Annotated in this window: 53 protein-coding genes, 1 tRNA gene and 8 pseudogenes; 26 read left to right on the top strand and 36 right to left on the bottom strand. The window is 57.4% G+C overall.

What is annotated here, in order from left to right; all coding sequences use genetic code 11:
- Positions 1-20: 20 nt before the first annotated feature.
- The 4 genes and pseudogenes from GS429_RS07285 to GS429_RS07270 all read right to left on the bottom strand — a co-directional run.
- Positions 21-932, bottom strand: a complete 912-nt coding sequence (locus GS429_RS07285) for a glycosyltransferase family 4 protein (protein WP_160064113.1) — start codon at positions 930-932, stop codon at positions 21-23.
- A gap of 265 nt (positions 933-1197) precedes the next feature.
- Positions 1198-1644, bottom strand: a pseudogene (locus GS429_RS07280) (DDE-type integrase/transposase/recombinase); the annotation flags it as partial.
- Between the two features lie 5 nt (positions 1645-1649).
- Positions 1650-1783: pseudogene (locus tag GS429_RS07275) on the bottom strand (IS630 family transposase); the annotation flags it as partial.
- Positions 1784-1792: 9 nt separating this feature from the next.
- Positions 1793-2350 (bottom strand): annotated as a pseudogene (locus tag GS429_RS07270) (IS1595 family transposase); the annotation flags it as partial.
- 109 nt (positions 2351-2459) lie between these two features.
- Here GS429_RS07270 and GS429_RS07265 point away from each other — a divergent pair.
- Positions 2460-2912, top strand: a pseudogene (locus GS429_RS07265) (IS1595 family transposase); the annotation flags it as partial.
- A 43-nt stretch (positions 2913-2955) separates the two neighbouring features.
- Here GS429_RS07265 and GS429_RS07260 read toward each other — a convergent pair.
- A pseudogene (locus GS429_RS07260) lies at positions 2956-3102 on the bottom strand (IS630 family transposase); the annotation flags it as partial.
- Between the two features lie 6 nt (positions 3103-3108).
- Here GS429_RS07260 and GS429_RS07255 point away from each other — a divergent pair.
- A pseudogene (locus GS429_RS07255) lies at positions 3109-3783 on the top strand (IS630 family transposase); the annotation flags it as partial.
- Here the strand turns inward: GS429_RS07255 and GS429_RS07250 are convergent.
- Together GS429_RS07250 and GS429_RS07245 are read right to left on the bottom strand one after the other, a co-directional pair.
- Positions 3780-3872, bottom strand: a pseudogene (locus GS429_RS07250) (IS6 family transposase); the annotation flags it as partial. The pseudogenes GS429_RS07255 and GS429_RS07250 overlap by 4 nt on opposite strands.
- A 39-nt stretch (positions 3873-3911) precedes the next feature.
- Positions 3912-4958, bottom strand: coding sequence for a DUF354 domain-containing protein (locus GS429_RS07245; RefSeq protein WP_160064111.1), 1047 nt, complete (start codon positions 4956-4958; stop codon positions 3912-3914).
- Positions 4959-5012: 54 nt separating this feature from the next.
- On the opposite strand from GS429_RS07245, the gene GS429_RS07240 reads away from it, so the two are divergent.
- Positions 5013-6200, top strand: a complete 1188-nt coding sequence (locus tag GS429_RS07240; RefSeq protein WP_160064109.1) for a sulfatase-like hydrolase/transferase — start codon at positions 5013-5015, stop codon at positions 6198-6200.
- A gap of 329 nt (positions 6201-6529) precedes the next feature.
- Here the strand turns inward: GS429_RS07240 and GS429_RS07235 are convergent, their stop codons facing one another.
- Complete coding sequence (locus GS429_RS07235; RefSeq protein WP_160064107.1) at positions 6530-7594, bottom strand: lipid II:glycine glycyltransferase FemX; 1065 nt, start codon at positions 7592-7594, stop codon at positions 6530-6532.
- 117 nt (positions 7595-7711) lie between these two features.
- Here GS429_RS07235 and GS429_RS07230 point away from each other — a divergent pair, with 117 nt between their 5' ends.
- Positions 7712-8413: a DHHA1 domain-containing protein gene (locus GS429_RS07230; RefSeq protein ID WP_160064105.1), complete on the top strand. Its 702-nt coding sequence runs from the start codon at positions 7712-7714 to the stop codon at positions 8411-8413.
- A gap of 72 nt (positions 8414-8485) precedes the next feature.
- Positions 8486-9604, top strand: a complete 1119-nt coding sequence (locus GS429_RS07225; RefSeq protein WP_160064103.1) for a DegT/DnrJ/EryC1/StrS family aminotransferase — start codon at positions 8486-8488, stop codon at positions 9602-9604.
- Positions 9605-9736: 132 nt separating this feature from the next.
- Here GS429_RS07225 and GS429_RS07220 read toward each other — a convergent pair whose 3' ends face one another.
- Genes GS429_RS07220 through GS429_RS07210 form a run of 3 tightly spaced genes read right to left on the bottom strand, consistent with a single transcriptional unit; the run spans position 9737 to position 12944 of the window.
- Positions 9737-10576, bottom strand: coding sequence for a polysaccharide deacetylase family protein (locus GS429_RS07220; protein ID WP_328821285.1), 840 nt, complete (start codon positions 10574-10576; stop codon positions 9737-9739).
- Positions 10569-11642, bottom strand: a complete 1074-nt coding sequence (locus tag GS429_RS07215) for a glycosyltransferase family 2 protein (RefSeq protein WP_160064099.1) — start codon at positions 11640-11642, stop codon at positions 10569-10571. Before GS429_RS07215 ends, GS429_RS07220 begins: the two co-directional genes overlap by 8 nt.
- Positions 11643-12944 (bottom strand): nucleotide sugar dehydrogenase, encoded by a 1302-nt coding sequence (locus GS429_RS07210; protein ID WP_201293977.1) that lies wholly within the window; start codon positions 12942-12944, stop codon positions 11643-11645.
- A gap of 359 nt (positions 12945-13303) precedes the next feature.
- On the opposite strand from GS429_RS07210, the gene GS429_RS07205 reads away from it, so the two are divergent.
- Positions 13304-13579, top strand: coding sequence for a hypothetical protein (locus GS429_RS07205; RefSeq protein ID WP_160064097.1), 276 nt, complete (start codon positions 13304-13306; stop codon positions 13577-13579).
- Positions 13580-13606: 27 nt separating this feature from the next.
- On the opposite strand, the gene aglF is transcribed toward GS429_RS07205, so the two are convergent.
- The 4 genes from aglF to GS429_RS07185 all read right to left on the bottom strand — a co-directional run bounded on the left by aglF (position 13607) and on the right by GS429_RS07185 (position 17639).
- Positions 13607-14353: a UTP--glucose-1-phosphate uridylyltransferase AglF gene (gene aglF / locus GS429_RS07200; RefSeq protein WP_160064095.1), complete on the bottom strand. Its 747-nt coding sequence runs from the start codon at positions 14351-14353 to the stop codon at positions 13607-13609.
- An 82-nt stretch (positions 14354-14435) separates the two neighbouring features.
- Positions 14436-16223 (bottom strand): glutamine--fructose-6-phosphate transaminase (isomerizing), encoded by a 1788-nt coding sequence (glmS, locus tag GS429_RS07195; protein WP_160064093.1) that lies wholly within the window; start codon positions 16221-16223, stop codon positions 14436-14438.
- Positions 16223-17407 (bottom strand): sugar phosphate nucleotidyltransferase, encoded by a 1185-nt coding sequence (locus GS429_RS07190; protein WP_160064091.1) that lies wholly within the window; start codon positions 17405-17407, stop codon positions 16223-16225. The genes glmS and GS429_RS07190 overlap by 1 nt, the downstream gene beginning before the upstream one ends.
- A gap of 88 nt (positions 17408-17495) precedes the next feature.
- Positions 17496-17639: transfer RNA gene (locus tag GS429_RS07185), tRNA-OTHER, on the bottom strand.
- Between the two features lie 443 nt (positions 17640-18082).
- On the opposite strand from GS429_RS07185, the gene GS429_RS07180 reads away from it, so the two are divergent.
- Complete coding sequence (locus GS429_RS07180) at positions 18083-19402, top strand: RNA-guided endonuclease InsQ/TnpB family protein (RefSeq protein ID WP_160064089.1); 1320 nt, start codon at positions 18083-18085, stop codon at positions 19400-19402.
- A gap of 132 nt (positions 19403-19534) precedes the next feature.
- On the opposite strand, the gene GS429_RS07175 is transcribed toward GS429_RS07180, so the two are convergent.
- From GS429_RS07175 to GS429_RS07120, 11 genes and pseudogenes are all read right to left on the bottom strand, one after another.
- A complete protein-coding gene (locus GS429_RS07175; RefSeq protein ID WP_160064087.1) occupies positions 19535-20710 on the bottom strand; it encodes a Fic family protein in 1176 nt (391 codons plus the stop codon).
- Between the two features lie 93 nt (positions 20711-20803).
- The gene (locus tag GS429_RS07170) at positions 20804-21346 is read right to left on the bottom strand and encodes a hypothetical protein (protein WP_160064085.1); all 543 of its coding nucleotides are present in this window, start codon (positions 21344-21346) and stop codon (positions 20804-20806) included.
- 2 nt (positions 21347-21348) lie between these two features.
- On the bottom strand, positions 21349-21894 hold the full coding sequence (locus GS429_RS07165; RefSeq protein WP_160064083.1) for a DUF7342 family protein: 546 nt from the start codon (positions 21892-21894) through the stop codon (positions 21349-21351).
- Positions 21895-22084: 190 nt separating this feature from the next.
- Positions 22085-22603: an ArsR/SmtB family transcription factor gene (locus tag GS429_RS07160; RefSeq protein ID WP_160064273.1), complete on the bottom strand. Its 519-nt coding sequence runs from the start codon at positions 22601-22603 to the stop codon at positions 22085-22087.
- 299 nt (positions 22604-22902) lie between these two features.
- Complete coding sequence (locus GS429_RS07155) at positions 22903-23595, bottom strand: plasmid pRiA4b ORF-3 family protein (RefSeq protein WP_201293976.1); 693 nt, start codon at positions 23593-23595, stop codon at positions 22903-22905.
- A gap of 456 nt (positions 23596-24051) precedes the next feature.
- On the bottom strand, positions 24052-24387 hold the full coding sequence (locus GS429_RS07150; RefSeq protein ID WP_235920760.1) for a hypothetical protein: 336 nt from the start codon (positions 24385-24387) through the stop codon (positions 24052-24054).
- The gene (locus GS429_RS07145; protein WP_160064081.1) at positions 24384-24704 is read right to left on the bottom strand and encodes a MarR family transcriptional regulator; all 321 of its coding nucleotides are present in this window, start codon (positions 24702-24704) and stop codon (positions 24384-24386) included. Before GS429_RS07145 ends, GS429_RS07150 begins: the two co-directional genes overlap by 4 nt.
- A 153-nt stretch (positions 24705-24857) precedes the next feature.
- Positions 24858-25049 (bottom strand): annotated as a pseudogene (locus GS429_RS07140) (calcium-binding protein); the annotation flags it as partial.
- Complete coding sequence (locus GS429_RS07135) at positions 25046-26029, bottom strand: DUF7983 family protein (RefSeq protein ID WP_160064079.1); 984 nt, start codon at positions 26027-26029, stop codon at positions 25046-25048. The pseudogene GS429_RS07140 and the gene GS429_RS07135, both read right to left, overlap by 4 nt.
- A 282-nt stretch (positions 26030-26311) precedes the next feature.
- Positions 26312-26779 (bottom strand): hypothetical protein, encoded by a 468-nt coding sequence (locus GS429_RS07125; RefSeq protein ID WP_160064077.1) that lies wholly within the window; start codon positions 26777-26779, stop codon positions 26312-26314.
- Entirely contained in the window at positions 26772-27056 is a 285-nt protein-coding gene (locus GS429_RS07120; protein ID WP_160064267.1) for an AbrB/MazE/SpoVT family DNA-binding domain-containing protein, read from the bottom strand. Before GS429_RS07120 ends, GS429_RS07125 begins: the two co-directional genes overlap by 8 nt.
- A gap of 291 nt (positions 27057-27347) precedes the next feature.
- Here GS429_RS07120 and GS429_RS07115 point away from each other — a divergent pair, with 291 nt between their 5' ends.
- From GS429_RS07115 to GS429_RS07095, 6 genes are all read left to right on the top strand, one after another.
- Positions 27348-27917 (top strand): DUF7342 family protein, encoded by a 570-nt coding sequence (locus tag GS429_RS07115; protein WP_160064075.1) that lies wholly within the window; start codon positions 27348-27350, stop codon positions 27915-27917.
- Positions 27918-28078: 161 nt separating this feature from the next.
- Complete coding sequence (locus tag GS429_RS22755; RefSeq protein WP_483870091.1) at positions 28079-28357, top strand: toxin-antitoxin system TumE family protein; 279 nt, start codon at positions 28079-28081, stop codon at positions 28355-28357.
- A gap of 260 nt (positions 28358-28617) precedes the next feature.
- Positions 28618-28845 (top strand): hypothetical protein, encoded by a 228-nt coding sequence (locus GS429_RS07110; protein ID WP_160064073.1) that lies wholly within the window; start codon positions 28618-28620, stop codon positions 28843-28845.
- A 685-nt stretch (positions 28846-29530) separates the two neighbouring features.
- Complete coding sequence (locus tag GS429_RS07105) at positions 29531-29896, top strand: DUF7344 domain-containing protein (RefSeq protein ID WP_160064071.1); 366 nt, start codon at positions 29531-29533, stop codon at positions 29894-29896.
- A gap of 270 nt (positions 29897-30166) precedes the next feature.
- Complete coding sequence (locus GS429_RS07100) at positions 30167-30493, top strand: hypothetical protein (RefSeq protein WP_160064069.1); 327 nt, start codon at positions 30167-30169, stop codon at positions 30491-30493.
- A 415-nt stretch (positions 30494-30908) separates the two neighbouring features.
- A complete protein-coding gene (locus GS429_RS07095) occupies positions 30909-31610 on the top strand; it encodes a bacterio-opsin activator domain-containing protein (protein WP_328821283.1) in 702 nt (233 codons plus the stop codon).
- Between the two features lie 213 nt (positions 31611-31823).
- Here GS429_RS07095 and GS429_RS07090 read toward each other — a convergent pair whose 3' ends face one another.
- A complete protein-coding gene (locus GS429_RS07090) occupies positions 31824-33479 on the bottom strand; it encodes a hypothetical protein (RefSeq protein WP_160064067.1) in 1656 nt (551 codons plus the stop codon).
- 605 nt (positions 33480-34084) lie between these two features.
- Here GS429_RS07090 and GS429_RS07085 point away from each other — a divergent pair.
- Positions 34085-34426: a hypothetical protein gene (locus GS429_RS07085; RefSeq protein ID WP_160064065.1), complete on the top strand. Its 342-nt coding sequence runs from the start codon at positions 34085-34087 to the stop codon at positions 34424-34426.
- 133 nt (positions 34427-34559) lie between these two features.
- Here the strand turns inward: GS429_RS07085 and thsA are convergent, their stop codons facing one another.
- Positions 34560-36242 carry a thermosome subunit alpha gene (thsA, locus tag GS429_RS07080; protein ID WP_160064263.1) on the bottom strand — a complete coding sequence of 561 codons (1683 nt, stop codon included), beginning with the start codon at positions 36240-36242 and terminating at the stop codon, positions 34560-34562.
- Positions 36243-36506: 264 nt separating this feature from the next.
- On the opposite strand from thsA, the gene GS429_RS07075 reads away from it, so the two are divergent.
- Positions 36507-36752: a hypothetical protein gene (locus GS429_RS07075; RefSeq protein ID WP_160064063.1), complete on the top strand. Its 246-nt coding sequence runs from the start codon at positions 36507-36509 to the stop codon at positions 36750-36752.
- Between the two features lie 81 nt (positions 36753-36833).
- Here GS429_RS07075 and GS429_RS07070 read toward each other — a convergent pair whose 3' ends face one another.
- Positions 36834-37148, bottom strand: a complete 315-nt coding sequence (locus GS429_RS07070; protein WP_160064061.1) for a HalOD1 output domain-containing protein — start codon at positions 37146-37148, stop codon at positions 36834-36836.
- A 52-nt stretch (positions 37149-37200) separates the two neighbouring features.
- Positions 37201-37422: a hypothetical protein gene (locus GS429_RS07065; RefSeq protein WP_160064059.1), complete on the bottom strand. Its 222-nt coding sequence runs from the start codon at positions 37420-37422 to the stop codon at positions 37201-37203.
- A 188-nt stretch (positions 37423-37610) separates the two neighbouring features.
- Here GS429_RS07065 and GS429_RS07060 point away from each other — a divergent pair, with 188 nt between their 5' ends.
- On the top strand, positions 37611-37916 hold the full coding sequence (locus GS429_RS07060) for a hypothetical protein (RefSeq protein WP_160064057.1): 306 nt from the start codon (positions 37611-37613) through the stop codon (positions 37914-37916).
- Positions 37917-38088: 172 nt separating this feature from the next.
- Here GS429_RS07060 and GS429_RS07055 read toward each other — a convergent pair whose 3' ends face one another.
- A complete protein-coding gene (locus GS429_RS07055; protein ID WP_160064055.1) occupies positions 38089-38226 on the bottom strand; it encodes a hypothetical protein in 138 nt (45 codons plus the stop codon).
- A gap of 303 nt (positions 38227-38529) precedes the next feature.
- Here GS429_RS07055 and GS429_RS07050 point away from each other — a divergent pair, with 303 nt between their 5' ends.
- The 3 genes from GS429_RS07050 to GS429_RS07040 are packed head-to-tail and all read left to right on the top strand — an operon-like array spanning position 38530 to position 41800.
- On the top strand, positions 38530-39267 hold the full coding sequence (locus GS429_RS07050; RefSeq protein ID WP_160064053.1) for an ABC transporter ATP-binding protein: 738 nt from the start codon (positions 38530-38532) through the stop codon (positions 39265-39267).
- Positions 39257-40534: an ABC transporter permease gene (locus GS429_RS07045; RefSeq protein ID WP_160064051.1), complete on the top strand. Its 1278-nt coding sequence runs from the start codon at positions 39257-39259 to the stop codon at positions 40532-40534. Before GS429_RS07050 ends, GS429_RS07045 begins: the two co-directional genes overlap by 11 nt.
- A 42-nt stretch (positions 40535-40576) precedes the next feature.
- On the top strand, positions 40577-41800 hold the full coding sequence (locus tag GS429_RS07040; RefSeq protein ID WP_160064049.1) for an ABC transporter permease: 1224 nt from the start codon (positions 40577-40579) through the stop codon (positions 41798-41800).
- 26 nt (positions 41801-41826) lie between these two features.
- Here the strand turns inward: GS429_RS07040 and GS429_RS07035 are convergent, their stop codons facing one another.
- The 4 genes from GS429_RS07035 to GS429_RS07020 form a co-directional block, all read right to left on the bottom strand.
- Positions 41827-43014, bottom strand: a complete 1188-nt coding sequence (locus GS429_RS07035) for a hypothetical protein (RefSeq protein WP_160064047.1) — start codon at positions 43012-43014, stop codon at positions 41827-41829.
- A 449-nt stretch (positions 43015-43463) separates the two neighbouring features.
- Positions 43464-44573, bottom strand: a complete 1110-nt coding sequence (locus GS429_RS07030) for a DUF1616 domain-containing protein (protein ID WP_160064045.1) — start codon at positions 44571-44573, stop codon at positions 43464-43466.
- 235 nt (positions 44574-44808) lie between these two features.
- Positions 44809-45834 (bottom strand): MarR family transcriptional regulator, encoded by a 1026-nt coding sequence (locus GS429_RS07025; RefSeq protein WP_160064043.1) that lies wholly within the window; start codon positions 45832-45834, stop codon positions 44809-44811.
- A gap of 215 nt (positions 45835-46049) precedes the next feature.
- Complete coding sequence (locus GS429_RS07020; protein WP_160064041.1) at positions 46050-48167, bottom strand: DUF4129 domain-containing protein; 2118 nt, start codon at positions 48165-48167, stop codon at positions 46050-46052.
- A 242-nt stretch (positions 48168-48409) separates the two neighbouring features.
- Between GS429_RS07020 and GS429_RS07015 the strand changes: the two genes are divergently transcribed.
- The 4 genes from GS429_RS07015 to GS429_RS07000 all read left to right on the top strand — a co-directional run bounded on the left by GS429_RS07015 (position 48410) and on the right by GS429_RS07000 (position 51986).
- A complete protein-coding gene (locus tag GS429_RS07015; RefSeq protein ID WP_160064039.1) occupies positions 48410-49939 on the top strand; it encodes a DUF58 domain-containing protein in 1530 nt (509 codons plus the stop codon).
- Complete coding sequence (locus tag GS429_RS07010; RefSeq protein WP_328821282.1) at positions 49936-50427, top strand: DUF8163 family membrane protein; 492 nt, start codon at positions 49936-49938, stop codon at positions 50425-50427. Before GS429_RS07015 ends, GS429_RS07010 begins: the two co-directional genes overlap by 4 nt.
- Positions 50424-51368, top strand: a complete 945-nt coding sequence (locus GS429_RS07005; RefSeq protein WP_160064037.1) for a DUF7982 domain-containing protein — start codon at positions 50424-50426, stop codon at positions 51366-51368. Before GS429_RS07010 ends, GS429_RS07005 begins: the two co-directional genes overlap by 4 nt.
- 96 nt (positions 51369-51464) lie before the next feature.
- Entirely contained in the window at positions 51465-51986 is a 522-nt protein-coding gene (locus GS429_RS07000; RefSeq protein WP_160064035.1) for a methyltransferase, read from the top strand.
- A 173-nt stretch (positions 51987-52159) separates the two neighbouring features.
- On the opposite strand, the gene GS429_RS06995 is transcribed toward GS429_RS07000, so the two are convergent.
- Positions 52160-53416: a magnesium transporter gene (locus GS429_RS06995; RefSeq protein WP_160064259.1), complete on the bottom strand. Its 1257-nt coding sequence runs from the start codon at positions 53414-53416 to the stop codon at positions 52160-52162.
- 221 nt (positions 53417-53637) lie between these two features.
- Here GS429_RS06995 and GS429_RS22635 point away from each other — a divergent pair, with 221 nt between their 5' ends.
- The 3 genes from GS429_RS22635 (at position 53638) to GS429_RS06980 (ending at position 55987) form a co-directional block, all read left to right on the top strand.
- Positions 53638-54342, top strand: a complete 705-nt coding sequence (locus GS429_RS22635) for a tyrosine-type recombinase/integrase (RefSeq protein WP_160064033.1) — start codon at positions 53638-53640, stop codon at positions 54340-54342.
- 884 nt (positions 54343-55226) lie between these two features.
- The gene (locus tag GS429_RS06985) at positions 55227-55646 is read left to right on the top strand and encodes an ester cyclase (RefSeq protein WP_160064031.1); all 420 of its coding nucleotides are present in this window, start codon (positions 55227-55229) and stop codon (positions 55644-55646) included.
- 14 nt (positions 55647-55660) lie between these two features.
- Entirely contained in the window at positions 55661-55987 is a 327-nt protein-coding gene (locus tag GS429_RS06980) for a cupin domain-containing protein (RefSeq protein WP_328821281.1), read from the top strand.
- The last annotated feature ends 329 nt before the right edge of the window (positions 55988-56316 follow it).

Raw genomic sequence — 56316 nt, 5'->3', positions numbered from 1 at the left:
ATGATTTGGATGAAGATAATTCATTGGTTGGTTATAGCAGATTCATACACATTAACTAATTGTTCTCCCATTGTATCTAATCCCCATTCATTAGCATATTTTCTGCCATTCGATTGGTTGCCTGATTCAAGTACATCATCTAACTGTTCAACAAGTTCTGCTTCTGAACTACAGACGTATGAATTCTTCACATCTGATAATACATCTGACACAAATCCAACGTCGGTGGAAATGACTGGTGTATTACATAATGCAGCCTCTTTGACGACCATTGGACCACTCTCTCGTTTTGATGTTATTAATACTACATCACTTGCATTGATATAGTATGGCATTTGCTCATATTCGACTTCTGAGATCGCAATAAGTTCAACATTCTGGTCAGCATTGTCTGCTATGCGTCTTGCTAGCGGATAGTTTTTTTCTTCTCTCGTTTCCGAATAGGGGAATAAAATATAGTTTTTGTTTTGTTCCCAACCTACTTCCAAACGTGCTTCTGACTTTGAAATTGGACAAAAGAGTTCCGTGTTAATCTCAAATGGTATTATATGACAATCACAGGGAACATATCTAGTGAGTACAGGTGACGGTAGGATCACTTCGTTGAATAAAGATGCAAAACGAGAATTAATTGCACCGAATCGACCCATAAGGTCTGACCCCCAGAAAGAGACAACAATAGGCCGTGTTGGCTGAAATATAGCGAATGGGGTAGTATTACCGAAGTTTGCATGAACTAAATCGTAGTCCTCAAACTGTTTTCGGAGTACATTCGGATAATACTGTAAGTAATCAGTGGCCAAGCGAGACTCTTCTTGGGATTCCCGGCCTGGCACTTGGATTACATCAACTTCAACACCGAGTCTTTGAAGTGCTCGTAACTGATTATCAAAGAACGGCCTTGGCGTTGTCACCAGATTTAAAACCTTCATTCAAATCCTATCTCCTTTCGTATACGTAATGTATTCTTTGTTACCCCATCCTTTGTAAGCTTTGTTAAGATGATTGATTACTTCTGCTTCTCGATTTCCGGATGGTTGCATTCTAATATCAGAAGACATTATTTCATTATTATCCTTGGTTTAACCAAACCATATTTCTTTTTCATTGGCTGGTCGTCGACTCGTCGTAGACGAATTCGGTTTTAGAGTTCATATTATATTCGTTTTATAGATATCTAGCATCATACGGCACTGTCTAGTTCGACACCTCCTCAGCTGGCGTTCGGCCATTGAGTGCTTGATTCGGTCGATCGTGGTTATAATGGTATCTGAAGCGTCTGAGCCAGCGTCTTGCGCTGGCCGGACTGCCCCGCCAGAAGGAGTGAAGGCGGTCGATCCGCATTGGCACAGTCTGAAACCACTTTTCGACGTGGTTTCGGTCGCTGTAGTTGAGCTGACCGCTCAATTCGTGGCACGCGAGGGCAGTCAAATCCCCGCCAGCATCGACGAGAAACTCTGTCTCGTCGATTTCATGTTTCTCGGTGAGCCGATGCAGGAACGCCGCCGCGGGGTCAGTCCCGCGGCGGCTGTAGACATCGATTTCTAGCAGAAGCTTTGATTCTGTGTCGATTGCGGCGTACAGCCACTTTTTCTCACCATCTACCTCGATCTGTTTCTCGTCGACCGCGACCCGCGACGGCTTAATGATCAAGATAACTTTTGCAAATATGGGCCAAGGAACTGATCGATCCAGGACTTGGCGAATCCAAGTCGATCGGTGAGGGTATCGAAGAGACGGCGATTGGCGAGGCATTGCGTTTGAGCACTTTCCAGACTCGCTCTTCGGTAGTTTAGCGGAATACATTGACAGCGACACAATCGATGAGGCCATGGATCGGTGCGCCGGTCAGGTTCAGTGAACGAAGGAACCCGTAGGTCTGAGCGGCCTGCTCCAAGCCCTGCTTGGAGAGGCCGCGGAATTTCGCAAGCCACGGCTGTAACAGCGACCAGAGACACTCCGCTTGGTTCGTGTGAACGCCGTCCTCAGAGACGTATCCTTCGTCATGGACGACGTACCGGTGATCGTGCTCCATCCCTTGATAGGCGGGTAGTCCATCAGTCCAGACCTCTCCCAGCGGCTGGGAGAGGTCGGCTGCTTCCTCGATGATCGGGCCTAAATCGTCCTCGTAGTCGCTTCCTTCCTGTGCTGATACTACACGAAGCACGTCGCGGCACGCCGCGACGAGCGTCAATTCGTCTCCCTGCTCTCCCGTCCATCTGGTTCGTCCACCCTCTGGCGAGCCGCCGCGGTCGAGCCCCTCCCGCGGCGGCTCTTGGCCTTTGAATCCCGAACACACTTGCTGGGTTTCATCGACCTGTGTCGGCCCACCGACTGTCTGGGAGATTTTAGTGATCCAGAGAAGCTATTGAGGAATCCAATCAGTGGAGTTCAGGCACTGACGCTAAGGCCGCTGTTCTGAACACCCGTTCCTCAAAACCTTTTCCGGAGTACTAAAGTCGCGCTCGCGTGGCCTGTCCACGCGCGGTCGTGGCTCGTACGAGGGAGACAAACCACCGGTATTCACGCTCGTTGATCGTGGCAACGACCAGCGGTACGTCGTGCCAGCGAAATCCGCCGACGAATCGACGGTTCGGCTCCTGCTTGCGGACCACGAAGAGGAGCCACTGACAGTGTATACCGACGGATTTCGCGCGTACGACCCGCTTGAGAAGGACGACGCATTCGCCCGCGAATACGTCGTCCATGGCAATGGTGAATACGCTGATGGAGATGTGCACGTCAATACCTGCGAGAGCCACGGGTCGCTGGTGCGACCGTGGCTCTCACCACATCGAGGAGTCTCGAAAGACAAGCTAACACCGTCTCTCAGAGCGTTTCAGCTTCGGCGTGAACTCTATAGAAAACTAGGTGATGAAGCTCTCAAACATGCTATCGATGCTGCGCTCTGAAAATCAACAACGTGCTTCACAAGAGCGACTGTAAATTGTTCGCGGTGTTATGCCACTCGGCTAGTTCAGTCTGCGTAACACCGTTTTTGTACGCAATCGCCGCTAACAGCCGTTGTGTCGGCTTCCTTCCCTCGACGTTGTCGAGTGCGTCGTGAAGTTCTTCGACGGAGATCTCGTCGATATGATCCATTAGATGCAGCGTCCATCACGCCCGGAGAACGCCGAAGAGATTCTCGACGAACGCGTCGGCGACGCGTTCGACGAGGGGGCTGATGAGCCGCATAACCAACGCGAGGGAGATGGCGAAGAAGGGTGGGTTGTTGACGAGGAAATCCGTACGGATGGCGGAACTGTCCTTGGATTTCTCGACACATCGCATCCCCAACCATGGGACAACTCACAGCGGCTTTACACCGTGGATGATCCACATATCACCCGACCGCTGGTAAAGTTAGACGAACCAGCGGCCGGGTTCTACGCACTCTCGGGTGAGAGTGTCGTTCAGTTTCCGGCCAATCAAGAGAAAGAACGGATCTGTGGCTGTCTCGAAGGGATCCGCAAGCAGAATCCGGGCCAGCGGATTCTGCTCGTCTTGGACAACTTCTCGTCGCACGTATGTGAGTACACGCGTAGGCGAGCCTACCAACTGGGCATTGATATCGTGTTTCTCCCAGTTGGTTCGCCTGATCTCAATCCAATCGAGCAGGTCTGGAAAAGCCTCAAATGGGAAGCATCGCCGTTGATCGTGGAGAGCGCGGCAGAATACCGCGCTCTCCTCACTGAACTCTTTGAGCAACTTACGACTCGGCTGAGTTTCGCAGCCTCATGGATCGCCGACCACCTTGGTGGATACCTTCAGAAGTTACGATAGGCACTAACGGGTGTCGGGGTGCGCTCGTTCTCCCAAACCTCATCACAGTCCACGTCTAAGCTCTCTCTGAGCAGGTTGGCGAGTTGCATTGGACACTTCTCGCCACCACCTGCTCGTTCCCCAAACTCTCATCTATTAGCCCCCCTAACTGATTTTTGAATTGTTTTCGTTATGAAATCTGTTGTGTCAATTTTTTCTTCAAGCATTTTTTGACGACGTTTTTCCCAATTTTCGTCATCATCTCTCTCCAGAATTTTCAGTGCTTGATTGAGTCCATCTTTATGACGACTTTCATCAGAGTAATTAAAAACGAGTCCATATTTTGCCTCAAGTTCGTCGGTATAGCCTCTGCGGCTTGAAGACACAAAAATAGCTGGTGTTCCAAGAACAGAACTCTCTGCAGCCATTGTTGCACTTTCTCCCACATATAGATCTGCAAAGGCCATAAGATCGTGAATTTGATGTGGTGGGATTGAAACTTGCCGATCTTCAACACCTGATGGTAGATTCGCTTCAGACGTAATTCTAACTGTAGCACCTGTGTCCTCTAGTTCTTCCACGACATCAACAATATCCTTAAACCCACTATCACCAACATCATGTATTGCATCCCAAGAGATCAATCGTAGTATGACAAACTGTTCATCGTGATCAAGTCCAGCCATATTGAGCACTGATGGATCAGGTTTAAATCTATCTGGGTGTAAATATGCCAGTTCATGATAACCTGCATACTTTACGTGTTTGGTGCCGTGATCACCATTATAACAGTCTGGAGTGAAAATTTGGTCTACCATTGGGTAACCGATACGATTTTGAAGGGTTGCATTTTCGGTATCATTAAATGCAATACTAGTAGCACCAATCAAACTAGATATGTAAGAAGTTAGTGCACCACTTCCAATCGAGACTAATATATCTGGTTCGAAGTCCCTAGCCTTCCGTAACAGGTTAAATTCATACTTCAAACTTTCTTTAACTAATCCCATCGTAGTTTTGAAATTTCCGGACAAGATTTCGTGCTGTATTGAGTAACTTTCCAATAGTTGTACAGTTACATCCTTATCTCTAGCAAAAACAGCGATGGAATTTCCATCATCTGTGAGTTCCTTTATAGCGTTTCGAAAGAAATGTACATGTGCTGGATGATGAATACTGAAAAGAATGCGCGCCATAGAGGATGAGTGTGAATCCAAAAATATAAATCTATCCAATCAAACTGATCAGGCATGATAGATGCAAGCAACCTTGTAATATATATGTCTGATTCGATTCGTTGGGATTCGATCCCCGAAGAGATTCAAAAAAAGGGTGAAGGATTCAAAACAATAAGCGCCTCATCGCATACCCCGACTTCAATAGCTAGTATGCTGACTGGTCAATATCTTCCACAACATGGTGTAGGGGGCTTTACAGATGTAATTCCTGAGGAGACACCAACAATATTGGATCAATTCGAACACTCTGGGCTTAGTGATGTTGGAGGGATGTTGAACGACGATCATTTGGGAAAATTTTTCAACGAAACAATATATGACTATCCTTTACAAAGATATGACCGTCTTTCTCTAGATGATATTCAGGAACCATTTGGCTGGTTTATGCGTGACCCAGGCGGCCATGCACCATATGGACGATGGGACATGGACATGAACGCTGAGATATCTGTTCCAGACTTCTTCACAGAACACGCTGGGGATACCGAAAACCTCCGTAAGATGTACGAAAAGGGAATTAACGACTCCATCAATCGGTTTGAAAAATATGTTTTACAACCATTGAAAGACCGTGATCTTCTTGATGATACTTTAATCATATTCCTTTCAGATCATGGTGAACTTCTTGGAGAGTACGGGCATGTAAGCCAATCTTATCCTATGTGCCCAGAAATCGTGTATGTACCCACCTTTTACATTCATCCTGACCTTCCTAGTATAGATATTGATATAACTAGTCACGTTGATTTACCGGTAACAGTCTCACACTTGCTTGATAAAGAACCGTTCTCAGATACACCTGGTTCACCGATCTTTGACCCTGAATATGATCGGGAGACAGCCTATTGTCTCTATAATCGAAGATTCCCATCTTTTCAAGGAGAATTTAATTATAGAATAGACAGTAAGTGGGATAAAGACGGGGGTCATGTATTCGTTCGTTCAAATATTTGGTCAAAGATTAAACTTACAATAGGTTATCTAACACGAATATCCGCAGGGAAGCATCTTCGAAAAACTCGCAATCCAACTGGATTTAAGCTTCTATTCTCGGATCAAAAAACGTGGGGTTCACCTGATTTTCCAATTGAACAGTCAGACAAAGAGCTTGGCTCTATAGATCAACACCTTGCAGAAAAGGTAGAACGGGCCATGACTAAAGACACAGAGGACCGGCTTAAAGATTTAGGTTACTTATAGACATTCACGTTAGCTAGGGATTTATATTATCCCATTGGCCCATATAATATACTACGTACGAAACAACGCGGTGCAGAAAGTATGTCTAACACAATCGTAATCACCTCTGCTATGAGGGAGCAAATACGAGTTCACCAACTCCCAGATTTCCTATACAGTTTTTAGCCTTGTTTAGACGCTTCAGTAATCGCCTCTCAGCTTTGTTCTCCACGTGCCAAACCGAACCGTGAGGTGCACAGCACGGGGTTCTGGTTGGACTAAAAGGTTCCTGACTCGCCCATACACTCGTCTAGTATTTATGCCGGCGAGTTGATGATTGAGTCTATAAATTATGGGATGTTTCCTCGTAAGTGAGGTCCAAGGGCCTCTGTTACAGATAACGGCAACTGTCTCCAAATACGTATTAACGGGGTGAATTTTGAATCCTCTGGATCGGGAGGCATACTAATTTCTTCTGGAAAATAAAAAAGATCATCAAGGTATATTTCCTGCCCATTTGTGCCTGATTTGAATTTGTAGACCCCTGTCCCTGGTCGAGTACGTCCTAGATCTACTTGTTGGTAACCGTTATTTTGAGCCCATTTTATGCACTTCCAGAGTAGCAAACTTCCTCCATTGAGGTGACGGTAGTTGGGTTTTGAGACAGCACCCCAATAATGTACTGTATCACCGTAAGGGAATGCAAGAGCTGCGTTAATAGGGATCCCATCATATATTACGAAAATGAATATTGCGCCATCTATTTTTCCTAATTTCCTCCATATATTAACGAAAAAGCTTTTAGCATGAGGCGGGCTTCCTAGATCGCGCATTGTTCGAAGGTGGAGATTATAATAACTACTTACTGGATCGTGCGAAAAGTTGCTTGCCTCATTTTCAACTACTTGGGTTGTAAGACTATGATCGCGAGAATTGCGTATATTTGTCCGAAAACGTGTTTCAAAAGAATCCCATATATCTTCCATTGAAGAATTAGTCTCGACTACAAATGTTACATATCTACTTAGACGAATAAACTCTTTAGAAGACGGATATCTCGAACCTCGTAAGCAAAGATAATCTACTCCCTTTTGTTGAGCCAATTCCTGTGCTTTCCCTCTCAAAAGGTCAACGGCTTGGTTTCGATCGTTGATAGACTCATCTATTACTATCGAACCGTGCTCTGAGAATGGCATTGAAACTAAAGTATTACCAAAGATAGCGCTCTTAAGATGGATAAGAGGTAGACATGCGCAAATATCACCTGAATCATTAATGACTGCCATATTGTATGATTTATGACCATATATTGAGCATATTGCGCTCCACTCGTTCCGATTGAAGATAGGTCCTGAATTTGATTCGATAAATTGGTTCCAATCAGTTTCATCTGGTGAGATTTGGATGTCCATCATTAGACGTTACCGAAACAAAGGTAATAAAATGACTTACTTCCTCCAGTTAACTGATGTTATTCCTGTCAAACAGGTAGGGCATAGTTAGTAATTAGAGGGATACTAACCCATATAATCGTGAGAATCAAAGTAACTATACTGCTGGCAAAAAGCGGTACTAATATCACAATGACTTGGAGACTTATTGCTGGAATCCTTTTTGGATGCCTTATCATTACGAACGTATTTTGGTGGTGGCGATCAAAATCGTCAGTAATTGATACTGAGTCTATAAAAGAATGGCAACGCCCGCAGTCACCTTCCACAATCGATCGAACTGGCACGTCTACACAAACACTAGAAATGGTTACTGATATGCTTAATTGTCGCCAGGAAGATTTACCAGAGGAAGTAGAGCAACTAGATAACCGTATTAGGGAACTTAATAAATCAATTGACCAGACACGTCAACGTTGGATTGATGCGTGGTGGTCTGCTCGTAAAGAGAACCCTCCTACTGAGTCAGAATTTGTAATAGATGTAATCTTCACAAGTGGGAATTTTGATGATATTGAACAATTAGCATCGAGTGCCATTCACCAAGAGAATGTAATTCTGTTGGCTGGTATCTTGGACGATGGAAAATTTGCAGTTGGGGTATCATCTAATCTTTCAGAGAATTATGCAGCCGTGAACATTGCAAAGCGTATCGCTGAACTTGGTGAAGGAGGTGCTGGCGGCACGGATCAACTTGCCACCGGTGGTGGTCTCACTAGAACTGAGCTACAGGAGGCGATGAAACAGTTAAAGGAAAACATTAATAACAACGGAATCAATTAATACTCCATAGTCGCTTGGCAGCATGAAATCAACCGATTCAATTAATAGATTATCATATGGAGACAGATTTTAATGAAAGCAAGAGTTGAACGTATACAATTGCATCCGTCAGACTTTTCTGCCTATTTTAAACCAGGAGTTAATTCAGAGTTTTGGTGCAATCTTTCTCATAGGACAGAGTTTGAATACACTACGATATTCCAATCTGGTAGGGCAGGAATCTATAATGTTCTTAACTCTTTAGAGTTACAAGAACATGATGAAGTTTTGTTGCCAGCATATACGTGTTATGCAGTTGCCAGTGCAGTTGAAGAAATTGCAACTCCAGTATTTGTAGATGTCGACCCGGTGAATTTCACTATTGACGTTAGCGATCTAAAAAATAAGATTACGGAGGATAGTTCTGTTATTATACCTGTTCATTTATTTGGGAATACATGTGATATGCCTTCTATTGCTAAGGTCGCCGCTAATAATAATCTTATTATAATTGAAGATGCTGCCCAAGCCTTAGGAACATTGGTGTTAAATGACAAAATTGGGACACATAGTGATTATTGTATATTCAGCCTTCGTTTTTCTAAAGAGATAACATCAAAGGGAGGCGGTATTGTTTTAAGCAATCAACCTATGGCGAATATACGAAATGGAAAAAAGTCTGATTTCCTCACATTGTTAGGGCTAGTTTCAATTTTTGCTACAGACACGCTATTTAACCTAATGCCAGGTAAGCTCTATGACATTATCCGTCGGCGAATTCTTACTCCACTCTTCACATCAAGTTCACAAGAATTAGGCCCGCTTGAATCCATAGAGATACAGAATCGGACTACAAAACTCTTGGAAAATCAGCTAGATAAACTGCAGACCAGAGTCAATAGGAGGCGCCAAAACGCTCAAATATACAACCAAATTTTGTCTGATTTGGTTACTACTCCCAAAATCAAAAATGACCATTCCTATTTTAGGTACTCAATTCTCGTAGAGAATGACCGAGACGATCTCATCGCTCAACTTCGTCGTCGCGGAATAGGATGTTCAAAGATGTATTCTTACAGCTTGCCAAACAATCCACAAACTTGCCCTGTATCAGCAAATATAGCCAAGAAAATCATCAATCTCCCAGTACACTCAAAATTAAAAGAAAAACAGATATGTGATATTGGCGAAGAAGTCAACTCGCTTGTTTAAGGGCGCAAGAGGGCGAATAATCCCCATCACATAATTCTTGCTGAGTAGTTTTGTGAGGACTGACCTATACTAACTCTACAATTTGCTTGCTTTTCACAGATCCTACCAGATACTGTCGTGATATCGTGAATTCTAACTAGTCTGTTTATTGTCATCCCCTTTTTCTTTTGTAGAATATTCATGCCTTCTTCGAATTTCTGAAATGGTCGAGAATTTATACCCTTTTCTTTGCAAAATCTCTATTAGTGACTTAAAAATCTCGGTAGAGTTATTAAGATTTCTTTTCATGATGGTCTTTTTTGGCTGACCAAGCTTATCATGCGATTCTGTCTGATAGAAATCCTGAAGATGCGTATTGAAGACCAACGAGTCTGCTAAGGGTGTATGTCTAATATACATGAGATATGGCTGGCCGAGCAATTTGAGATAGCTCTGAGAGAGTGGAATTCGTGTGTAAGGGGTCGCTGTAATCGGGATTTCAAGGAGTCTTTCTGCTTTAGTTGGCTGGTACGGCACCAACGGCTTGTCGAGGTTACTGTAGATACCTGGTCGATACGATGGGAATATACTTGAATCAAATATGAATCCCTCATCTTCCAGAATCTCGAACTCAGGGGGTTCGATGTTCCCCTGGGGTGCTCGATAACCCTTGGGTTCGTACCCGAAATGCGATTCGAACACTTCTTTTCCGTTTTGAACCTCCGTTCGAAAATCATACGACTTTGAAATATCATGCTGATAAGAATGTAGGTAAAATTCAGAATTTAGTTTCTCATCTAGTTTATTAATCACATTTGGAAACCGTTCCATCGTCTTTCCAACAACAAAAAATGTTATCGGGATTTCTAGTTCCTGTATTAGCTTGATGTAGTCATCGATGTACTCGAATGTGAGATGGTCGTAGCCATCTTCGTCAAAGTACCAATCGTTCTCGAGATCGAGCGTTATGCAAGCGAGTTTCTCCTCAGTCACGGACTTGTACCTCTCGACTCTCGTTTGACTGCATATCAAACAGCATTGCAAACATGACGAACATACTCCCAATGGAGAACAGAAGCAAACTCGCAGATGCACGAACGAATAATGGATCCCCCAATACGAACTTCGCGTACAACGACCACAGCGAACCGGCGATACCCAGTCCGGCAGTCGTTACTCCAAATAGGTAGAATAATGCCAGCGGATGGAAGTCCAACACGAGGTACTTCACCTTTAACCGCCAGAAGAAATTCCGTAACAACATTCCCGACACCTTCCGTATGTACGTTGTGTAATTGATTGAGGACTCTTCATCCCCATACACGGCTGGAATCGCGACATCTGCAACACGCATCCCCTTGGCGTTCAACTTTACCAAGAGATCGTTACAGTAGCCGTAGTATTCGTACATATCCTCAATTCCGACGTTAGCCAGCGCATAGCCTGAAATTGCTGTATATCCGTTTTGGGGATCCATTGTTTTCCAGTAGCCCGACGCGATTTTCGTCAGGAACGTCAGAATGGAGTTACCGAAGAACCGGAACTTCGGCATATTGGACCGATAGCCCTTGTATAGTAATCGATTCCCTTTTGCATAGTCGGCTTCCTCTTCGACAATTGGATCGAGTAACCGACTCATTTGTGAAAGGTCCATTTGTCCGTCCCCGTCTACAGTTGGAACGATATCGACACCGTACTCGAGTGCAGCCAGATACCCCGTCTTGATCGCGCCACCAGCGCCAAGATTCTCACGGTGTTGAATCGGAACAACGCGACCAATCCGATCGGAAACGACTGCTCGGTCTGTAAGCATCGATCCACCGTCCGTCGCGACTGCTCTCGGCTCTGACGTATCACTCTCACCTCTCGTCAACGGGTCAGCCGAAACGGAATCTTCCTCGGCAGCCTCTAGAATCTCGTCCCACGTTCCGTCGGTTGACTGATCGTCGATCACGAACATCCTGTCGACATAGTCGGGCATGGACGTGATCACATCTCCCACGAAACCCTCCTCATTGTATGCAGGGATGACGACGCCTACGGTATGGTCTCGGTACATTTAGAGCCTCATGTATTCGAACCCACAGTCGTCGAGCGATTCTCCATCGAGTGTACCATCGACATCGACCATCAAGGGATTATCGGCCATGACGCTGGATGCCGTCGTGTAGTCGAACTCGAGCAACGATTGGTGTGGGGTCGCTAATACAATTGCATCGAAGTCCTCGACGGATAACTCTTCTTGAACGTCGATGTCGAACTCATCGCGAACTACCTCTACGGGTGCGTGTGGATCGAAGCCGACGATGTCCGCCCCGTAGGACTCGAGTTTCCTAATCGTTCCGCCGATTGGAGACGTTCGTACGTCCCCGACCTCTGGCTTGTATGCCAGACCGAGAACGAGAATGGAACTTTCCCTCGGAACCTTCCCACAGTCGTTCAATCCTCTCAGAACGAGATCTGCTACGTGGTGGGGAACGTATTCGTTGACCTCTCGAGCACCTTCGATCAGTTGTGGAGTGAATCCGTTCCGCTCGAGTTCGTAGATCATAAAGAATGGATCCACGGGAATGCAGTGGCCACCGACTAATCCTGGCCGGTAATTATGGAAGTTCCACTTCGTTCCTGCCGCATCGAGGACAGCCTGCGTGTTCAGATCGAGTTTGTCACAGGCGATCGCGAGCTCATTGACCAGCGCAATATTCAGATCTCGCTGAATATTTTCGATACACTTAGCTGCTTCAGCGACTTCGATCTCAGGAGCAGGATGGACGCCAGCATCGATAATGTCCTTGTATAATGATGCAACATCATCGAGAACCTCGTCGTTTTGTCCGCTGACGATCTTCACGACGTTTCGGAGTCCATGTTCCTCGTCGCCTGGAACCATTCGTTCCGGTGAATATCCAACAAAGATATCCTCACCGACAGTCAACCCCGACGCCTCCTCAAGTGCTGGAGCCAATTTCTCGCGTGTTGCACCAGGGTAGACGGTTGACTCGAGGACCACCGTTGTCCCAGCCGTGATATTTCGACCAACCGTTTTTCCGGCAGACTCGACGTACTTCAGGTCTGGGTTCTTGAGGTCGTCGACTGGCGTTGGTACGGCAATGAGGACGTATTCCGCACGTTCGATAGCCGTTTCGTCGGTCGCAAATTCAATGTCGAAGTTCTGAACCGCTTCGTCACCGACATCGCCAGTTGGATCGGTTCCCGATCGTAGTGTTTCAATCTTCGTTGGATCGACGTCGAAGCCGATGACATCGTGTCCACTCCGAGCAAACTCGACTGCGAGCGGAAGCCCAACGTAACCGAGGCCAACGACGCAAACGGAAACCGAATTATTACTCTCCATTACCATTAGTTCCACCGAACCCATTGTTTAATATCATGTTTTTGTTCCTTCGGTTCCGACTTTCATCGGTTGATGAATACACCCGACAGAGGTCAATTACATCTAGTATCTCATAGGGCAGAGGTAGATAAAGCCCATCTCTTGTCAACTTATGAACTACCATTTGTGACATCGAATATATACCTGACGGTTACGTTGAGAGTGCTATATAACGAGGGATGAAATAACCAATTAGACCACCCTCCATATCTGAACGTGTTTACTCACATAAACTAGTGAAGGTGCTAATAGCAATATAGAATGATCCTACCAACCTATCTGGTAGGGTGTGTTTAACAAATGCTACTATAGCGGTAACAGCGAATATGAGCCAGACGAAGCAGCAACGAAACTCGTGTCCGTGGTGTTCCGAGTCGATCAGCCGCGAGGAAGACACGACGACGATTGGACCACCACCACGCTCATCGGTTGGTACACAGCAGTGGGATCTCCACGATAGCTGCGCGGGCGAATGGGAGGCTTTTGCCGATCAGCTGTCCCGACTGGCCAAGATCGGCGCACATCCGACGCTGATCGAATATCCCAAAAATAACGGAACCGACGAATTAATCGAGGAAAAACAACTACTCCATGATCAGTAAGACGGGATAGATAGCGTATTCAATAGATTACGAAGAAGCCGTGACCTCGGGATCTTCCTCTTTTGCCGCCTGCAATCGCTCTTCAGCTTCGTCTCGATCTTCGGGATACCCGACATCAATCCGCCATCCATCCAGTCCAATAGCGTCGATCGTTCGTCCGGACTGAATCAGCAGATCGATCGCTTCACTGATCTCATACTCGCCTCGACTCGAGGGCTGCACTAACTCGCATGCCGGGAAGATAGCCGGCGTGAACGTGTAGAACCCGGTCATCACCAGGTTCGACGGTGGGTCCTCGGGTTTCTCGACGACATCCGTGATTTCCCCGTAGTTATTTGTATCACAGACCCCGTATCGAGAGGCTTCGTCCCATGGAACTTCCTCAACCAGGAACGCCGCATCAGCACGGTCCTCCTGCTGTCGACGTACAACGTCCTGCAGATTTGCGTTGAAGATATTGTCTCCGAGAATCATCATGAAGTCGTCGTCAATGTGCTCGCGGACGCTCAATAGCGCGTGGGCGAGGCCTTTCTGCTCGCGCTGGTGAGTATACGTGATCGGAACGCCCTTGTACTCGTCACCGTAGTGGTCGATGATTTTCTCTTTGAGATAGCCAACGACAACGACGAACTCGTCAGCACCGAGATCTACAAGTTGATCAAAACAGTGCGTCAGGATCGGTTTCCCATCTACTTCGACCATTCCTTTTGGTTTGTCGTCGGTCAACGGTCGAAGCCGCGTTCCCTTGCCGGCTGCGAGTACAACTGCCTTCATGTCATTTACACCAGTCACTGAAACCATGTAGCTTGTGGTAACTCAAAATTGCGCACAATCATATTCGAGTCATGAATGGGGATCATTCTACCGTCACACTCTTTGCCAAATTCCGCGGTTTATCGATCGACCGTCCCATCCGATTGGCGACCCAATACGACACGAGCTGCAACTGAATATTGGCGAGAATCGGTGTAAACCGCGAACCTGCCGATGGCACTTCCAGCACATGATCAACATACCGACTGACCGTATCAGGCGAATCAGTAACCGCCACAACAGGCGCACTCCGCGCCTCCACCTCTTTCACATTCCCGAGTGTCTTCGAGATATCCGAGCCGGTCAACATCGCAAAGACTGGCGTCTTCTCGGTCACCAACGCCAACGGCCCGTGTTTTAACTCGCCCGCCGCAAAGCCCTCGGCGTGCTTGTACGTGATCTCCTTCATCTTCAGCGCGCCCTCGAGCGCCACCGGCGCGTTATACCCACGCCCAATAAAGAAGTAGGCGTCGCTGTCCTCGTAGGCTTCGGCGACCCCCCGAGCCTGTGACCCATCCAAAACCTGCTGGATTTGATCGGGCAGATCGCGCAACCTTTCAACAAATTCCATGGAACTCTCCTCAGACAAGACACTAGACAACATCGCCAGCGCGACCTGCTGACTGGCAAACGTCTTCGTCGCGGCGACGCCTATCTCCGGGCCGGCCCGGATGTACATCACGTGATCGCATTCCCGAGCCGCGGAACTCCCCACAACATTAGTAAGTGCAAGCGTCGTCGCGCCAGACCGATTCGCGGCCCGAAGCGCGCTCATCGTATCGGCCGTTTCGCCACTTTGCGTAACCCCGACGACCAACGTATCCGACGACACGGGAACCATCCCGACGTCGTACTCGCTGGCCAGGAAACACTGCGCGCGGATCCCGCGCTCCCGAAGTAACCGCGCGCCGTACAACGCAGCGTGATACGACGTGCCGCAGGCGACGAACTGCACGGGCCCGTCACACTCCAACTCCGACAACTCCTCCACGCCGACCGAGCCCTCGAGTTCGTTCACGCGCTCCCGGAGACACTTCCGGATCGCGGTGGGCTGTTCGTGGATCTCCTTGAGCATGTAGTGGTCGTAGCCGGACTTTCCGGCGTCTTCGGGATCCCATTCAATCGTCTCAACGGCCGTCTCCACGACGGCCCCTTGTGCGTCGGTCACGACGATCCCCGACGGATTGACCCGCGCGAACTGGCCGTCCTCGAGGTAGACCACCTGGTCCGTGAACTCGATGAACGCGGGCACGTCGCTCGCCAGGTAATGACCGTCCTCGCCGAGTCCTAGTACTAGCGGCGATTCGTTGCGCGCGGCGTACACGGTTTCGTTGCCATCAAACACGGCCGCAACGGCGTAGCTTCCCTCGAGTTGATGAACCGCTTCCCGGAACGCTTCCTCGCGGTCGGCCCCTTCCGAAAGCGCCGACTCGATCAGGTGCGGGATAACCTCGGTGTCGGTCTCGCTCGCAAAGTCGTGCCCGCTGGCCTCCAGATCACCGCGAAGCTCCTGGTAGTTCTCGATGATCCCGTTGTGGACCACCGCCACCTGATCCTCACAGTCCGTGTGCGGGTGTGCGTTCGCGTCCGACGGCGGCCCGTGAGTCGACCACCGCGTGTGGCCGATCCCGGCCAGCCCGTCCAGATCCCCGTCGGGAAGCGCATCCTCGAGCGCCGACACCTCACCCTGTCGCTTGTGCACCGAGAGCGACGCGTTCGCGACGGCCACCCCGGCCGAATCGTAGCCGCGATACTCCAGGCCCGAGAGCCCGGTCATCAGAACGTCCAGTACGCCGCCGCCGGTTCCGGTGTATCCGATAATGCCACACATTACGATCGCACCTCCGTGCCTTCCGAAATCGTTCCGCGAACCGTCGCGCCCGCTTCGATGTCCGCTTCCGGCCCCACGATCGCGCCGGGAACGTACGTATTTCCGCCCCGATCGATGACGCGGTCGGCAAGCAGCGCCCCGAGGTCCTCGTCCTCGAAGACGCGGTCGCCGACGCGGACGTCGCCGGGGCCGCCGGGGATCGAGGTTCCGTTCCCGATCTCGACGCCGACGCCGGTCACGCAGTCCATCACCGTCGCCGACGCCCCGACGCGCGTATCGGCGTCGACGACGCTTCGCTCCACCACGGCGTTCGAGCCGACGGTCACGTTCTCGCCCAGACAGGCGTAGGGACCGACGACGGCTCCCGCGCCGATCTCGCAGTCGGGCGCGATCACGACCGGCTCGCGCACCACTGCCCTCTCGTGGATCGTCGCCGAGCTCGCGACGTTCGCCGCCTGCGTCCCGTCGACGATCCCCGCCTCGAACAGATCGAACGAGACGTCCAGGAGATCCCACGGGTACGTCGAGTCGACCCAGAGGCCTTCCGAGACGACGCCCCGGACGGACGCGTCCGACTCGAGCAACTCGGTGATGCCGTCGGTCAGCGACTGTTCGCCGGCCCGCGGCTCGGCGTCGCGAATCGCGTCGAAAATCTCCCGTTCGAACGCGTACACCCCGGCGTTAAACCGGTACGTTCGCTCGTCCTCCGGGTTCTCCACGATCTCGGTGACCGAACCGTCCTCAACGAGAACGCCGCCGTAGGACGCGACGTCGGTCCGGTTGAGCAGGCCGACCGTCGCCGCCGACGACCTGTCGTGGGCCTCGAGGACGTCGCTGATAATCCCGTGCTCGACGATCTGATCGCCGTTGACCACGAGGGCCGTCCCCTCGATTTCGGACTCGGCGGCCAGCAGCGCGTGCCCGCTCCCGAGCTGTTGTTCCTGGGTCACGTAGGTCAGCGGCACGTTCCGGTAGGTCGGCCCGAAGTAGGCCTGGACGCGGTTGCGTCCGTAGCCGACGACGACCGTAATCTCGGTCACGCCGGCCTCGAGCAGTTGGTCGAACACGTGCTCGAGGATCGGTGTCGTCGCCGCTGGGAGGAGCGGTTTGGGCCGGTGACGGGTCAACGGCCGAAGACGCGATCCTTCACCCCCAGCGAGGACGACGGCAGAGGGAGAATCCATACCATCAATTCGCGGTCACAATCCTCTTATGTGTATTGGTTTGAACAATCACCCTTGATAAGTGAATCTGGGACAAAGCTATCTAGAGTGGGTATGCAGGGATTCGAACCCTGGGCTTGCTGACCGACAACCAATCCTCCCAATACAGAGAGAATGTGCCGCGCGGACTCACATCCTCTCAGCAACATCTGTCCAGCAGTTCAGCTGTTCTTCCGGACTGAACCACATACCCCTTTCCCATATCCATAGAAAACACTCCAACGAAAATAGTTAGCGGAATTGTATTTTAGTTACTGATTTATTTTCACCCATATGATTTTTCTCGAGACTGGAATTGAGTGATTGGGCGACAGGGGATTGTCGAGTGGGTTGGTTAGAATTCAGTCCATTTCAGCGAGACACAAATCTTCTCGCCGAACAGCGTCTTGGTCAGATTCGGAATTAATGCGAGAGCAAATGGTGAATAGTACTAGTGGATTTTCCCCAGTCGTTTGCCTAGTACCAGGAAACTACCTAGCTTATACAGAATCAAGGAAATACCTGGCCCTTTAGGGTCAGGATGAATCCGACAACTCCCCTACAGTCCACTGTCGATGGCAGGGCCGGATATTCCACCGCTCTCAAACCGAAGTTTTACAAAACAAGCGGATATAAGCACTTATACAGACGTCCAGAATGTTAGAAGTCCACCGCACCCATCGAGCGAAAATCCTCAATCACTCCCAAGTGGCTGAGATGCTCGACCAGCATGGGTGGTCGGCCAGCAAGCTCTGGAACGTCGCCAACTACCACTCCCGCAAGGTGTGGGAGGACACGGGCGAGATTCCTGGCCACGGAGACCTCAAAGACGAGTTGAAAGGTCACACCAAATACAAGGGACTGCATAGCCAGTCCAGTCAGCGCGTTCTGGAGGAACTCGCTGAAGCCTTCAACTCGTGGTACGGTAAGAGAAAGTCCGATGATCGAGCGAATCCGCCCGGCTACCGCAAGAAAAACTACTACGATGATGAAGGCCGCCGTGTTCACGAAGAACACCCGCGTTCGACGGTGACGTGGAAGCAGAACGGCATCAAACACGACACGAAAAACAACCGTGTTCGACTCTCAAAGGGTGGAAATCACAAGGAACACCCGAAAGCATGGGAGTACATCCTTGTCGAGTACGAAACTCGTCCCGGCGTAGAAGTCGAGAACCTGCAACAAGTCAGAGCCGTCTACGACATGGCGAAGACGCGATGGGAACTGCACCTCGTCTGCAAAGACGAAATCGAGACACCCAACGCACCCGGCAACGAAACAGTGGGTATTGACCTCGGCATTAGTAACTTCGCCGCCGTCGCCTACAGTACCGAAGAAGCCGACCTCTACCCCGGCAACCGCCTGAAACAAGACGGGTACTACTTCCCGAAAGAGATCGCCAAGTGCGACGACTCTGGTGGCGACAAAGCCACGCGGCTTCATCACAAGTGGTCGGAAAGACGAACACACTTCTTCCACAGTCTCGCCAAACACATCGTCCAGCGGTGTGTCGAGAAAGATGTTGGCCGCATCAACGTCGGAGACTTGGAGGGAGTCCGTAAAGACGAAGATGGTGAGTCGAAAAACTGGGGCAAGCACGGCAATCTTGACCTGCACGGGTGGGCGTTCGACCGCTTCACGAACATCCTCTCCTACAAGGCGAAAGTCGAGGGAATCGAAGTCATAGAAGTTTCAGAGCGTAACACGAGCAAGACGTGTTGCGTGTGCGGGAGAGAAGGCGATAGTCAGCGAGTTGAACGTGGATTGTACGTCTGTGAGTCGTGTGATGCGGCGTTCAACGCTGATGTGAACGGGGCGGAGAACATCCGTCTCGACCTAAACCAAAGTAACTCCGAGTCTTCGGCCAGTTTGGGCGAGGATAGGAGTACCGGCTGGTTGGCACAGCCCGGAGTCTACCTTCACGACTTGTCCAGCGGATTCCAACCGCAGGAACAAGTGGTAGACTGTAAACCCTAATATCCCAACTCAGCGGTGCGGTACCGTGGGATTCCCGCGTCTTCAGGCGCGGGAGGATGTCAATATTCGTCGGGGACTCGCGGAGAAGATCTGTGACCGTTCTATGACACCCTCTGATCTGCCTGTAGAAGTTCAGTATGTTCGCGGCGGTCGCTCGAGAATGTCGAAAATCTCTCGTGCACGAAACTCTCGATTCCGCTCGTTTCCGGTTGTTTCCTCGAGAACACCCTCCGCCTCGAGGCGATCGAGCGCACGATAGGCAGTCGGTCCGGTCACGTCGAGCAATTCTTGCACGACAGTCGCAGTGAGATACGGCTGTTCGAACAGTGTACACGCAAGCTGTGCATACGCAGCCGCGTTGTCACCGTATTCGGCTTCGTATTCCTGCTGTAACGTGTGCAACTCCTGTGAGCGCAACAGCGATTCTTCCGCTTGGTGGCGAATACCCGTGATGAAGAACTCGATCCAGGCTTCCCACTCGCCGTACGTTCGGACGGCGGTCATGCGATCGACGTACGTCTCCTTGTAGCGATTGAAGTACTCGCTTAGATAGAGCGTCGGCTGCTCGAGATACCCTTGATTGGACAGTTGGAGGGCTATGAGCAGTCGTCCGAGTCGACCGTTGCCGTCTCCGTATGGATGGATCGTCTCAAACTGGTAGTGCGTGAGCGCGATATCGATGAGTGGGTGGTAGCTTCCGCCGGTTCGAATGTACGTCAGCAGTGCATCCATCAGCCCGTCGACGGCGCTCGGAACGGGAGGAACAAACTCACCGAGGTGGTTCGGGACCGTTTTGAATCCTCCGATGGTGTCCGTTTCACGCCGATCGTCTGGAACGTCGGTGAGGAGCGTCTCGTGGAGGGTATGCAGGAGATCGATCGAAATCTCGTCCCCACGATCGAGCGCATCAATGCCGTTCTCGAGTGCTCGTTCGTAATTGAGGACCTCTTGGACGTCTTTCGTTTCGCCGACAGCGAAAGCTGGATCGCCGTCGGATTCCGGACTGACCGGTGATCTAGTCTCGAAGCTATAGAGGGCGTTGTAATCGATATCTGCCCCCTCGATTGCAGCCGACTCCATCGCTTCCTTTCGAAGCAGCGATGTGTACAAGACAGGAGCGAACTCAGTTGTCAGGGTAAAGCCACTGAGTTTTCCGAGCCAAAACGTCGCCGCTGAAAGCGTTTCGTAGAACTCCCCCTCGAATTGGAGTTCGGTATCCGGCGGGAGCGGATCTGGACGATAATATGGACGCCGATCGTATGGGACAAGCCGTCCAGGGGCATCATCGGATAACTCTTGGAGAGCCATTTGCAACTACTGGCTAATGGGTGTACATTTAGTTAAATTTTCCCCACAGTATCTAATTAAGACTGCGTCTATACGGTGCTACATTCAGTTGAATTACGGAGATGCGTCAAGGGAATCACGAAATACGGTAAGTCGGTTCGGAAGATTTCGGAGGCATTCACTCAGAATCCACCGTGGCGTCACATCATCGAACGTCACGCCATAGCGCTCCGGGCACTCATCCGGATATTCCTCCTGAAAATGTGCCTCACCGAGTTCGTTGAAATGCTCATCCTGATGCCAGCCGCAACTGAGCGTGTACTCTTCGGGGAGTGTCGGGTCGTTCACATCCGCAGCGTCAATAGCAGCCTCCCTATCCGGTTCCTCGTACCACTGAATCGTGAAGTGATCCTTTCCGACCTCTCGTGGCGACCACCACACTTCAAGCGTGGCGATTGGTGAGGGATACGCCTCCCCAAGGAACTCCGTCGGGTTAATCGACGCAATAACCGTGTCGGGCGTGATGCGGCTGGGATCAAACCGTGTATACTCCACTCCCGGCTCCATTTTCAACCGATTATTGAGTTGGTAGAGAATTTGCTTCCGTGTCCGTGGACTCCCACCATCGAAGGCGAGCTCTGGTTTGTCGCCTGGCATCGCTATCCGTTCGTCGTGGCCTCAGATGTCGCAGGTGAGTGAGTAGCCGTGAACTGATGGAGGTCATCATACAGTCGAATCGCGTGACGGATGAGTGTCTGCATCTCCTGGTTGTACTCCCACGTGTCAATCACCCGTTCGCGTTCCCGGCGTTCCTCAACATGTAGTGACTCGTCGAGCGTCGTTCGGAGTTCGTCGGCATCTTCGACATTATATTCATCCTGCCACTCCTCGATCCGAGAGCTAATCGCGTTCAATTCAGCCGTGAGGTCATCCTTTGTGTGTTCATCAACGAGATCGCCAATTTCACTGAAGAACTGTTCTCGCGGGTTGGGGTAGTAGAGCGTCTTTTGGCCGCGGTCGGTCGTGACCAGCCGCTTATCGTCAGCGAGTTTAGTGAGGTACTTGCGTGCCGTCTTGTAGTTGACGTGGGCTTGGTCGGCAACCCACGAGGCGCTACGGGGTTGTGTGAGCATCTCGGCGACAGCCCGGACACGGTCCTCGCTTTCCATATCATCGGACCATACGTCGGGTGAATCAGACGACATCACTACCACCTACTCAGCCCATCATCGTAAATCTTTGGCATCGTGAGAAAATATATACAATCCACGGGTGGTTGGGAAGTGACGTCACTCCAGAGGTTCGACGCAATCGATCCGCTACTCGTTTGTGGACCTCGTAGCGATGCAAGTGTGTATCACCCGCTATCGGTGGTTCCCCCATTGATATGATTAATCAGTGGGCTGACGCACGCCAACTTTCACGTGTTGACTCGATTGTATCGTACAGCTGTATCGCCTGCTTGATAAGCGTCGTTTGATGCTCGAAGTACTCCCAGTCCTCAGCATCCTGACGGCGTTGCTGGCGTTCATCAGCAGAGAGATCGTCACCGACCGTCGCTCGAAGCTCGTCGGCTGACGAGACGCCATAGGCTTCCTTCCAATCGTCGATGTCATCGCGGATGGCACCGAGTTCGACAGTGAGTTCGTCTTTTTGATGGTCCTCCACGAGGTCGCGAATTTGATCGAAATACTGGGTGACGGGATCAGGGTAGTAGCAGGTTTCGCGCCCTCGCTGGGTAGTAGTAAGTTTATCTGCTTCAACCAACTGTGTGAGATACTTTTCGGCTGTATTTCGAGCCACACCCGCAGCGTCCGCGATCTCCCCCGCGTTACGTGGCTCTCTAACCGTCATCGAAACCTCCCGAATCCGGTTCAATTTCGCCGCGTGATCGTCGCTTCCTGAATCACTCATACCCGAAATTGGATATCGATCTATAGTAGTATTTTGCACTCTGTTTCAGAATATTGAATCAGCGTGAGTTTTGCCTGCCCTATATCTACTGAATGGAGATGTGAACTGCCTCGAGTAAAGTGGTTCGAGACCGAAGATTTTCGGGACTGAGGGGAGCAACGCTCCGCGAGGGACGAAGTCTCTCGGACGACTCCACGTCTCGCCCCCGAGGCACTCGGCCTGCTCCGCCTGTAGATTCGATTTCCTACCTGTTTGGGGAGACTAACGCCAGCTGTGGATTATAGTGGACGTTCACGGTGTCAGCCTCGATACCCACAGACACCAGTTCGAGGCGAGTTCACTTTCGGAAGATAATTCGGCCGCTCACAGTCGGCTTCGTGATCGGTCGCACACGGCTCACAGAGCCAGGCGTCTGGTCCGTATTGCCACAGACAGGTCTGGCAGACCTTGGTTGCCGACTCGCCGCAGGTTCCACAGTCGATCTCGGGCGGGTCGTTCCGTGCCAGCAGACCGATGCCGTCCGTGTCCGTCTCGAGGGCGTCGGCACGTCGGCTCTCGAGGTCTGCGAGCGACCAGTCGCCGGTGTCGACGACCGCTACGTCGAGTGTCGTCGTCGACCCGAAGTCGTACTCGTAGGTAAACGCCTCGTCGTCGACGGCCCTGATGGGAACGTCCATCGATTGCCTGTCGGGTCCGTATGCCGGCGCCTGGTCGTCGTAGGGCTTCTCGTAGCGGGCCGTCTCGGTCGTGAACGCGCTCATGTGGCCACAGCACTCGAGCCAGAACTCGCGAAGGAACGCATCGAGACGCGAGAGCGTCGTCTCCGCCTCGACCAGCAGATGAAGCCAGTAGTCGGAGCGCTGTGCGCCGGTAATCCGAAGGTGAAACGCCGATGTGCGCTCACTCGAGTCCGGAAGACACGCCCGGAGATGGCGCGACATTCCGCGTTTGGTGTACGTATCCCCGCAGCGGGAGCAGTCACCGTCAGTCATGGCTCACTGAATACGAGCGTAGCTTGGCTCTCAAATCTGTCGGCTGACGTACCGAGCGAGGGTAGTAGCCACTGAAAGTCAATGTACCGAACTGGTGTCCTCGTCCGTTCTCGAGTTCAAAAGAAAACCAAGGCGGATTCCCCGCCCCACGGTGGGCGGGGAGGAAGCCGACACTTGATTCACTATGAATACGTTTTAGTGGATGGCATCCCCACAGTATGGTAGTGGTTGGCGGCCAACAGTTGTCGCCAATCACGGGCCGCCGTCAACCGGCCCTCGAAGTCAGGGATGCCGACCCGTGAACGCCGAGAAGTCCTCGGTACGACGCGGTGAGTCCACTGACAAGCCCCGCGCCACCGTGCGCGGGGCAGTTGACTTGCCAGCATCTCGTCGGCCAGATCGGAGCCGACGTTGCCGGAGGTTCGGAGGGTCTCTGAGCCGTGGGAAACAGCGCTCTTAGCGGACACCGAGATATCCAGCAGCTTCGGTAGCGATCGTTTCTGTCGTCGCCTCGACGAGATGCCCCTCTTCGCACTCCATGTCGGCGTGCCGAATCGTGACGACTGTCCACGGATTCACGTAGCTTTCCCTCGGTAGACCGCCCGAGACGAAGTCGTCGTCAGTGAGCGGGATAGCAACCGCCCGTCGCGTCGTCGTGGCCGCCGCGTAGAGCGCTTCCTCGTCGTGGAACGGGTGTGTGCGATCACTCAGGCAGACATACGGCCGGTAGTCGTGGTCTGCGAGAAGATCGGGGCCTTTTACGACCGCGCCGCGCTCGTAGACGTCCGTCACTCCTCGTCGCCGTAGTAGTCGTCCGTCGTCGAAACGGAACTGGCGTTCGTCTGTGCGGCGTAGGAAGCGAGACGGTCGTCCTCGGCGATGGCCCAGTATCGGCCGCGGTGACGAACGAGGCCGCGATCCTCAAGGCGGGAGAGTGCCGCGCCGACGCTCCCGCGCTTGATGCCGGTCGCTTCGTGGAGTTCCGTCTGTGTGAACGCCTGATCGCTGTGGGTCGCGAGGAATTGCAACAGTCGATACGGCTGTGTCCCTTCCTGGAGGTCGAGTGCGTCCACAGGTTCTTCGTCGAACCGATCGATGGTGATTGGCATATGTAATAGAACGCAATATAGCGCAATAAGACTGTGGGTGTGGGGGCGAAAAATCCTTCGGCATCGGCGGACAGTGGAGAATCAGTCGTGCAACCAGCCACCGGACCAACGGCTGAACGTTTCAGAGAATGTTATAAAGAATCCGTATTACCAACGCACCGGTTCGCCTTCTCGAAGGGGTGACTCCTCTCGTTCGTCGATACAGCGAGCGTCGAACGGGAACGCCAGCGTATCGTCCAGGTAGGAGTACCATCCCATCGCCTGCTCTTCGGCAGTGTAGGCGTCGACGATGATCCGCATCTCGATCCGCTCGTCGCGCTCCTCGTCCCGGTCGGCTCGAGTCACGAGTTTCCCCCGCCTCGAGACTGAAACGCCTGGCCGGACTTGAACTCGGTCAGTTCGTCGATACGGGCTTCCAGGTCCTCTATCTCCTGCCGGAGCGCCTCACCTTCGTCGCTGTCTACAGCCGCAAGCTGTTCTTTCAACCCCTGCAGCCGGCTATCCTTGCGTTCTTCGTCGACCTCGGCCTTGCGGACGTACGCGCTCTCCTCGATGTCGTAGACATCGCTCTCGGCCAGGTCCGTCACCTCGAGTGCGTCGTCGACTTTCCCGCGGTCGACACCCATGACGCGCTCGCGGTCGATACCGGCGTCCTCGAGCGCCGCCAGAACCGTTTCCTCGTCCTTGAGCGTGCGGTTGCGTCGAGTTGTCCGCTGGACGGAGCCGAACGGGCCGTTGACGAGCCGATCGTGGTGGAGACGAGCGAGGAGGACGTCGGCAACGTCCTGGCGGACCCCGTTGGCGTTGCGCTGCACGTCCGAGAGCAGCGTGTACAGATTCACCAGTACGTCCGTCTCCAGTTCCTCGAGCACGTCGACGTCGTGCCGTTCGAGCGCATCAACGAGCAAGAGCGCGTCGGCGTACACGGCGAGATCGGGCTCCGTTCGGTTGTCGGACTCCGAGGCGGGCTCGCCCTCGAGCAGTTGCGTCGACGTCGGGCCGTCCTGCTCGACGATCACGCCGGCGTCCTCGTCGATCTCGAAGCGGGGATGCAGGCTCCACACCGCCGGATACGGATCGGCGTCGGGCGGGAGCCGGTCGAGTTCGAACCCGTTCGGCGTATCGGTAATCCGTCGATACAGCGACTCGAACTGGTCGCGTTGGAGCGGGCGCTTTTCGTCCCCGTCTTCGAAGTGAACGATGACGCGGTGGTCCTGGACGTCGGTGATCCGAAACCGATCGTGCGACAGGGGCGTGACGAGCGTCGCTCCGTCGAGTTCCTCGAGTTCCTCGAGGAGCGTCTGCCAACTCACACTGAACGGCATACGAGGAGTGAGGTGGGCGGATGGGAAAACCGTGTGGGATGTCTCGGACCGGCCGACTCGCGTCCCGCGACTCCGAAACTCGCGAGAGTGCGTTTCGTTACGTTGGGCCACCGACCACGGTGATTTTCATGCGTATGATCTTGCACCACATTGCACTCCTCGGTCGTACAGCGGAACCGCCGTCCCTGCCGATACCCACGCTCACCACAGTACGAACACGTCTTCGAGTTGTAATAGCAGTAGTTAGTAATACAGTTTCGTTGTTCAGAGCCGGTAGTGTAATCAGACATCGAGAAATTGATTCAGTTCACTAAATTCATCGGATGAGAGAATAACCTCGGTATCGAACTCGTCGAACTGTTCGAAGTCGTTGTCGATCGTCAACACAGTGTTCACTCCTTCGTCAATTGCCACCTGAGCATAGTATCCATCCCATCCGTTAACAGTTGCGTCACTCGATCGAGTAAAACTCTCTCGAGCGATATCTTCGGGCATCTTCTCGTACCAGTGAATGCGTTTTGCGTCCATGAAATTTTGCATCAGGCGGGACGCATCTGTGTTTGATACCCCGTAGTACGTTGTCAAGACGGTGTGTGCACCGAAGAGGGCAGGATATGGGACGACAGCATCAATCCCACCAGCAATGGCATCTTGGACGTACGAGAGCGCAGCATCACGAACCGGCGTCTTCGTGTGTGCCAGCGCAATGACGCCAACATCGAACAGATATGGGCCGCTCTCGTTATCCATCGCTGTTTTTCTCTGCTCCTCGTCGAACCGCAGATCGGTGCTGCTGGGCGATTGGGTCAACGGCCCCATCAATCGGGGCTGTCTCTCCGTGTTCTGACGCCGCGTCCGTAACGAGCTGTTCCATCTGCTCGATAATCTGCTCGGGGTTGTCTTCAGGTGTAACGACTGCTTTTCCGCCTTCTTCGTGAATTTCTACTTCCGTCCCGGGGGTAATTCCGAGACGCTCTCGGACCTCCTGCGGGAGGACGACTCGTCCTTTTGAGTCCACCGTCACCATATTCCCACGTTCGGTGGGAGTATACATAGCAGTTCTGGTAAGGATACTAGTTTCGTCACTCATTCTGGATACAGGAATTGTATTTCCAGCTGCAAAATACCTGCCTCTTCGGGAGCCAACGTCGTACGGACCAGTGTTCGTCATTCGACGCCTTCTCGAGTCGCCCACCCAACCGACCGTGACGAGTTCCGCGCCAACGTCAAAACCGTCCTCGAGTCGACGGTGATACTCGGACCGGATTATTCCCAATGGACAAAGGATTATTCCGTCTGACCTCGTTAGTCGAACACGATGAGAGAGCCACGAGAAGAGCTGAAAGCGACCGCCGATGAGCAGCCTCCGGATTTCGACGCGCTCACCCCGCCGGATGAGCTCGTTCGGGGCGAACGAACTCGCGACGATTTTCTCGATGCCGCCCTCCAGCTCTCGGAAGCGGCAACCGTCGACGAGGTCGCGGATATCGCGGATCACGGCCCCGACGCCGCACGCGAGTATCTCGAGTGGTTCGAACGGATGGGGATCGTCGAGCAAATCGGCCGAAATCCAGTAACCTATCGCCGGAACCGCGAGTACCTCGTCTGGCGGCGCGCAGAGCGTATTCGGAACCGATACGAACCGGACGAGATCGCCGAAATGCTTGCGACCGAAGCCGGCCGGGCAGACGAGTTCGAAACGGCGTTCGGCGTCGCCGATCCCGATCACGTCCGCGTGCATTCGTACGCTAGCGAGACGGACCAATCGATCGAAGACGTGTGGGAACAGCTCGCCGAGTGGCACACGACACGTCGCCGAATCGAACTCCTCGAGCGAGCGCTGTCGACGGATGACTCACTCTCAGGACATCACCGACCCGTCGCATGACCGGGTCGCCGCCGGGAAATGACGAACCACGGCGTTCAGCGACCGTAGACTTCGATCGACTTGGCCTCGTCCGTAATCGCTTGCGAGGTGACGAACGGTTCGAACGAATCGAGTGGAACCCCGAACGGGCGAACGAACTCGTCTGTCACTACGATATCGGATTGTACCCGCCAGCAGTACGAAGAGTCCGACTCGAACTCGTGTGGTTCGAAAATGGCGATTTTGATGCCCACTATCACGAAGAGCACGGAGAACGATCGTTCGATCACAGATGGGACCGACACCCGTCCGATCACAATGCAAGAGAACACGTACATCCCGGGCCGGACGCTCCGACACCGGGCGAAGACACGACGTATCCTGCTGACTGGCGGGACGTACTCTCGAGTATTCTGCGTGAAATCGACGGCCGCCAGCGCGGATTCTGGAAGGAGGATTAGCGGGTGAGCCGTCAGGGGGACGATCACCGTCAGCCCCGTAGGACCGCACTCCCCGTTTCGTCGGCAACCGCTACGCGGACCGCCGTCGCCGATTCTCGACAACGGCCGGCAGGAAACTGCACAGGAACGACTGCATCGTAGCTAGTCAGCCTCGAGTCGCCCACCCAACCGACCGTGACGAGTACCTCCGCGAAGCTAGAACCCTCCCTCGAGCGACCGACATACCAACAGTAAAGAGTGTCCAGTTGCTGTGAATGAGTATGTCTGCCAGGGAAGACGAACTCACGCTCCGGTTCGAGGCGGGGAAACTCGAGGATTCCATCGTCATGGCGATCCTCGTCCTCCAGGTGATTCTGGTGACGGGTGCCGCGGCCATGGTGGCGGCGGTGTTGTTCCTGAGAGACGGCCTCGAGTTGGTCCCGTTCGTAATCCCGGCCGTGATCGCGGTGGTGGCGACCGCCGTGCTTCTCAACCGCCTTTACGAGTAGCGACCTGCCGTCCCCCGACCGAAGTCTTCCAGACCGACGCCACGACGGTCCCCCTCGAGACGGGACCCTCGAGTCGACGACGATACTCGAGTTTCTCGACGCCACCCGCTGACTCCCGGATGCGACAACCGTCGACGATATCGGGGTGTTCCCAACCAGTACCGAAAGTGACCCAGAATCCGCTGGTCTGTGGATAGCTGACCGACGGCGTTATATCCGTTCCTTGCGCCGTGGACGTGTGGAGTCCACAGTGATACCCCGACTCGTGACCGACACGGCGACTCCATCCTCCATCATGGTAATGACTCCCTCAGATTCTGTTCGGAACCCGGACCAACCCCCGTCCTTCGAAGACGCTTTGAACGAACTCATCGCGAGCTGTTATGCGAGCGGTGAACGAGTCGAAGGAGACTGGGAACTCAGTACGCCGTTAGCTGACGCTCCCGATTGGCGCGTTGAAATTCAGAAAGTGTATTCCGATGACGAACCGGACTACGACCCGGAACTCATCGACTGACGTTCCCCGGAAATAAACCAGCTTTTCCGGACAGTCAGTTTGTAACTCATTTGACGTAACCGGAACGCCTATATTCGTGGTTGCAGATTCAGCAGACAGGCTCCGCTGAAGTTGGTTTGTGACGAGTTGTCTCTTGGAGTGTCGTGTAAGCTGAGTACCGGAGTACCCATGAAGTCCAACGCATTTGACCCCGACGACGTAGGAACGAGCAGCCGAGAGATCGAGCCGACGACGATGTTCGAAGCGCTTTCACACGAACGACGCCAGTACGCGCTTCAGTATCTGGCCCAAAAACCGGCAGCCGTTCCGCTCGGTGACGTCGCAGAATACATCGCCGTCCGTGAAGGGGAACCCACGCGAGACCGGTACGAACGCATTCTCACGGGCTTCTACCATCTTCACCTCCCGCATCTTCTCGAGGCGAAGCTCATCGCGTACGACGAAGGGCGGAAAACGGTGACCCTCCGCGTAAATCGCGATGTGTTGCACCCGTATCTCGATCTCCTCACGGCGAAGACCTGCCGTAGCCACTGATACGCTCCGCGTAGCTACTGATACACGCCGTTGTCACTGCGTCCACAGCACGACTACTCGCGTTCGCTACCGACGTACAGCGGGGCGTACGAAACGACTCACACACTGCTCACGAGCCGTCGTGCGATCGGGTGTGTAGTGACGGCCAGCAACTCCAGGGGTCATCCCCGATCGACGACGTCCCGAACAGCGGTCGCCGGGGGGACGGTTCCGCCGAAACCGACGAGATTTGCACGAAGAGTTTTATTTCTGAATGTGGAGAGCGCTAGCATGGCCAAGGATACGTGGCCGACGAAACGCCATCGGTTCGCCGCGTCGCTCGACTTACCCGCGGCGCTCACCGCACTCGGCGTCGAGGTGCTCGACGTCTCGTCCGAGCGCGCGATCGTCGTCGCGTCCCGGTCGGTCCTCGATATCGTCGTCGTCGAGGGCGCGCTCAGCGACGCTCGAGCCATCGAGGTCGGCGTGATCGATTATCCCGCGGACGCCCCCAAGGAGCCGGACGCGCGTATCGAGACGCTCCTCGAGCGCCTCGAGAACGCGCAGACGCCGGCCGACCGGGGGCCGCTTAGCGATTCGGGAACGAACCTTTCGTGACTACCGGGGGCGACTCGAGACGCGCGTCGGTGTTAGTCCCGAGTCCCCGATCCCTGGCCGGAAGAGACTGCGATTCCGTGACGATCGTTCCTCGAGCGCAGCGGCACCCGTCTCGATGCGGTCTCGCAGTTCGTCGTCCGAGTACGCTCGGCTGTGTTTCCCTCGAGTCGTCCCCTCGCGGGTCGACTGACGCCGCCGGGACTCCGGACGCCGACCCGTGTTGACGACAGGATCTGCAGGCGGCGACCTCACTCGCGGATCGATAGCGATCACTCGAGGCTCTACTTTCCGGAAACGGTCTTGTACGAGCCTTCAGCAGTGGATACACCCACTCTCCAGCTATTATGAATGGTAATAGTGAATATGCACATCGATCACGAAAACCGGTAAATCGGTCGGGCCCATACTGTCCCATGTGACCATATCTCAAGGAGCCGAGGTGGAGAACGCGGCTGTCGAAGTCGAGTTCGAAGTCTCCGACCCTCGATATCCGTTAGTCGCACTGTCCGCGGAGACGGGCTGTGAGGCGGAGCTCCTCCAGCTCCTGCCGCGAAGCAACGGTGCCTACACGGTGTTCCAGCGGATCAGCGGCACCGATCCGGAACGGGTCCTCGAGTTCACCCGCTCCTACGACGGGTTCGACGCGCGGCTGGTCACCAGCGGCGACGAGAGCGCGGTCGTGGAATTTCGAATCAGTGCGGAGGGCGGATTTTTCACGATCTGCTTGACCGATGCGGGCGCGATCCCGACGCAGTTAGCGAGCAAGGACGGAGTGGCGCGGATCGTCGCCGAAATCCCCGCGACGTACTCCGCCTCGGACGTCATCAGCCGATTCGAAGAGCACTACCCCTCGATGGAGATCATCGCGCGACGACAGAAACCGACGCCGGTGCCGCTCTTCCAGCGCAAGGAACTGCAGGAAGCCGTGACGCGTCTGTTCACTCCGCGCCAACGGGAAGTGCTCGTGCTCGCGTATACGAACGGCTACTACGACTGGCCGCGGGAGAACACGGGCGAAGAGCTCGCGGCCGAACTCGGGGTGACGTACGCGACGTTCTCGGAACACTTGCGCAAAGCCGAGCAGAAATTGCTGTCGCTGATCTTCGCCACGGAGTGAGGTGTGGCCGTCTCGAGACCTGATTCTCGAGGCCTGACTCTCGATTCTCGAGGCTCGATCTTCGACCTTCGATCCGTGACCCGTGATCCTCGCGGCTCGATCTTCAATCCTTGACCCGTAATCCTCAAGGCGTAAATCCGCGAATCAGTAAGCTGTCCCTGACTTGCAGCCGGCGAAAAATAGCGGTGATCGGTCGCTGCGGTCGGCGGTCAGTTAGTGGGCGGCGATTGCGGCTTCGGTGGCGTCATCGTCGTCTCCATTATCACCATCGTCGTCACCCGGTTCGTCGTCTTCAGTGTCGGGCTCGGCGTGGTCGTCCGCCATGTCCTCAGCGTGGTCGGACAGGACGAAGATGGTCGCCTGTTCGATCGTTACCTGGATGCGTTCCTCGTCGTCAGCATCGGGTTCGTCCTCGGCAACCGGTTCGTCATCCGCTTCGTCGTCCGCGTCTAGGTCGTCATCGGTAGCGTCGGTGTCGTCGTCGGCCTCGGTGTCGTCGGCCTCGGTGTCGTCGGCCATGTCGTCGTCGGCCATGTCGTCGTCGGCCTCGGTGTCGTCGGCCATGTCGTCGTCGGCCTCGGTGTCGTCATCCTCGTCAGCTGCTGGCGTGTCGTCGTCGACGTCGTTGTCAGCAGCGTCGTCATCGTCGACACCGTTTTCGTCGGCGTCGACGTCATTGTCGTCAGTTTCGGGGTCCTCCTCGGCAGCCGGCTCTTCGGCGGTCAGATCCTCGCCGAGGTGGTCACCGACGACGAAGATGGTCGCCTGCTCGATCGTCACCTGCATCTGGTGCTCGTCGTCAGCTGCGTGGTCGTCGGCCATGTCGTCGTCAGCGTCGTCGACACCGTTTTCGTCGGCGTCAGCATCGTCGTCGTCGTTGAGATCGTCGTTGTCGTTTTCGTCAGCGTCGTGTTCTGCATCGTCGTCGGCGTCATCGACGCCGGGATCGTCCTCGGCGTGGTCCTCGAGCACAACGAAGATAGTTGCCTGATCGACGGTTAGTTCGTCGTCCTCAGTGTGGGCGTCTTCCGTTTCGGCTGCGTCGTCAATGCCGTCGTCGGCGTCGGTATCGTCGTCGGCGTCAACGCCGTTGTCGTTCTCGTCAGCGTCCGTATCGAGTTCATCGTCGTCAGCGTCGTGCTCGTCTGCGTCGTCGTCGGCATCATCGGCATCGTGATCCTCCTCGTCATCACTGTCAATGACGACGAAAATCGTCGCCTGGTCGACGGTCAGCTCGTCGTCGCCAACGTCGACCGCGTCGTTATCCGCATCGTCGTCCGCGTCTAGGTCGGTGTCGTCAACGCCGTCGTCAGCGTCGGTTTCGTCATCGTCGACGGCAGCGTCCTCATCAGCGTCTGCGTCTTCATCGCCTACTTCGGTGTCGTGATCGTCGGCCTCTTCATCGTCCACATCGTCGACATCATCCGCCTCGTCAAGGTGGTCGGTGAGGTCGACGATCGTCACTTCGTTGAACGAGACCTGCAGCTGGATGTGCTCCATCATCTCTTCGTCATCGACGGCAGCCTCGTCGCCGGCAGCTTCGTCATCAACACCCACCTCCTCATCGTCGTCGTCCGCTGCTACGCCATCGTCATCGTCGGCATCGGTCTCGAGGTCATCGTCCGCGTCGTGGTCGTCAGCAGCGTCCGAATCGTCCTCCATCATCGCCTGTTGGTCAGTGTGATCGAGGACGACGATCGTCGCCTGTTCGATTGTAACGGTCAGTTGGCTCTCGGTGTCATCGGCATCCGTCTCGGGATCGTCGTCGTGCTCGTCGACGGCCGCACCCGCAGGTGCGACTGCGAATGCACCCCCGCTCGCGAGCATCATCACTGCAATTGTGACGACGAAGATGTTGCGTGCGCTCATGTCTCCAGCTAGCCGACGAACTGGTCGATTCTTAAACCGTGAGTACTATTACGGAACTCAATACGTCGTTCCGGGGGGAAATCCGCGTTTCAACCGTGTCGGCCGAACGAAACCCATCGTTACTCGAGTCACCCAATCAGGAAGCGGCCACTTCCCCGTTCCAGTACTGCGATTCCGAGCACGGACACTCCTGTTCGGTATCACGTGCTCGAGAACCCGATGACGCCGCGAGATCCGACTCCAAGAACGGTTCCAGCAGTCACAGAGTCATCGACACGCCGGTCCGACAAACTGATATCGTTCCAACCGGGCCGAAACGATGTGGGCTGGACCGCAGTCGACACACCACCATCGAGACGGAATCGCGGATATCCGGCCCACAGCCGACTTTCTCGCCGGGCCACACCGTCACAGCCGTTCCGTGCGGCGTGAGCTGCGGCCCCGTCACGACGATACCCCAGTTCCAATGAAAGTCGTTCTCCCAACATGGTTTGGCAGTCATCCCGGCACCGCCATCGCCCTGTCACCCACTCGACCGCGCGTCTCGAGTCCGTCACACACCCGTCTGACTGAAGTTTTTGACGGGCAACGGTGACGTGGGTGGTATGGAAACCGCAACTGGACTCGAGACGCCTCGCGACGGCCATCGGCGGACCGGTCTCGAACGGGTCAAGACGTGGCCGGCGTACCTGCTGGCCGTGCTCTGTCCGGGTGCAGGGCATCTCGCCGTCGGCGAGTGGACCCGCGGACTCAGCTGGGCCGGGCTTTGCGGTATCGCACTCGTGTTCCTCAGCCCGGGCAGTCTCCTCGTCGAGGGCGCGCTCACCGAACCGATCGTCGTCACGGCGCTTCGACTCGAGGGGGCCACCTTCGGCGACGTGGCGTTCCCCTTTGCCATCATCGTCCTCAGCGTGATCGATCTCTACACGCGTCTCACATTCGAGTAACCGTGCTGCCGAGCTAGTAGTCGTCTCCCGAAGAAAACGAGTGTCTGGAATTCGCGAAAACGGTCGGCGCGAATCGAACTGTCGCAGTGAACGGTCGACGGACGGTCTCGAGCGGAGAGTGGTCCTCCGTCGCTTACATCATGCCGCCCATACCGCCGCCCATGCCGCCCATACCGCCCATACCGCCTGGGCCGCCGGCGCCGGCTGGCGGACCGCCGTCGTCGCCGCCGTCGTCACCGTCGATCTGGCCGCCCTTGAGGTCGCCGGCCGCGATGACGTCGTCGATGCGAAGCAGCATGACGGCCGCCTCGGTCGCGGAGTCGATCGCCTGGGTCTTGACGCGCAACGGCTCGACGACGCCTTCCGTCTCCATGTCGATGACGTCGCCGCTGTAGGCGTCGAGCCCGGCGCTGGACTGGCCGGCGTCGTGCTGACTCCGGAGGTCGACCAGCGAGTCGATCGGATCGAGCCCGCCGTTTTCCGCGAGGGTGCGCGGGATGGACTCGAGTGCGTCGGCAAAGGCCTCGACGGCCAGCTGTTCGCGGCCGCCGACGGAGTCGGCGAAGTCGCGCAGTTCGAGCGCGAGGTTGGTCTCGGGCGCGCCGCCGCCGGGCAGCGCCTTGCCGTCCTCGAGGGTGATGCGAACGACGCCGAGACTGTCGCCGATGGCGCGTTCGACTTCGTCGACGACGTGTTCGGTGCCGCCGCGCAGAAGCAGCGTGACGGAGCTGGCGTCCTCGACGTCCTCGACGACGAGCTGCTGGCTGCCGCCGACGGACTGCTGGGAGACGGTGCCGGCGAAGCCGAGGTCGTCGGCCTCGATGTCGCCGACGTTGCCGACGACCTGTGCGCCGGTTGCGCGAGCGATCTGTGCGGCGTCGCTGGATTTGGTGCGACGGACGGCCAGGATCCCCGCGTCGGCGAGGAACTGCTGGGCCATGTCGTCGATGCCGTCCTCCGCGAAGACGACGTCGGCGCCGGCGTCGACGATATCGTCGACCATCGCGCGCAGTTGCTCCTGCTCGCGGTCGAGGAACTCCTCGAGCTGGTCGGGATCGGTGACGTTGACCTCGGTGTCGATCTCGGTTTCGGCGACCTCGAGGGCGTCGTCGATCACGGCGACGTTCGCGTCCTCGACGAAGTACGGCATGGCGTCGGAGACGCGGTCCTTATCGACGACGACGCCGTCGACGAGTTCGGAGTCCTCGATGGCCCCGCCGACGACGGTCTCGATCTTGATGTTGTCCGTATCGACGCCGGCGTCGTCGGCCACGCTCGTGACGGCGTCGACGACGAGTTCGGCCAGCCGACCCTTGGCGTTCTCCGCGCCTTTGCCGGTCATCGCCGTGGCGGCGATCTGTTCGAGAAGTTCGGTATCGTCAGCGCCGACGTCGATCGCCTGCTCCTCGAGGATCGCTTTCGCTTCCTCGGAGGCCTGACGGTAGCCCTGTTCGATGGAGGTGGCGTGGACGTCCTGATCGAGGAGGTCCTCGGCCTGCCCGAGCAGGTCGCCGCCGACGACGACGGCGGAGGTGGTCCCGTCGCTGACTTCCTCTTCTTGGGTCTGTGCGACTTCGACGATCATGTTGGCCGCGGGATGCTCGATCTCCATCTCCTGGAGGATCGTGACGCCGTCGTTCGTGACGACGACGTTGCCGGAGGAACCGACGAGCATCTTGTCCATCCCCTTGGGGCCGAGCGTCGTTCGGGCCGCCTCCGCGACGGCTTTCCCTGCGGTGATGTTCATCGACTGTGCGTCGTCGCCCGAGGTTCGCTGGCTGTCCTCGGACATGACGATCATAGGCTGGTTGCCCATCTGCTGTTGTGACACGAGTACGTAACGGATTGTTTGAGGTTCTGTATACATGTTTTGATATCGACTAGAGAACGAGTGAAAGTATAGTGGGCATTGGGCCGTTGGATTAGTCGAAGCGAACGTGTTCTAGAAAACGTGTGAGGCGAGCTATCTATCCTAAACGCAACCACGTCCCGCATCTCCACTGTCCGAACCGCACAATCGACGAGACAGTCACCGCGACGACGGGATACCATAATGGCGCTGGACGATAACATACCACATATGACTGCTGCGGTGCCCGCTGGGCCTACCCCCGCGCCAGCCGCCGATGAGAGCCACGCGCAATGGACTGCGTGTGCCAACTGCGCCGGCACGATCCACCGGAGCGCCGGCCGCTGTCCGCACTGCGGTACCCACAACCGCCGGTTCTGGTGGCCGGCGGATCCGAAAGCGCGACTGCTACTCGCCACGACCGTCGTTTTCGCCGGAATGGTGCTCTATCGCTGGCTCACGAACCGTCGCCGGTGAGTCTGACGGGATCACGATACGGAACCCGTAGTTCGAACTGGTCGCACCCAAAGACGCGTGTCGCTTCCCCGCCGGAGAGAATCAGTCGGAACCGGCGGAATCCAGGTCGGAGTCGTGGATCGAAATCGTCCCGTCGCTATCGACCGCGACGGTGTAGTCGTCGACCGTCAACTGGACCGTCACGTCCTGATTCGAATCGCGAGCCGTTTCCATCATGCGATTCATCGAGTCGGAGTCGACGTGGTGGTACAGCGATGGAATATCGTCGACGCGACACTCTTCGATAGTAGATAGTCCGCGCGCAATCGCCTGTACCGGCGGTTCGTTCTGGTATTCCGTATAAAAGACATTGCCGCCGTCTGGAACGAGTGGCCCTGACGCGTCATCTGCTCCCATGTGCAACACTCCCACCGTCCAGCTACTAATAGAATCCCTGTCCGTAATGGTGTTACTCGTCAGTACTGACGAGTCGAAAACGGATCCCGATCGGCTCGAGAGTGACTCCCTGTAGTTCGTCCAGCACGTCGGGGTCGATCGATCGAACGACGCCATCGAGCGAAAACTCGAGCGGGAGACCGTCGGTGTTGAACTCGGTCCTGTGAAGTTCCAGCTCGGTCTCGTCGTCGAGCGAGACTTCGATTTCGGGCGGATCGGCGGAATTTTCAGTCATGGTTTCGCGCACTCCATCACCTCCGCATTTAATTCCAGACACGATAAAAAGTAATGGCACAGTAGCGATGCAGTATCCGGGCTCCCGTCGACGAATCACGGAACGCACCGATCGCACGCGGGCGGCGACTCGAGTTCGCGAACCACAAAACTTACTCTCGACTCGCGGCTGCGATCGGTAGACACGACGTGACCCGACCCGCGACCCCGACCAGGCGAACGCTGATCGCCATCGCGACCGTCATCGGCAGTACGGCGGCCGCCGTTCTCGCCGCGTACATCCTGGCCGTCGGCCCCGCGCCGGCTACCCGGACCAGCATCGAGGCGACCGTCCCGCAGGTCTTCGGCCTCGAGGCGCTCACGGTTGCGGCACTCGCACCGGCGACGGCCGTCGTCGCGGGCGCCTCGCTGGCCATCCTGCTCGAGGCCGCGTTGCAACTGTCCGAAGCCCGCGAAACCCGACTCGAACTCGAGGGGACGTCGCTCGAGGAGTGAGAGGGACGGTCGTACCGATTTGCCGGGTGTAACTGCTGCCATCTCGCGGTTGCACTGACACCTCGTACAATCAGCCGTCGAACTACCGTGGTTGCGTCGGCCGTTCGCAAATTACGTCACAATCGTTTTGCGGAGATTCCAGCAGCACGCTCGCGACTTCTCGCGAGAAGAGTCACTCGTCGGACGCCGAAACGTTCGAGCCGCAGACGGTACAGATGTTTGGTTGCCACGGAACCGTCCGCTTGATCGGTTCCGTTCCGTCACACGTCGCGCAAAATGCGGTCGGTCTTCCCTCGAGATTATCTCCCATATTGAGCTCACCAACACACTTAGTAATTAACCTTTCCCTGCCGTTGATCAATCTTTCAAAATAGTATCTTTTCTATATTGTTACGATAACTAAAATTCCTCACGTACACGATAGTAGTCACTGAACGCCCCCGCGTACCAGATCGGCGTCAGCGCCGCGACCGTTCCGTAATATCCTATTACGGGACCCGAACCACCGACCGACAGCACTGGCCCGGATCGCGACAAACCGCGGCCACTCCGGGGAGTAGGCGGACCCAAACAATAGTCACTGAGTGACACGATACGGTAGTTCGACTCGAGTATGGCGCGTGAACGACCCTCGGAGACGGCGACAGCCCGGCCGGTCGCCGTTCGGTGTACCGACGTCACCCACGAGTACGGCGGCCGGTCGTCGTGGCTCGGCTCGGACGCCGGCCGATCAGTCACGGCGCTCCGAGACGTCTCCCTCGAGATCCGATCGAACGAGGTCGTCGGCCTCACGGGCCCGAGCGGCAGCGGGAAGTCGACCGTGCTCCACGCGATCGCCGGGCTCGTCGTCCCGACCGCGGGCACCGTCGAACTGCTCGGCACCGATCTCACGACCCGCTCCGAAACCGAACGGACCCGACTCCGCCGCGAGTCGGTCGGCCTCGTCTTCCAGCAGTTTCATCTCCTCCCCGCGCTCTCGGCCGCGGCGAACGTCGCCCTTCCGCTCGTCCAACTCGGCTACGGCCGACGGGACCGACGGACTCGCGCTCGAGAGCTCCTCGAGCAGGTCGGTCTGGGCGACCGCGTCGACCATCGACCCGGCGAACTCAGCGGGGGCGAACAACAGCGGGTGGCGATCGCCCGCTCGCTCGTCACGGATCCCGACGTGGTTCTCGCCGACGAGCCGACGGGTGAACTGGACACGGAAACCGGGATGGCCATCCTCGCCCTCCTCGTCGACGTCGCGGACGAGCGGACGGTCGTGTTGGCGACCCACGACGAGCGAGCCGTCGACCGAATGCACCGCGTCGTCCGACTGCTCGACGGGGAGGTGATCGACGATGGGCGGTAGGGACGACACCGACGACCGACCCACAGCAGCCGCCGCTCCCAGACGCTGGCTCGCGATCTTCCGGTTCGCCGTCGGCCGGGTCGCGGCGCAGTTCCGACAGACGCCCCGACGAACCACCGTCACGATCGGCCTCGTCGCGGTCACCATCGCGCTGCTCGTGATCGTCACCGGGCTCAGCGTTGCGCTCGCCGACGACACGACCGAGGACGAGGCGGACATCCGCGTCGTCCCCGAGGACGGCGGGACTCTCTCACCGGTCGTCGAAATCGAGGGGCCGCGACTCAGCGACGCCCACGAGCGGACGGCCACGATCGACGACCGGGAGGACGTCGACTACGCAGTTCCCGTGCTCATGGAGGTCGTTCAGGCGGGGACGCCCGACTCCGACGACCCCGTCAACGTCCTCGCCGTCGGGATCGTCCCCAGCGAGGGCTCCCCGCCCGTCGGCGGCGTCTCGACCGACGCCCTCGAGCCGGGCGATCCACACTACGCCGACGGGAGCTACGACGGCCCCGAGACCGGCGACGCCGTCCTCTCGTCGGGGGCGGCCGCCCAACTCGAGGCCGAGGAGACGGACCAGTTGTTCCTCATGAGTCCCCGAACCGGGGCGCTCTCCCAGCCCCACGAAGTCACCGCGATCGACGACGGTGCCGACACCGCCTCGCTCTCGAGTGAACTGCCCGTCGTCGTGGTCCGGCTGAGCGAACTGCAAACGCTGACCGGCGCGGCGGAGGAAGATCTCGCCGATCAGGTGCTCGTCGGAACCGAGTCGTCGGCGGCCGAAGCCGCCGTCGAGGAGACGTACCCGAACGCGACGGTCGAATCCGACGGTGACGCCGGCCTCGCGGCGTTACAGGACGACGACCTCGCGCTCGCGACGAGCGCCATCGCACTGGTCGTCGGCATCGGCATCTGTACGCTCTTTATCACCACCGCGTCGGCGCTCGTTGTCGAACGCGAACGCCAGACCCTCGCCGTCCTCGCGTCGGTCGGCTTTCCCACCCGGTCGCGTCTCGCCATCGTTGCGATCATGACCCTCGGGCTTACGATCGCCGGCGGACTGATCGGCATCGCCGTCGGCTACGGCGGGATCGCGCTCACCAACTACCTCGCGATGGAAACGGTGACCTCGAGCGCGATCGCGACCACCCATCCGGCGTTCATCCCCTACGCCCTCGGCGTCGCGATCGGTGCCGGACTGTTCGCGATGCCCTATCCGCTGTACCTCGCCGCACGAACGGACGCCATCGCCGAACTCCGTCGCTAGCGATACCCGAAATCCGAAACTCGAAACTCGATACCCAGAGCTATGATTCGCCAACGACTCTTCGCGATCGCCCGCCTGTCGGCGGCCCAGCTCCGCCACGACGTCGGCCGGACGCTGCTCGTGATCCTCGCGATCGGGCTGGCCGTCCTCGCGGTGACGCTGCTCGCCGGGCTGGGAATCGGCGTCCTCGAGACGGGCGAGGAACGGTTCGCCGAGGCCGATCAGGACGTCTGGATCACGGGCGACGCGGTCGAACTCACGGCCGCCGGTGGGATGGAGAACCCGATCCCCGACTCCCACCGGCTCGCCGACGATATCGAGGCGCGCGACGACGTCACCGGCGCGTCCCCGCTCGCGTTCCACGCGGTGTACGCCGGCACCGAACCGGACGATCTCGAGGTCGTCTCGGGCGTCGGCGTCCCGGGCGAACACGGCGGGATGACCCTCGAGGCCGGCGACGGCTTCTCCGAGGGGAACGTCCACTACGGCGACGGGGACTACGACGGGCCGATGACCTACGAGGTCATTCTCGATCCCCAGATGGCCGAGCGCATCGACGCCGACGTCGGTGACACGATCTACGTCGGAACGAGCCCCGAGACGGCATCGACACACGAGTTTACCGTCGTCGGCATCTCGGAGACCTACTCGCAGTTTCTGGGCACGTCGACCCTTACGATGCCGCTCTCAGAACTCCAGCAGATCGCGGGGACGACGGGTGCGGATCGGGCCACCTACGTGACCGTCACCGTCGCGGACGGAGCCGATCGCGACGCCGTCAGCGACGACCTGCAGGAGCAGTATCCGGAGTACGAGGTTCGAACGAGCGAGGAGCAACTCGAGTCGATGGTCGAACAGCAGATTCTGTTGCTCGCCAGCGGCGTCGCCCTCGTCGTCCTGGCCGTGCTCGCGGGGATCATCCTCACGGTGAATCTCCTGGCGCTCGTCGCGGCCCAGCAGCGACGAGAGCTCGCGGCCCTCCGCGCGATCGGGCTCTCGCGGGGGCTGATCACCGCACTCATCGGCGGCCAGGGGATCGTGCTCGGACTGTGTGGCGGCGTCCTCGGCCTGCTCGCGACGCCGGCCGCGGCGTTCGCGTTGAACCGCCTCGCGGCCTCGCTCGTCGGGTTCGAAAACCTGTTGCGCACCCCGCCGGAGATCTATCTCGTCGGCTTCGCGATCGCGGTCGGCGTCGGGACGATCGGTGCCGTCGTCGCCGGCTGGCGAGCCAGCGTCTACACCAGGTTCGAACACCTCGCCGGCTAACGCGCCGAAAAAAGCGTACTACTGATTCAGTTTCCGCGTCCGGGACCCTCGAGTTCGCCGACGCCGACGAACGTGTAGGGTTCGTCGGCGAAGTCGCCGTAGACGAGCATCGTCGTCGGTTGGTCGCCGTCGAGCAGTCGCTGGATCTGCCCCGGTACGAACTCGACGGTGATGCTGTCCTCGGTTACGTCGCTGACGGCGTCGGCCTCGGCGAAGTTCTGGGCCTGTGGGCTTCCTGGAACCGGCGGTGCGACCGAGGCATACGGAGACGCGCGTACCGTACCCGGGTCGATCTCCGTCGCCGAGAGTCCTGGCTCGTCAGCCGCAAACGAGAGTTCCGCAGTGATTCGACCGCCGCCACCTTGGCCCCCGGGGCGGGTAAACGACGTATCCATCGAGAGCACGGCCGGAATCGGCTGCGGTTCGCCGGCGACCTGCAGGTTGTCGAAGGTCGCGTCGGTCGTGGTGCCCTCGAAGGGGTCACCGGCGCCGAGGGCCATACCGAGAACGGTCGCTCCAGAATCGAACCGTTGAGTGAGGTTTACACCGGATTCGATGCCGTCCAGACCTTCTCGCTCGAGTAGCGCGATGACGTCGTCGACGCTGATATCGGGGGCCGACAGCTCTTGCTGGATCGCACCAAGGTTGGCGTCCGCAATATCGATCTCGACGGCGAACCAGTCATCGGCAGGGAGCCCGTTCGAGTCGTCGCCCATCCCGAATCTCCTGACTGCGCCGCCGAACCTCGTGCCACCCGTCTGGAAGGCCAAAAAGACCTCATCAGGGGCCCCATCGTACGTTGTCTCGTCGCTGACGACCTGGCCCAACGAGGGTGATTGCTCGAGGAGATCGATCCCGGCACCGACGTAGTCGCGGGTGTCGACATCCGACGTGACACTGACCGCTCCCTCGGGCTCCACCTGCATCGTCGTCTGAAACGCTTCATCCCCATCGACGTCAACCAGGAACGCCTCGGTACGAAGCTGGGCGATGAACTGTTCCGGGGACATCGTCGTGTCCTCCTCACCGTTTGGTGGGCCCGCGTCGTCCGGTGGGCCCGCGTCATCTGGTGGTCCCGGCTCGTCGTGTTCATCCGCAAGGACGCTCGCGCCGCCGGCGATACCAGCGGCACCCAGTGCGATTCCTCCCGCACCGAGTACCACCGAACGGCGACCGATTCGCCGATCCGTCTCGTTCGTTTTGTTGTCTGTCATCCTCGATACCCATCCATGGTGAAACATATCATAAAGGTCTATTATCGTCACAGAGACGGTCTGTGATTATGGAAATCCTTCAGGCATCGCCGGGATTCCCACGACCATCGATGACCGCGAAAATCGCAGTTTCAACCCGGATAACGCACTTTCACGAAAGCGGCGAAACGGCCCAGACGGAACGTCAACTAACACGACCTTTCTCCCATGGGTAGCAGCCGAGAACGCTCCCCAGCGGATGCTGTCAGCAATAATTGACAGTTGCATTGATCCATCGGCGATGCGGACGCGCTGGCCGTTCCGCACGGAGCCGTGCTGATGGCTCGAGAACGCGGCGGTAACAGTAACTGCTCACCGAGAAGTGCCTCGTCAAACGAATCACTCAAAGAATGTACCGCCGATCGCCACCTCGGGTCGCGATCGGTGCTCGTTGACTACCGCAGTCAGTCTCACTCTTCGACGTCGACCCACAGATGGACGTAGTACTCGGTCGAGTCCATCGACGGCTCCGCGGGAACCTCGTCGGGGTAGAGCAGCCAGACGAGTCGCACGTTCTCGCCGGTCATGGTCGGCTCGAGGTCGTGAGAATGGTGCCAGCTCTCGTTGTGTGCCAGCTGGGTCTCGAAGCGCTCGAGTTCGCGTTGGTCTTCGACGACGGTTTCGTTGACCGTGACCGTTTCGTCGTCCTCGATAACGGTCTGGTTCGCCTCGATGGCCACCTGTTGTTCGACCAGGACGACGGTGTAGTCGACGGTCCGGTGTTCGTGGTTGTCGACGCCGAGGACGATCTCCTGGCTCTCGCCCTGGGTGAACTCGGTCGGATAGTCGTCGGCGACCAGTTCGCCGTCGTCGTCTTCGGTCAGGATGTAGATCGCGGAGAACTGCTCGCCGTCGGGTGGCACCATGATCGCGTAACTGACGCTCGCGATCGCCAGCATCACGGACAGCGCTAGCAACACGTTCAACGCGGCGTCGGCTCGCGTGTCCGGCTCGAGCAGTTCCGAGCGAGCCGCGGCGTACCACGTCCGGTAGGGGACGTAGAACCGCTCGTCTTCGGGGAGTTCCCACCGACGATTGGCGGCGACGACGGTCGCGATGACGGTAAAGCCGCTCACGGCGACCATGATCGGCACCAGTCGAATCCCCCACGGCGTGAAGTTCAATACCAGTCCGAGCAGCGGGGTGATGGCGATGCTCAGCCCGAACGAGAGTGCGACACGCTCGATGCCGTCGATTCCCGAGCGGGGGAGCCCGCCCTGAAAGAGGGAGCTCTCTGCGGTGTCGGCGTCGGTTCCGAGTTCGGGTTCGTCCGTCTCCGACTCGCCCGCCTCGACGGGCGATTCGCCGGCTTCGGGAAACAGCGCCGCGATAAACGCGTAGCCGGGCACGAAGAGGACGAAGGCGAGCCCGAGGGGCACCCGAAGCGGCGTGTCGCGGATCACGGGGGCGAGGGCGGCGATGTTCGTCGCGGCGACGAGGACGAGCACGGCAGCGAGATCGGCCGGGAGCCGCCGGACTGGTCGCGGAAGCATGGCCACCAGTGAACGCGACTCGGTCATTCACCCGTACGTAGCGACGACACCGGTAAAAGCAAACCGGTCACCGTTCGGATGGTCGCCCACCGAGAGCCAACGTACGATAGTATCGTTCCTGTGACATATACGCTACGTCCGAAACAATTGACACGAAGGACTAGAAGCACCGGGTCAGCGTTCCTAGTACTAGTGACCGCAGGACCGAGCGGCGGACGCTGATGCCGAGAGGAGTACTAGTGGCGTTTCGCTCGAGCGTCGGTCAGCCTTCGAACGAGCTCTCGGTCCCGGCCTGTTCGGCCGATCCGGCGGCCGTCACATCTCGAAGCAACTGCAACTCCTCTTCCTCAGTGATCCGATCCGAATGCAGACAGGCGTGGACGACCTTGTGTGCGAGTTCGGGGTCGTCGAGCACCGATTCCGTCGCCGTCTCCCGTCCCTGAAGCGCTTCGACTTCGTCTTGCAGGGTTCTAACCTGTGCTGTGAGTTCGTCGATCCGGTCCTCGAGTTCCGCTCGCCGATCGTCACCGCTCTCCTGGCCTCCGTCTGCCTCGTCTTCGGCGGCTTGACCGTCCTCTCGCTGGCGAGCACACGCAGCCGGCTGTGTCTCAACCGAGCCGTCGTTTTGCGAGTCGGTCTCGCTTTCGGTCGCCCGATCGGTATCGCCGTCCTCCGGATCGGCCGAGTGCTGGTCGCCACTCGAGTTCCCACCCTGGGTCGCCTCGGCCGGCTGCCGTACACTTTCGTCGCCGTTCCCGAACAGCGGTTCCACGAGTTCGTGGCGGTTCGACCAGTCGAAGCCCTCGATGGAGTTGACGCGCTGGCTGATCGTCGGGCTGCTAACGCCGAGCGTGTCGGCGAGTTCCGCCTGGGTTGCGTCGGGCCGCTCGGCGATTGCCCGCAACGTTTCGGCTTGCTTCTCGGTGAGTGCTGTTCGGTCCAGCACCGGCTCCGATTTTGAGTCCGATTCCGATTCCGATTGTAACTCCTCTTCGACCGTCGCCGGCGTCGTCGATTCGTTGCTCATCTCAGTAGCGTTCGGTGTCGTCTCGGAGTCGTCCGCAACCCCGACTTCGTCCGCAGCATCGCTCCCCGGATCGCCGTACTCCTCGAGAACGCGCTCGACCGTCGTGACCGTTGCACCGCTGACTCCGTCCGCAATCGTCTCCATGGAGGCGTCCGGGCGCTGTTCTGCCGCCTCGAGGATCTGCTTATGGATGATAGCACGCGGGGCGTTCGGTCCGCTGTCGGTACCTCGGTCCGATGCCGTCTGCCGTAACTCGGTCATCTCCAGTCTGCACCCTCTTGTTGCCAGTCCTATTCCAGAGCTCCCCTTATAGGTATCTTAAATTAAAAGCTACAGTTATATTTCCGGAAATTTCCACGTATAATATCAGTTGCGGTAGAACAGTGTCAGTGAAAATTGGAGGCGGAATACAGGAGAGACGCTCCTGAAACGATGGTGTCGACTGACGGGAGTTTCACCGATCGTCCCGTCCGCGGTCAATCGTCAGCCGACGGGTGCCCGGCGGACTCCTCGAACCCGCAGAGCTCTCGGGCCCGCTCGAGGACCGTTTCGGCTTCGCGCTCGGAGACGCCCTCACGGCCGAACGTCGCGCGTTCGTACCCCTCGGTGACGTCTCGAAGCGGCTCCGGATCGGCGGCCGACGCGTCGTCCTGATACCGCTGGTAGAACTCCCAGTGGGTCAGCGAGCCGGCCGCGCCGAGTTGGGACTCGAGCGTTCCGCGGACCGCCGCGTAGCAGTCTCGAACGGCCTCGTCGGCGTTACCCCGCGAAAGCTGCTCGCCGGCGTGGGAGAGCAGCGACCGGGAGACCGACGGCTCCATCGTCTCGGTCGCCGACACCGGCGTTTCGCTATCGCCCTGGCTGTCGGGGACCGACTCCGAGTCCGTGCCGGCCCGATACCAGCGGAGCCCGGCCCCGGCGGCGACCGCGGCGAGCAACGCGATGACGAGCCATGCCCACGTCGGAAGCAGCGAGCCGCCGGGGAACGAGACCGTCGTCTCGGCTTCCGCTCGCGCCAGGTTCGTCCCGTCATCGTCGTGAACGGCGACGATCTGGACGTCGCCCGCCGCCATCTCCTCGGGTAGCTCGAGCGTGTCGCCGAACTCGCCGCCGTCGCCCGTGGTCAGCGTCCCGAGAACGGTATCGCTGGACACGATCTGGACGGACTCGCCTTCGACGCCGTCGATGTCACCGCCGCTGGCGACCGCGAGCGTCCCGTTGACCGTCACCTCCTGATCGCCACTCGACGTCGCGCCGACGGCCAGTTCGGGCTCGGTTTCCGCGACCGTAACCGTCGTCTCCGCGTCGATGCTTGCCACCGCTCGATCACCGAACGGCAGGGCGACCTCGAGCGGCTGTTCGCCCGCCGGGACGTCCGCCGGCACCGTCGCGTTCTCGTCGAACGTTCGCTCGTCGAAGTCCAACGTTCCCAGCGAGACGCCGCCGATCGAAACCGCCGTGGAAACGTTGTGAGTCGTGCCGTCGTCGGCGACGAGTCCGGCCTCGACCGTCACCGTATCGTTGTACGCCACCGGCTCGGGGCTCACCGACGCGACCTCGAGCGGCGGTTCGGTTTGCTCGATGGAGACCGGGACGCTCGTCTCGCTGCCGAGGTAGTCGGTCTGATTTCCGGGCACGTACTGGACCGACACCGACTCGGCGGATAGCGGGACGGCGATCGGTCGGTACTCGAGATCGAACGAACCGGTCGCGTCCGTCTCGGTCTGAATCGTCTGGTTGCCCACCTCGAGATCGATCTCCTCGTTGGTGATCGGCGTCCCGTTTGCCGTCCGTAACTCGCCGGTGCCGACCAGCGGATCGGTAAACGAGATCTCCTCGTTTGCGGCCTCGAGAGTCATTTCGGTTTCGACGAACTCCGCATCACGAATGTCGGCCTGCTCCGTTTGAACGTCCTGATTCGTCGTTTCGATGGCCGCTCTGGCCTCGGAGAGGTCGATATCGGCATCCTCGCTGAGGGCGTCGTACTGCACCAGCGCGTTCTGGGTCGCGTCGTCGAGGTCCTGAGCGAGCGTCTCGAGTTCGCGTGCCAGCTCTCGGGCTTCTTCGGCGTCACCCGCCTCGCGTGCTTCCCGGTACTCCGTCCTCGTCTCGTTGTACGTCGCGGCCGCGTTCGCGACCCGCTGTTGTTCGGCCTGGGCCTCCTCGAAGGCCTGTGCCTGCTGGCTCAGGCCGCCGCCGTCGCCGTCTCCCCCACCACCGTCACCGCCACCGGAGACCTCGACGTACTGGGCGAGCCTGTCGCTGTACTCGTCGTCGACGTACTCGCTGGCCATGTCGTACTCGCCTTCGCTCAATTCGACCGCACCGCCCTCGAGTTGCTCTGACAGCCACCCCGAGAGCCAGCGCTCGAGTTCCTCCTGATCGCCGTCGCCGCTGTACTCGTCGGGGTTCTGGTGGCGGACGGTCTCGTTGCCGTCGGCCGCATCCTGCTGGAACGCGACGCTCCCGAGCGCGCGCTCGTTGTCTCCGGTGGCTCCCGTTGCAGGCACCGCGCCGGCGCCGCCCATGACGGTTAGCGGGAGACAACACAGCAAGAGTGCGAGGACGATCGTCCGACCGACGCCAGTAGTCACAGTAGTCGAATGCGGGGCCGACAGCAAAAAACTGTTCTCTTGGATGTCGAGTCAGTGGTCGATAGTACGAAAACGCCGGTCTCGAGTGGCTTCGGCGACGAAACGCGTCACTTCGACCGATCCGGACGGTGAAACAGAGTCCGCACCTGGTACCGTTTCGAACCCGGCTCGCAACGACAGTTTCGCCGGGCGGTTCCGCGCGAATCAGTAGCTTCAACAAGATACCCGCATATCGAACGCATATGTTCCCCACGCGTCGACTCTGGGCGGCGATCGCGCTCGCGGTCTTTCTCGCCGCGTTCGCCGTCGTCGCCGCCCGTCCGCTCCTCCTCGGAGGGGCCGGGCTGATCGGCGCGTGGGTGCTGACACGTCAGTACCGGTTCCTCCGAACGCTCGAGGACGGTGTTGACTCCCTCTGGGTCCACCAGTCGGTCACTCGCTCCGGCGTCCGAACGACCGACACGATTCCGGTCACCCTCGCGGCCACGCTCGAGACGGATTCGCCGCTCGCGTTCGATATCGACGCCGGGCTGCCGACGGCGGCCGTTTCGGACGAGCCGCTGTCGGTGTCGCTCGCCCCCTCGGAGTCGACCGCGGACCGAACGGTCGAGGTCACGTGGCCGGTCGCGGGCCAGCACCGATTCGACGAGCCTACCGTGCGGGTTTCGGACGGGTTCGTTCGCGAAACGCTGTCGGTGGGGGAGGCCCCGACGATCACCGTCGAACCCCGCGGCCCGCGAACGATCCACGTCGGCGAAGGCGGCGACCGGATCGCGACGGCCTACGGTGAACACGAGGCCGGCCGGCTTGGCTCCGGCCTCGAGCCGGCCGAACTCCGGGAGTACATGCCGGGCGACACGGCCGACCGGATCGACTGGAAGGCGACAGCCAGACTCGGAACTCCACACGTCCGCGAGTACGAGGCCGCGACCGATCGCCAGACGCTGCTGGTCGTCGACCACCGCGCCTCGCTCGCGACGGGCGTCCAGGGCGAGACGAAACTCGAGTACCTCCGCGAAGTCGCGCTCGCGACGGCCGCGAGCGCGCGACGACTCGGCGACCCCCTCGGGTTCCTCGCCGTCGGCGACGCCGGCGTGACCGACCGACTCGAGCCCGATACGACGCCGGCGACGTACAACCGGGTTCGCCAGCGACTCCTCGAACTCGAACCGACGTCCGCCACGCCGTCCGACGACACAGCGGGCGACGACGCCGACAGTTACCGACGGCGAACCGGCCCTGACCCGACGTCGATCCGACTGCGAAGCCGACTCACCGCGGCCGACGCTCGGCGGAAACTCTCGGCAATCGGCGGCGATCTCGAGGGCGAGCCTGAAACCGGAACCGAACCCGATTCAGATCCGTTCACGTCGACCTTGCGGCCGTTTTACGCGAATCGAACGGGCTACCGCAAGCGGATCGAGTCGAAGCCGCTCTACGGCGCCGTCAGAACGGCCCACAACCGCGGGCTGAACACTCTCTGGACGGTCATCTTCACCGACGATTCGCGGCCGGCCGAGCTTCGCGAGACGGTCAAACTCGCCCGCAGCAACGACAACGCCGTCCTGGTCCTGCTCGCCCCGTCGGTCCTCTACGAACCTGGCGGACTCGCCGACGTCGAGCGCGCCTACGACCGCTACGTCGAGTTCGAGGAACTGCGCCGCGACCTCGCCCGGATGAGCCGCGTGACCGCACTCGAGGTCGGACCGACCGACCGACTCTCGACCGTGCTCTCGTCCGGCCGGACTCGGGCTCGAGGTGGTCGCGTGTGAGCGCAGCCCTCGAGAGCGAGACGACGGGTCGGGACTGGCCGACGATCGTCGCACTCGTCGTGCTCACCGTCGCGCTGACGGTCGTCGTCGGCGTCCTCGGTACCGTAGCCGGCCTCGCGACGGCGATCGCCTGGTACGTACTCGGGACGCCGTACGCGGTCGCGGCCGGACACGTCGTGCTCGCGACGGCGTTTCCGAACGGCATCGGCCTCGAATCGTTCGTGCTCGTCGAACTCCCGTTCGTCGTGTTCGTCCTCGCGCCGACGATCTGGGGCACGGATCCGCTCCGCGACGGTGCCGTCGGGCTCGCCAGCGCGGTCGGTCTGGTCGGCATCGGCTGGATCGTCGCTCAGTCCCAGCCGCTCTGGCTCGCCGCCGCCACCGTGATCCTCGTCTTCGCGCTCGCCGCGTACACGCTCCACCGATACGAACTCGTCCGCCTCGGACTCGTCCCCGATGATTACGCAGCTGACTCCCACGACACATGAGTAGCAACGACGTCGAGACGACCGACTCGCGCTCGCCCACGACAGACGCCCCCAGCACCGACGCCGAGGAGAGAGCCGACGGCGACGATCAGACCGAACTCGCCGCCCAGGTCGAACTCCTCACCGACGAAAATCGCCGACTTCGCGAGGAGTACGTGCGCGCACGCCAGTCTCAGTATCGAGCCACGGCGGTCGGACTCGCGGCGATCGGCGTCGTCGCCGCACTCGGCGGCCTGCTCTTTCCCGACGCCCGAGAGATCCTCATCGCGCTCGGCGCGACCGGGCTGTTCGGTGCCCTCTTGACCTACTATCTCACGCCGAGTCAGTTCGTCGCCGCCGAAGTCGGCGAACGCGTCTACACGGCCACCGCGACGAACGTCGACGCGATCGCCGACGAGCTCGGACTCCGCGAGGACCGGGTGTACGTCCCCAGCGAGACCGCAACCGCTCGCCTCTACGTGCCCCAGTCGCCCGAGTACGCGATTCCGGACGACCGCTCCGGACCGATCGTCGTCGACGACGGGTCGCGGGGGCTCCTCCTCGAGGCAACTGGTACCGAACTCTTCGAGGAGTTCGAGCGAGCGCTAACCGGCGACCTCGCAGACCGGCCGTCGGTACTCGCCTCGCAGTTGACCGACGGGCTCGTCGAACAGTTCGAACTCGCCCAGGGCGCGACCGCCGACGTCGACGCGGGCGACGGCCGCGCGACGATCGCCATCAGCGACAGCGCGTTCGGCGACGCCGACCGGTTCGACCACCCGATCCCCTCGTTCCTCGCAGTCGGCTTCGCCGCCGCGCTCGAGCGGCCGGTGACCCTCGAGGTCGCGCCCGGCGGCGAGCGAGCCGACTGGCTGGTCACCTGTCGATGGGACGTCGACGCGGAGTCCGGAGCCGAGGCGTCAGCGGACGACGAGTCGGAATCCGACGACGACGCGGAGTGAGCCTCGAGAGCAAAGGCGAGACCGAGAGCTGGCCGAAATCACACGAATCTCCATTCTCCTCGACAGCGTTTTACCGCCGACTCCACTGACGAGGGTATGGGAACCATCGTTTCGCCGGTCGAAGAGCTCGCTCAGTTCGCCGCCCGCAACTCCGAGGGCGACCCGCCGACCGTCGTCGTCGCGGGCTGCGGTCGCGGACGGACCGTCGACGGGCTGCTCGAGCACGGGGTCGACGCCTACGGCTTCGATATTTCTCCCGACGCGCTGGCCGATGCCGAGACATCGCCCGATCGCCTCGAGCAATGCGATCTGGAGGACCCAGAGCTCGTCGATCGACTGCGGACGAGCTTCGACGTCGAACGGATCGACGTTTTCTACACCGAACAGGTGTTGTCCCTGCTCGCGCCCGATGTGGCCGATCGGGTCACGGCGCAGTTGCGGGCCGACGACGCGGTCGGCCGGTGCGTCCACCGCATCGCGCCGATGCCGCCCGCCGCCGCACAGAACGGCGAATTCGACGCGACCGACCGTTCGGTTTCGGAGTGGAAAGCCCAGTGTGACCCCGACGGAGAAGACGTGTGGCTGTCGGTCGGCGAGCAGTTTCAGAAATCAGACTGAAACGGCCAGTTCGGTAACTACGCGTGTGAAATGGCAGTGGAGTTTCTGTCAGGTTCAGATCACAGCCAACGAGTTCTGCTGAATACAGGGCGCTTATCTCGCATGGAGAGCAGTCGGATTGGAGTTACCAGATTAATCAAGCGCCTGTAACGACAGGAGTGTACAAGCGGCAGTTACAACAGGACCGCCTGAGCCAATCCGAGGAAGACGAAAAAGCCTAGCACATCGGTCGCCGTAGTGATGAAGATCGTCGCGGACGTGGCCGGATCGAATCCCAGCCGATCGAGTAACAACGGCGTAATGGCACCGAAAAAGCCTGCAATCACGAGATTTGCGACCATTGAGATGCCAATGACGGCCCCGAGTAAGAGGCCAAATTCGCCGAACGAAAAGGCAATAGCGATCACGGCGACGAGCACACCGGTAATCAGTCCATTGACGGCACCGGCAACGACTTCGTTGAAGATGACACGCTTGCCGGTGTTGAGTGACACCTCCCCAAGTGAAATCCCGCGAACCGTGACCGCCATCGCCTGTGTGCCAGCATTTCCACCCATCCCGGCGACGACCGGCATGTATGCTGCCAAGATGGCGACAGCAGCGATGGTCGACTCGAACAACCCAACCACCGCTGCAGCCATAAACGCCGTTCCGAGGTTGAGAATCAACCACTTGTATCGTCGCCGTACCTTGGTAGCTGGACCATCGAGAACGCTCTCTTCTTCAGCGACCCCGGTGAACTCGTAGAGCGTTTGCCCGCGCGCCTCCTCGAGTAGCCGCAACAAGTCCTCGGCGTGAATCACTCCGAAGATGTCTTCCTCTTCATCGAGGACGGCAACGGAACGCTTGCGGTTTTCCTTGAATACTTCAAGAACTGTCTCGTCGTCGCGGTCGTACCGGACATGCGGTGTCTCTCGAACGTAGTCGCTGATCGTCTCGGTTTCGGGATCGGCCACGGACAGCGCTGCACCGGGGAGTTCGCCTTGCAATTTCCCATCGTCAGTAACGAAGATCGTCGGAACCCGTCCCCTTCTCTCTTCGAACCGACGAACGCGTTCGATCACTTCTGGGAATTCCCGCGTTTCGTCAACGGTAACGTAATCGAGACTCATTACCCCGGCCGCAGTTTCAGGGTCAAACGAGAGTAGGAAGTCGATTTTCTCGCGGCGTTCGCTATCGAGCGTTTCGAGCAGCCCCTCACGTGTTTCCTCGTCAGTGTACCCGAGAACGTCTGTCACCTCGTCCGGATCGAGCCAGTCGATAAACGTCTCCAATTCAGAACGGCTCATGTCTACGATGAGGTGTTCTTGCACCTCTTCCGGGAGTGCGAAGAACACGTTACGCCACTCGCTCAGTGGCAGGTCTGTGAACGGATTCGACGGCTCCGAAGCCATCGCAATCGTCTCCTGTATATCCGTCTGCTGAGTCATATGCGGAGTGTATAAGCCGAGCACTAAATCACGACTGATAGCGCTATCATAATAAGGCCCTCTTAGCGGTGGCTGCTCCAGCGGCACTGAACAGCCAATCCATTTCGATAAACACGCAATCAAGAGATTTTCGCTGCTGAATGTATGCTCCATATTCAGCACTGCCGAACAATCTCGATTTTGAATAGCTTCTCTGGGAACCGCGCACACCTCTGGCTGTAATGACACAGCATCAATCTGAGTCATCAACGTGGGCGAAGCGACATCGACGAGCATTGACGACACGACATTCTCACGAAGATGTCCTCACCGACCGAGAGTTCGAGTTGTTACTCGAAGCCTGTTCGGAGTTGTCCAGTCCCCGTGATTTCCAAGCGCGGTTCATCTGTTTGGTCGCCGGTCGGCTCGGACTCCGTGGGGGCGAGATTTTACATCTCACTACCGACTGGTTTGACTGGGATCGGAAGCTTCTCCAGATTCCACAGCACGAACCGTGTTCTTGTGGGTACTGTCGTCGCCAAGCAGCTCAGGAAGCGAACCACTGTGACGACCTCACCGAGGACGAGGCAGTAGAGGCCCGGTGGCACCCAAAGACGGTTTCCTCCGCGCGGGCGATCCCGTTCGACCTGTCTTTGCGTCTCGAATTGTGTCTCGAACGCTTCGCCAATCGGTACGATTCTTTCCCGCATTCGCGCTCGTCGATCAATAGGCGAGTGAACGAAGCAGCCGAGGGTGCCGATCTTCGAGGGCGCGTCTACCCACACTGTTTGCGAGCAACCGCTGCGAGCTATCACGCTTATCAGGGAGTTGCGCCAGTTCCGCTTCAGGCCTTGATGGGGTGGAGCGATCTCGCCACCGCCCAGAAATACATCCGGATTTCCGGAACAGCGACCGCAGATGCACTCCGGCAAGCGCATCACCGATAACTAACAGTCTACTCACGATTTTCGTAGCCTCTGCTGTATACAGGGCGCGAATGTCGTACGAGATTCGGCTCAATCTACGAACGCGGTAATCGGTCAGTACATGCTATCCACAGATCATCAGTATAATAATTTCTCAGAGTCGGGGAAGGTTCATTACACTCGGTTGTAGTAATTGCAGACATGGTTTGCGTTCGTCCGTGGAAGTCCCCGCTCACACTTGCGCTCGGAACCGGGCTCAGTCTGTGTGCGCTCACGCTCGTCGCCCACGTGTATCTCGCAGGATTCGAGCATGGCGACGGCTTCGCAACATCGACTACTTTGCAGCTGTGGAGTTTCGGTGGAATGTTCCTTTTCGGAGCGATTCCAGCGTATCTCTCGGCACGGTATCGTGTCGTGTCTCCTGTTGCTGTCGCTGTCGCCATCTACGGGTTGGGGCTCGCCACCTCGTGGTCGGCACTGATCGACTCCGCACAATCAGCCGGAGCAGGAATCACGCCAACGTGGTTTGATTTCCTTCTCTGGTTCTGGCCAGCCCTGCTCTTGATCGCACTCCTGATTGGTGGGATTGAATACGGCATCCGACGAGCCGTTTTCAATAATCACTCTCCTGCGACTCCGTGAATCGGTCAGTGCAGGGAATCCAATTGTCAATCTGCAGGTTCTCTTTCGGATAGTTCTGCGTTAGTAGCACGAAATAAACCGAGTCGCTGTGCTGACTTCATTCTCTGGATTCAGCACGCAGTTTCTGACAGAATCCGAGTAGAACGTTCAGTCTCTGTGAATATAGAGCGCATATCGTTCACCGGTTGCTCCCCGTGCAACCTGTGCAAATTCTTCACCAGTTGACGGTATGTGCTTGGTCAACGTAGCGAGACAGGCGACCTATGGCACAAGCAAAACCAGACACCGAACAACTCGTGAGAGACTATGGAGAGATGTGGAACGAACAGGAGTTCGCAAAGATACCAGACCTTGTCTCGGAGTCAGTCGTCGTGTCTCATCCAAGCATGCCTGACGGTGAGGTACGGGGACACGAAGGGTTAGAAGAATGGATGCACGAGGTCACGACTGGCTTCCCCAACATTCAGGTGGAAATTATAGATCTTCTTGCTAGTGACGAGACAGTAATGGTTGAGGTGAACTATACGATGACTCACGAGGGAGAATTCAACGAAATCCCAGCAACCGGACGGGAGGTCAACATGAAAGGAATGTCGAAATTCGCCATCGAAGATGGTGAAATAAAAGAACACCAGGAGTACATCGACCGACAGGAGTCCTTCGAACAGCTTGGATTGTCATGATAGACGAATTAGTAGTGAAGTCGTTCGAGTCACCTGATGAGACAATGACTCTCAAGAATGCGAAAGGTGAGTGTGTACAGTTAGGGGAGCGGAAGTTCTGGTTGGCAACGGCAGAACCGGGATGGAAGTTCTCCAGAGATAACGGTCCTGATATGGGAACCGAGTGGTGCCCGTCTCCACACCGTCTGTACATGCTCTCTGGACAGATGACTGTTGAAATGGAAGATGGGACTCGGAAAACAATCGAGAAAGGCGATGTCGCCTTGCTTCCACCCGGACACGATGCATGGGTGGAAGGAGACGAACAGGTTGTGTGGTTCGAGGAAGAACTTGACGGATAATTTCTCCCACGAACCCTCCTCTGACTACGTGCGGTGAATGTCGCAGAACATATCTACTGTGATTGGTAGAACTATCGATGGTCAATACGCACCTGGTAACTAATCCAGCCGAATACCGACCTCGGCATGACAAAATCGGGGTTGGATATGCATGAACAGCGCGATGCCCAAAATATTTGCAACTCGTGTCTTTTTGCAGCGGTTGCACGACCGGCAATACCTGACCAGCGGTCAGTAGGTACCTAGAGCGTGTCATAGAAAGCGTCACGTACGAAGCAGCAGGGTGTGGAAAGTGTGTCCAGCACAACCACAACCCTGCAAGACGTTGC

It is taken from the genome of Natronorubrum halalkaliphilum, assembly GCF_009834785.1.
Lineage (GTDB): Archaea > Halobacteriota > Halobacteria > Halobacteriales > Natrialbaceae > Natronorubrum > Natronorubrum halalkaliphilum.
Note: the sequence above shows the minus strand (reverse complement) of the source record. Positions and strands in the feature narration are given on the sequence as shown.

What these genes read in the sequence shown, in the direction of transcription:
- GS429_RS07285 (WP_160064113.1), bottom strand. Translation starts at nt 932, where the DNA reads ATGAAGGTTTTAAATCTGGTGACAACGCCAAGGCCGTTCTTTGATAAT.
- GS429_RS07245 (WP_160064111.1), bottom strand. Translation starts at nt 4,958, where the DNA reads ATGGCGCGCATTCTTTTCAGTATTCATCATCCAGCACATGTACATTTC.
- GS429_RS07240 (WP_160064109.1), top strand. Translation starts at nt 5,013, where the DNA reads ATGATAGATGCAAGCAACCTTGTAATATATATGTCTGATTCGATTCGT.
- GS429_RS07235 (WP_160064107.1), bottom strand. Translation starts at nt 7,594, where the DNA reads ATGATGGACATCCAAATCTCACCAGATGAAACTGATTGGAACCAATTT.
- GS429_RS07225 (WP_160064103.1), top strand. Translation starts at nt 8,486, where the DNA reads ATGAAAGCAAGAGTTGAACGTATACAATTGCATCCGTCAGACTTTTCT.
- GS429_RS07215 (WP_160064099.1), bottom strand. Translation starts at nt 11,642, where the DNA reads ATGTACCGAGACCATACCGTAGGCGTCGTCATCCCTGCATACAATGAG.
- GS429_RS07210 (WP_201293977.1), bottom strand. Translation starts at nt 12,944, where the DNA reads ATGGTAATGGAGAGTAATAATTCGGTTTCCGTTTGCGTCGTTGGCCTC.
- GS429_RS07205 (WP_160064097.1), top strand. Translation starts at nt 13,304, where the DNA reads ATGAGCCAGACGAAGCAGCAACGAAACTCGTGTCCGTGGTGTTCCGAG.
- aglF (WP_160064095.1), bottom strand. Translation starts at nt 14,353, where the DNA reads ATGAAGGCAGTTGTACTCGCAGCCGGCAAGGGAACGCGGCTTCGACCG.
- glmS (WP_160064093.1), bottom strand. Translation starts at nt 16,223, where the DNA reads ATGTGTGGCATTATCGGATACACCGGAACCGGCGGCGGCGTACTGGAC.
- GS429_RS07190 (WP_160064091.1), bottom strand. Translation starts at nt 17,407, where the DNA reads ATGGATTCTCCCTCTGCCGTCGTCCTCGCTGGGGGTGAAGGATCGCGT.
- GS429_RS07180 (WP_160064089.1), top strand. Translation starts at nt 18,083, where the DNA reads ATGTTAGAAGTCCACCGCACCCATCGAGCGAAAATCCTCAATCACTCC.
- GS429_RS07175 (WP_160064087.1), bottom strand. Translation starts at nt 20,710, where the DNA reads ATGGCTCTCCAAGAGTTATCCGATGATGCCCCTGGACGGCTTGTCCCA.
- GS429_RS07170 (WP_160064085.1), bottom strand. Translation starts at nt 21,346, where the DNA reads ATGCCAGGCGACAAACCAGAGCTCGCCTTCGATGGTGGGAGTCCACGG.
- GS429_RS07165 (WP_160064083.1), bottom strand. Translation starts at nt 21,894, where the DNA reads ATGTCGTCTGATTCACCCGACGTATGGTCCGATGATATGGAAAGCGAG.
- GS429_RS07160 (WP_160064273.1), bottom strand. Translation starts at nt 22,603, where the DNA reads ATGAGTGATTCAGGAAGCGACGATCACGCGGCGAAATTGAACCGGATT.
- GS429_RS07155 (WP_201293976.1), bottom strand. Translation starts at nt 23,595, where the DNA reads ATGACTGACGGTGACTGCTCCCGCTGCGGGGATACGTACACCAAACGC.
- GS429_RS07145 (WP_160064081.1), bottom strand. Translation starts at nt 24,704, where the DNA reads ATGCCAATCACCATCGATCGGTTCGACGAAGAACCTGTGGACGCACTC.
- GS429_RS07135 (WP_160064079.1), bottom strand. Translation starts at nt 26,029, where the DNA reads ATGCCGTTCAGTGTGAGTTGGCAGACGCTCCTCGAGGAACTCGAGGAA.
- GS429_RS07125 (WP_160064077.1), bottom strand. Translation starts at nt 26,779, where the DNA reads ATGGATAACGAGAGCGGCCCATATCTGTTCGATGTTGGCGTCATTGCG.
- GS429_RS07120 (WP_160064267.1), bottom strand. Translation starts at nt 27,056, where the DNA reads ATGGTGACGGTGGACTCAAAAGGACGAGTCGTCCTCCCGCAGGAGGTC.
- GS429_RS07115 (WP_160064075.1), top strand. Translation starts at nt 27,348, where the DNA reads ATGAGAGAGCCACGAGAAGAGCTGAAAGCGACCGCCGATGAGCAGCCT.
- GS429_RS07110 (WP_160064073.1), top strand. Translation starts at nt 28,618, where the DNA reads ATGTCTGCCAGGGAAGACGAACTCACGCTCCGGTTCGAGGCGGGGAAA.
- GS429_RS07105 (WP_160064071.1), top strand. Translation starts at nt 29,531, where the DNA reads ATGAAGTCCAACGCATTTGACCCCGACGACGTAGGAACGAGCAGCCGA.
- GS429_RS07100 (WP_160064069.1), top strand. Translation starts at nt 30,167, where the DNA reads ATGGCCAAGGATACGTGGCCGACGAAACGCCATCGGTTCGCCGCGTCG.
- GS429_RS07090 (WP_160064067.1), bottom strand. Translation starts at nt 33,479, where the DNA reads ATGAGCGCACGCAACATCTTCGTCGTCACAATTGCAGTGATGATGCTC.
- GS429_RS07085 (WP_160064065.1), top strand. Translation starts at nt 34,085, where the DNA reads ATGGAAACCGCAACTGGACTCGAGACGCCTCGCGACGGCCATCGGCGG.
- thsA (WP_160064263.1), bottom strand. Translation starts at nt 36,242, where the DNA reads ATGGGCAACCAGCCTATGATCGTCATGTCCGAGGACAGCCAGCGAACC.
- GS429_RS07075 (WP_160064063.1), top strand. Translation starts at nt 36,507, where the DNA reads ATGACTGCTGCGGTGCCCGCTGGGCCTACCCCCGCGCCAGCCGCCGAT.
- GS429_RS07070 (WP_160064061.1), bottom strand. Translation starts at nt 37,148, where the DNA reads ATGGGAGCAGATGACGCGTCAGGGCCACTCGTTCCAGACGGCGGCAAT.
- GS429_RS07065 (WP_160064059.1), bottom strand. Translation starts at nt 37,422, where the DNA reads ATGACTGAAAATTCCGCCGATCCGCCCGAAATCGAAGTCTCGCTCGAC.
- GS429_RS07055 (WP_160064055.1), bottom strand. Translation starts at nt 38,226, where the DNA reads ATGGGAGATAATCTCGAGGGAAGACCGACCGCATTTTGCGCGACGTGT.
- GS429_RS07050 (WP_160064053.1), top strand. Translation starts at nt 38,530, where the DNA reads ATGGCGCGTGAACGACCCTCGGAGACGGCGACAGCCCGGCCGGTCGCC.
- GS429_RS07045 (WP_160064051.1), top strand. Translation starts at nt 39,257, where the DNA reads ATGGGCGGTAGGGACGACACCGACGACCGACCCACAGCAGCCGCCGCT.
- GS429_RS07040 (WP_160064049.1), top strand. Translation starts at nt 40,577, where the DNA reads ATGATTCGCCAACGACTCTTCGCGATCGCCCGCCTGTCGGCGGCCCAG.
- GS429_RS07035 (WP_160064047.1), bottom strand. Translation starts at nt 43,014, where the DNA reads ATGACAGACAACAAAACGAACGAGACGGATCGGCGAATCGGTCGCCGT.
- GS429_RS07030 (WP_160064045.1), bottom strand. Translation starts at nt 44,573, where the DNA reads ATGACCGAGTCGCGTTCACTGGTGGCCATGCTTCCGCGACCAGTCCGG.
- GS429_RS07025 (WP_160064043.1), bottom strand. Translation starts at nt 45,834, where the DNA reads ATGACCGAGTTACGGCAGACGGCATCGGACCGAGGTACCGACAGCGGA.
- GS429_RS07015 (WP_160064039.1), top strand. Translation starts at nt 48,410, where the DNA reads ATGTTCCCCACGCGTCGACTCTGGGCGGCGATCGCGCTCGCGGTCTTT.
- GS429_RS07005 (WP_160064037.1), top strand. Translation starts at nt 50,424, where the DNA reads ATGAGTAGCAACGACGTCGAGACGACCGACTCGCGCTCGCCCACGACA.
- GS429_RS07000 (WP_160064035.1), top strand. Translation starts at nt 51,465, where the DNA reads ATGGGAACCATCGTTTCGCCGGTCGAAGAGCTCGCTCAGTTCGCCGCC.
- GS429_RS06995 (WP_160064259.1), bottom strand. Translation starts at nt 53,416, where the DNA reads ATGACTCAGCAGACGGATATACAGGAGACGATTGCGATGGCTTCGGAG.
- GS429_RS22635 (WP_160064033.1), top strand. Translation starts at nt 53,638, where the DNA reads ATGACACAGCATCAATCTGAGTCATCAACGTGGGCGAAGCGACATCGA.
- GS429_RS06985 (WP_160064031.1), top strand. Translation starts at nt 55,227, where the DNA reads ATGGCACAAGCAAAACCAGACACCGAACAACTCGTGAGAGACTATGGA.